This is a genomic window from Aerococcus sp. HMSC10H05 (assembly GCF_001806975.1).
GTDB classification, from domain to species: domain Bacteria; phylum Bacillota; class Bacilli; order Lactobacillales; family Aerococcaceae; genus Aerococcus; species Aerococcus viridans_B.
This window is the reverse complement of sequence record NZ_KV787009.1, coordinates 1-40,973: the sequence shown is the minus strand read 5'-3', so window position 1 is coordinate 40,973 and position 40,973 is coordinate 1. Positions and strand designations below refer to the sequence as shown.

Below are 40,973 nucleotides of genomic sequence, written 5' to 3'. Positions count from 1 at the left end.
CCATTTAAGACTAATCTTATTATACGAGGAGTATTCAAGACAAATCATTCGCAGTAAATGCGAATTGTGTCATAATAGATAAGTGATTAATATAAGCAGTAACAGCTAAGGTATAGCAATAAGGAGTGGCACGTTTGAGAGATTTAATTAAAGTAAGGGGCGCTCGTTCCCATAATCTAAAAAATATAGATATTGATATTCCTCGCGATCAAATGGTCGTAGTAACTGGTTTGTCAGGATCTGGAAAAAGTACTTTAGCCTTCGATACCTTATATGCAGAAGGGCAAAGGCGGTATGTAGAAAGCTTATCTGCTTTTGCACGTCAATTCTTGGGTAATACAGAGAAACCAGATGTAGACGCTATTGAAGGGTTAAGTCCAGCTATCTCAATCGACCAAAAGACTACCTCAAGAAATCCACGTTCAACAGTAGGAACGATTACTGAGGTGAACGATTATCTTCGTTTATTATATGCTCGGGTTGGCCAACCAATCTGTCCAAATGATGGTACCGAAATCACGAGTGAATCCCTAGATCAAATGTTAGACCGGATTTTAAGTCTACCAGAACGAACAAAGGTGCAGATTTTATCACCAGTTGTTTACGGTAAAAAAGGACAACATAAAAAAATTATTGAAGGGATTCGTAAACAAGGGTACGTGCGTGTTCGTATAGATGGTGAAATCTATGATATTGATGATGTACCCGAATTAGCTAAGAACAAAAAACATCAAATTGATATTGTGATCGACCGTTTAGTGATTAAAGAAGGTATTAAAGGGCGTTTAGCTGATTCTTTAGAAGCGGCGCTTAGATTGGCTGATGGCTATGCAATCTGTGATTTGATTGATGGGGACGAGATCCTCTTCTCAGAGCATTATTCATGCCCACACTGTGGATTTACTGTAGGCGAATTAGAACCTCGTCTATTCTCTTTTAATGCGCCTTATGGTGCTTGTGAGGAATGTACTGGCCTAGGGTCAAAAATAGAAGCCGATCCTAATTTAATTGTGCCAGATAAAAATAAAAGTTTGAAAGAAGGCGCGGTTGTTCCTTGGGATTCAAAAAGTTCTGCATTTTATCCAACAATGTTAGAACAAGCGGCAACAGCCTTTGGTGTGCCAATGGATGTGCCGTTTAAGGATTTAAGCCAAGAACAACAAGACCTTATTTTATATGGTTCGGGAGAAGAAGAGTTTCATTTCCATTACCAAAATGAATTTGGTTCTGTCCAAGATAAAATGCGAGTATTTGAAGGGGTTATCCCTAACGTACGTCGCCGTCATCAGTCTAGTCAATCTAAGGCGATGCGAGAAGCTATGGGGCAGTATATGACCGAATTAGAGTGTCCAGTATGTCATGGTAAACGATTAAATCGTCAAGCATTATCAGTTAAAATTGCTGGTCAAGATATCGCTGAAGTTACGCATAAGGCAATCATTGATACAATTGAATTTTTTAATCATTTAGATTTATCTGAACAAAATACAGCGATTGCACAACCAATTATGCGTGAAATTTCTTCACGATTGAATTTCTTAGAAGAGGTCGGATTGGATTACCTAACGCTAGACCGTTCTGCAGGAACCTTATCTGGTGGTGAAGCACAACGTATCCGTTTAGCAACACAAATCGGGTCAAATCTTTCAGGGGTCATGTACGTTTTAGATGAGCCATCAATTGGTTTACATCAACGTGACAATGATCGGTTAATAAAATCTTTAAAACGTATGCGTGATTTAGGGAATACATTAATTGTGGTTGAGCATGACGAAGAAACGATGCGAGAAGCAGATTACTTAATCGATATGGGACCAGGTGCTGGTGAGTATGGTGGTGAAGTCGTTGCTGCTGGTACACCGGATGAAGTGGCGAATAATAAAGATTCCATCACCGGTCAATATTTAAAAGGTGATCGAAAAATTGACCTACCAGAAAAAAGACGTAAGAAAGATAGAGGGGCTATTCATATTAAGGGGGCCGCTGAAAACAACTTAAAAAATGTGGATGTTGATATTCCTATTGGTCGTCTAAATGTCATATCAGGTGTTTCTGGATCAGGCAAATCTTCTTTGATTAATGAAGTAATGAAAAAATATCTGGTACGTGAACTAAATAGAACGAAAACGCCGCATGGGAAAGTAGATGAAATATCTGGCTATGAATCATTAGATAAGGTGATTGATATTGACCAAAGTCCAATCGGTCGTACGCCACGTTCTAACCCAGCAACATACACGTCTGTGTTTGATGATATTCGTGAACTTTTTGCACAAACCAATGAGGCTAAACTACGTGGTTATGGAAAAGGACGTTTCTCATTTAATGTTAAAGGTGGCCGTTGTGAAGCATGTAAAGGGGATGGCATCTTAAAGGTAGAAATGCATTTTCTACCTGATGTATATGTGCCGTGTGAAGTGTGTCATGGCACTCGTTATAATTCAGAAACCTTACAAGTAAAATATAAAGGAAAAAATATTGCAGAAGTTTTAGACATGCGTATTGAAGAAGCTTTAGAATTCTTTGCCGCAGTGCCAAAAATTCGTCGTAAATTACAAGCAATTGTAGATGTAGGTCTTGGTTATGTTACATTAGGCCAACCTGCACCAACATTATCTGGTGGGGAAGCACAACGGATGAAGTTAGCAAGTGAACTTCAACGTGTTGCGACGGGCAATACCTTATATGTTTTAGATGAGCCGACAACAGGTCTACATACAGAGGATATTAAACGCTTAATCGCTGTCTTACAGCGATTGGTTGATGCGGGTAACACTATAGTCGTGATAGAACACAATTTAGATGTGATTAAGACAGCAGATTATATTGTTGATATTGGCCCTGAAGGTGGGGCACAAGGTGGTCAGATTGTGGCTTTTGGTACACCTGAAGAGGTTGCAAAAGTGAAAGGTTCTTATACAGGTAAATACTTAAAACCATTGTTGAAAAAATAGCATAAATACTAAAGACTAAACACTATGTTGACGATTAATTCATATTCATCTACCTTCATAGTGTTTTTTCTATAATAGAGAAGGAAGTGGGACGATAATTGAAAATTGTACATACAGCAGATTGGCATATTGGGAAGATAGTGAACAATCACTCACTAATCGAGGACCAAGCTGCAATATTAGATGATTGGTTAAAACAAACCGCTGCCTTAAAACCAGATTTAGTGGTGATGGCTGGTGATTTATATGATCGAACCTTGCCTAGTAGTGAAACAGTACAGTTGGTTAATGCATTGCTGACTAAAATGTCAAAACAACTAGCATGTCCCATCTGTATGATTGCTGGAAATCATGATGCTGGTGAACGAGTGGGATATGCAGCAGATTTATTATCTGGACAAGACTTATATATGACAGGAGTTGCTAGTTCAGAAATTCAAAAAGTGGCACTGGATGAAGCAGATGTATATATGCTACCTTTTAGCGATCATTTGACAATTAAACGTCTTTACCCTGAAGAAACGATCCGTAGTATTGAGGATGCTACGAAGGTTCAAGTAGCACGTATTAAAGAGAACTGGGATACTAGTCGATTGAACATTATCCTCTACCATGGCTATGTCACAGCAGGTGCAGTTGAAAATGCGGGGGATGATTTGGAAAAGTCTGATTCAGAGCGTCCATTATCAATTGGTACGAGTGAATATGTACCCAATAGTGTTTTTGATGGCTTTGATTATGTTGCACTAGGACACCTACATGGTGCGCAGCAAGTAGGGAGTACTAGAATACGTTACTCAGGCTCACCTTTGAAGTTTTCTAAATCAGAAGTCAACCACCATAAAGGCTTTTTAGAGATTGATTTGAATAAAGAGCAAGACACAATTGAAGTTAAAAAACATGCCTTAATACCAAGCAAGGATATGCAAGTAATTCGTGGACAATTTAAGGACTTGTTACAAGGACAGTCTGATCATTATATTTTCTTTGAATTAACAGATGGTTATGCCCAACATGAAGCCATGAATCGGTTGAAGAAGCGATATCCAAATGCCATGAGTTTGGAATATGTAGCCTTAGAGAATAAGCAGCAGCAAAATTTGAAAGAAAAGCGTCAAGAAGTACAAGCAACGCCTGTTTGGGATCAGTTTGCCCAGTTCTATCAAAATAATACGGGTCAAGAATTATCTGCATTTCAGGCTAAAACCGTTCGGGATATATTCCAGTCTAATTTAGAGGAGGATCATGCATAGTGAGACCTATTCAACTTGAAATACAGGCTTTTGGACCTTATAAAGAAAAAACGACCTTGGACTTTACAAAATTAGGTGACCAAAATTTATTCTTAATTTCAGGCGCCACTGGTGCAGGAAAAACAACCATCTTTGATGCGATTGTTTATGCCTTATATGGTAAAACCTCTGGATCTTCCCGTGATATTAATGAGTTGAAGTCACAATTAGCAGAAGATGAGCGCGTAGCTTATGTCCAGTTAACCTTTATGATTCATGGGCAAACTTATACAGTAAAAAGAATACCTAAACAAAAACGACCGACTAAGCGGGGGTTAATACGTGAACAAAATGCGGAAGTCACCTTGGAGGGTGAGGACTTTACCCTTAGTAAAACCCAAGAAGTAGATAGTAAATTAGTCGACATTCTTGGCTTATCTGCAGACCAATTTAGACAGATCGTGATGTTACCGCAAGGTGAGTTTAAGAAACTGTTGGAAGCTAGCTCGGGCGAGAAAGAAGCTATTTTACGAACCATATTTCATACAGACTACTTAGACCAGTTCCAACAAGCGATTGCTGAACGATTTAAGCAGGCCAATCAAGAAGTTGGCACCTTAAAAAAACAAGTAGACCAACACAGTCAGTCATTCGTAAACTTTGCGGATACAGAGCTAGTAGAAGTAAGCCAAGAGGGGACAGGTGAAAATTCGGTAGCTGAAATGAGTGCAACTGAAAAAGACCAAGTCCAAAACTGGGTAGACCGAGAAGCTTATGAAGCATTATCTGAATGGGCGAATATGAAATTGAGTCAATTAGACCAGGAAAATACGGGTTTAAGCCAACAAATTACTGCAGCTGATATGACTATCCAAAGGCTACAATCTTATATGCAACTACTAGCTAAAAAGGAGGATTTAGCTAAGCAAGAAGCTTCTATTAAAGAACGTGAAACAAAAATTATAGGTGAACGCCAAGCCTTAAAGCAATATCAAGAAACACAAGCAGCCTATCAATTGATTCAGCAAATTCAAAAGTTGAAGGAGAAACAAGTCAAATTACAGGCATTAGTAAGTGAAAAAGCGCAATCTCTTCAACAAGTAAATGGACAATTAGAATCTGTAAAGCATGAACAAGCTGACTGGCAAGAACAAATCCAGCAAGTGGATAGCTTACGGGAAGATTTGCAAAGTTTAGCCATTCAAGAAAACAAATGGGATAGCTATCTAACACAAGAGAAGAACCTGAACAAAAAGGTTACTTATGGTCAAGATTTAGCTAATCAACTGGCAACCTTAATTCGTCAGATTCAAGAACAAGACCAGGCTGTTAAAGTTGGTGAAAATACGCTTAAAAATCTAGAAAAAGAATTGAGTCAAATAGGGGATATCAGCCAAAAGCAAAGTTTAGTGGATAATAAGATTTATCAATATAACTTAGTTAGCAAGCGTTACCAAGAAATGGTAGATATAAACCAGCAAATTTCAGTACTTTCAGTTCAGGTTGAAACAGATAAGCAAGCATATCAAGACCAGTTGGATGAGCGAAACAAGTTAGAACGCGCTTATAGTCAAAACCTTGCGGGCGAATTAGCGAGCCAATTAGTTGAGGGAGAGGCTTGTCTAGTTTGTGGAAGTATTCATCATCCTGCGCCTGCGATAAGACAACATGATGAAATAACAAAAGATATGGTAGATGCCGCAATGGATGCCGTACAAGTAGCTTTTCAAACCTATTCGTCGAAGGCGGAACGATTGGCTGCAATTCAGGATAATTTTAATCAAACGCTAGATAGCCAAGAGATTGAAGGGTTAACTGCAGAACTTACAAATAACGATGATAAGCTTAAAATGTGGCAAGACCAGCTAGATAAAGAGGATGGAGATATTCAAAGTCTTCAAACTGACTTGGATAAGTTAAAAGAAAGTAAGCAAGACTTGGACCGGCAAATACTTGAGTCGACTGACCAGTTGAATGCGGCCAAGGATGCTTTAACACAAATGCAAATAGATATGTCGACGCTTAAAGGACAGAGTGAAGCAAATCAAACAGCAGTTGAACAGCTACGAGTAGAAATTGCACAATTAAGAGACCAACTAGTGGGCGAATCTAAAGCAGTTGTCACAGCCGAATACCAAGCAAAAAGTGCGCAATTAGCTGAAATTACTGCAAAAGACCAGGAATTGAAGGCACGTTTAGATAAGTATCAACAGGAAGCAACACAATTGGCTACCCAAATTACTGGCTATAAAGACCAGATCCAGCAAGGCGAAACCGAGTTGCATGCTGATCAAGCATCGCTAGCGCTAGCTTTAGCAGGTCGTGATGAGCGTCCAGAGGATATCCAAAAAATTCATGAAGGCCAAGAAAATTGGGCAGCAATTGAAAACAGGATTCAGCAATTTGATAAGGAAGTCTATGCCTTTAAGGAAAATAAAGTAGCGAATCAGGAACAAATTGAAGCAGCTGGTTTGGATAAAGAGGCAGATGCTTACCAAGCTGATATGGACCAAGAACTTGACCAGTTAGCGAAAATTAAAGCAACTAAAGATCAAATAATTTCTATCAAAGCCCAATTAGACCATGCCTTTTACTTATTTAAAGATAGCTTTACTGCTTATCAAGAAAAAGGGCGTCACTTTGGTGAATTATCACTATTGAATAAGGTTGCGAATGGAAAAGAGAAAGCTTATGGTTATATTTCTTTTGAACGCTATATTTTAGGTTTATATTTTGATGAAATCTTGCATTATGCTAACGAACGTTTGATGGCCATGACGCAAATGCGGTACGAATTTAGACGAATAATTGAAGGACAATCTGGTGCAGGTGCCAAAGGACTTGATCTAGCAGTATTTGATTATCAAGCAGGTGGGGAACGGTCAGTACAGTCTTTATCTGGTGGTGAAGGCTTTAAGGCATCGTTAGCTTTAGCGCTTGGTCTTTCTGATGTAATTCAAAACGATGCGGGTGGAATTGAAATTGGTACCCTTTTTATTGATGAAGGTTTTGGTACCTTAGACCAGGAATCCTTACAACAAGCGATTGAAACCTTAACTGACTTGCAACAAGCTAGTGGCCGTATTGTAGGTATTATTTCGCATGTAGCGGAATTAAAACAACAAATTCCTGTACATTTACAAGTTTCTACTAGCAACGATGGTTCTAAGGCCTTTTTTACAGGGGTTCAGTAGGACTTAAAGTAAACATTCGTGAAATTAGGTCCATAGACCTATGACATTTACCGCCTAAGTTGACAAAATATAGATAACAAAGGAAAGCTAAACAACTAGGAGGTTGTCATAATGTCTAATCATAAAGAACGTATTTTAAACTTAGTTAAAGAAGGCATTTTAAACAATGAAGAAGCGATTATCTTATTAGAAAATAGAGCAAAACAAGAAAAAACAAATACGAACACGCAAACACAAGTTGAAGATGAAAAAGATATCTTAGATGATTTTTATGCAGACTGGGAAAATAACCAGACAGTAGACCAAGATGATATTACTGGACGTACCCAAAAGGTTGCCATTCAAAAAGATTTAGAAGCATCTTTAGCTGGCAAGTTAGCTGAGCGACAAAATCTCGTCAATGCAAAAGAAAAATCGGAAGTAACGCATATTGAAATTGACCGTTTAACTGAAGAAATTAATCAGTTGACAGAACAAATCCACCAATTAAAAGAAGACATTCATCAAATCGATGTGGAAAATCCAAGACCAGAAAAAAATGATGAATACCTGCGTTCTACTACTGAAGAAAGTGAATCATTTGAAGAAGAAACAACTTTAAGTGACTATGATTACAAAAATATTGTCCATGATTTCTTCACAAAAACACGCTCAGTATTCGATCAAGTACAAGATAAAGTAAATAAAACTGTGAAATTTGAAAAAGGTAGAGGGGCAGTGCCAATACCCAAATTAATTACACATGATTTTGAGGCAACTTATGAATATTCAGAACCATTATCGATGGTTGATATACAAATTGCTACTGGTCAAATTGAATTAGTATCATGGGATGAGCCGACCACCAAATTGACTGTAGTTGGTAAATTATATGGTGACTTCGATGAAGAAAACGCTCAATCTGCCTTTGAAAAAAGAGCAAACCTTGAGTTTGTTGAAGGGGCTTTGAGCTTGAATATGATTTCTCGTTTTATCAAAACAGATATCTTAATACAAGTGCCAAAAGACCGTTTAGACTTTATTAAAGCTAGAACCATTGCTGGGCCAGTAACTATAGCGCATATGGATACAAATGATATCTATATTCAAACTGTTGATGGTGCGATTAATATTGATGACTTTACAGCTTCTATGATTGAAGTTGATACCAAAAATGGGCAACTCCTTTTAACTGATGTGGAAGCTTTAGATTTAGTTGTCAAATCTTTAAATGGTAGCCAACGTTTGAAGGGCCATGTGGAAAATGTGCTGATGGAAACTTTAAATGGTGATATTGTCATCACTATGGAAGCTAAACCGTTAGTTCGTGCTCAAGTAGAGACTAAAAATGGTGATATCAAATTGAATATCCCTAAAGAAACGGCTGTAGATGGTTTAGCCCATACTAATCAAGGTGAAATCATGTTCCGTTCAGATTTTATAAAGAGTCAGTCACAAGTAAACGACCAATTTAATAAACAAAAAGCATTTTACTATGATGTTGCTGAAGAAAAGGCTTATCGAGTGAATTTGAAAACAATGCGTGGTACCGTTCGAGTGAAGGATGACGCAGATTTAAGTAGAGCATAAGGGAGAGATTGGATATGTCTGGGAAATTAATGAAGTCAAAAAAAGATCGTTACGTATTTGGGGTATGTGGTGGTATAGGAGAATACTTTGGTATATCTGGTAATTTAGTTCGTATCATTGCAGTTTTATTGAGTTTGACACAGTTTCCAGTTTGGTTAATCTACATCATTTTAATTTTTGTATTGCCAAACAGGGAAGATTAAAGGAGAAGGAGTGGATAATATGGCTAAGAAATTAACAAAATCACGTACTGATGTGAAGCTGGACGGTGTATGTGCCGGGATTGCTGAGTATTTTGAAATTGACCCAACAATTATCCGTGTACTGTTTGTATTCATCACACTTTCTGGGGGCGCAGGATTATTAATTTATCTACTATTAGCGCTTATTATACCAAGAGATGAAGGACATACACGCGTTGATAGAAACGACCGAGATGCCTATCGTGAAACAACATCATTTGATGCGAATGATCAGGATGGCTATAATGAATATGAGAATGCAACAGATTCAAAAGATAATCCTGATGAGGAAGAAAGTTGGCGTGATTTTTAATAATGAGACGTTTTTTATTAGCAACCCTTATTGATGCATTGGGTTTGATGGCTATTTCATGGATACTTGCCCCAAATGTATATGTGGCAGACTTTTGGTCAGCAATCTTAGTAGCTATCGTATTAAGTATTGTGAATTCAGTTATTCGTCCAATCGTGAATTTATTGGCCTTGCCATTAAATATCTTAACTTTTGGCTTGTTTAGATTGGTAGTCAATGGCTTTATGTTTGTGATTGTAGGCTTGTTCTTCCCAACTTCCTTTGTATTCACAAGCTTCTTCTACGCTATTGTTGCGGCTTTCCTATTTTCAATGTACCACTGGTTCTTTGAGAAATTTATTGAAGCCGGGAAATAATAAAAGATGAGCAGTGTACTTAGACTCGTAACGGTGGAAGATATAGGTATATTGATGATACATCACACACTCCATGTCTGAAGCAGCACGAGTCTGACATTTTGCATTTGACTTTAAGGGTGCAAGAGCCTCGTAGCCGCATCAATTTTAAATCCGAATCCTCTAGTTTGTCTGTAAAGCAGATGGGCTAGGGGATTTTTATTTTTCACAAATTATTGGTTTATCTAACTGTCCATATGGGGCTAGTGTGGTAGAATAGGTGCAAAGTGACTTGTTAAGAAAGGAAACCATATATGACAAAGGTAACCGTGAAAGATTTAGTCGACAAATTTGATTTTAAGGTTATTTGTGGCGAAGATTTTTTAGATCGCGAAATTATTACGAGTGATATTTCAAGACCTGGTTTGGAAATTACTGGCTATTTTAACTACTATCCATCTGAGCGCGTGCAATTGTTTGGACGTGCAGAGCATACATATTTGTCTAGAATGACTTCGGATGAGCGTTTATTAATTATGCGCCGCCTCTCAAGAGAAGATACCCCATTCTTTATTTTCTCTAGAGGATTACAGCCGGAATATGAAGTGATTCAAGCTGCTGAAGAAAACCATATTCCAGTACTAAGTTCAACAACAACAACAACTCGTCTATCTAGTAACTTAGCGGAAATGTTGCATGCGCACTTAGCAGAGCGAATCTCAAAACATGGGGTATTTGTGGATATATATGGACTGGGTATTATGATTACGGGGCATTCTGGTGTAGGTAAATCAGAAACCGCTTTAGAGCTTGTAAAAAGTGGTCACCGTTTAGTAGCTGATGACCGGGTAGATTTTTATCAACGTGATGATACGACAATTATGGGTGAAGCACCTGAAATTTTACGCAATGTGATGGAAGTTCGTGGTCTTGGAATTATTGATGTCATGACGCTTTATGGGGCAGGTGCAGTCCGTAAAGAACAACAATTAAACTTAATTATTGACTTGAAAGAATTGAAGAAGGGCGCCAATTTTGACCGCTTAGGTACTGCAGAAGAGCGTGAACAAATTTTAGAGGTGGCGATACCTAAAATTACCCTTCCCGTACAAACTGGACGGAATATTTCAAGCATCATCGAGGTGGCAGCAATTAACTTTAGAGCCAAGTCAATGGGATTTGATGCTGCAAAGATGTTTAATGACCGTTTGACAAATCTCATTGATCACAACAAAGTTTAGGAGAGAAAGAACAAAATGATGAATATAGCTGCAATAGACCCAGTCGCTTTTGATATATTCGGCTGGCCAATCCGCTGGTATGGGATTTTTATCGGGGCTGCTATTTTACTAGCCCTTACATTGGCTTCAAGAGATTTTCGCCGTAAGGGTTGGGATGAAGAATTTATTTTAGATGCAGCTGTATGGTCCATCTTGATTGGATTTATCGGTGCACGGGCATATTATGTTTTATTCGAATTAGATTACTACTTACAAAATCCGGGAGAAATTTTACAAATTTGGAATGGTGGGATTGCCATTTATGGTGGCGTGATTGCTGGAGGCCTTACGCTTTACTGCTATTCCAAAATGAAAAAAATGGCCCCACTATTTGTAACGGATACGGTAGCGCCTTATCTACTATTAGCGCAAGCTATTGGTCGTTGGGGCAATTTTGTTAACCAAGAAGCGCATGGTGGAGAAGTGAGTTTAGCCTTCCTAAAAGATACCTTGCACTTACCCCAATTTATCATTGATGGCATGCATATTGATGGTGCTTATTATCACCCAACCTTCCTATATGAATCTATTTGGAATGTGGTTGGCGTTGCAATCTTATTGTTGATTCGTTCACGCAATAGAACCCTTAGAATTGGCGATACAACCTTATTATATTTGATTTGGTACTCATTCGGCCGATTCTTTATTGAGGGCTTGCGGACAGATAGCTTGTGGCTAGGGTCATTCCGTATCAGCCAAGTATTAGCAGCAGTGCTGTTTATAGGGGCTTTGTTTATGTTCGTCGCTCGACGGATAAATGATAAGTATTATCCATATTATTCGGAGCATAACGGACCTGCTTATAAAGCAATGCAGTAGTAAGGTTTACCAATAGATTGGAGAAGTGATAACTTGATATCCAAAAAGATTGCCGTACTTGGCGCAGGTTCATGGGGAACAGCGCTCGCTATGGTGTTGGCTGAAAATGGGCATGATGTGATACTGTGGACACATAACCCAGACCAGGCACGTGAAATGCAGACCACTAGGCGAAATGACCGTTATTTGCCTGATGTGACATTGCCAAACAATATCATTCCAACAAATGATATGACCGAAGCCTTAGACAAGGCGGATTTAATCAACTTCGTAGTACCTACTAAGGCGATACGACAAGTTGCAAGCCAGGTAGTGGCTACTTTACAAAAGATAGGTATCCAAGAATTGCCAGTCATTATGCATGCTACTAAGGGATTGGAGCAGGAGACCCATTTACGAATCTCTGAAATTTTAATAGAAGTCTTTCAACCAATTGGTCAAGCGAAAGTAGTGGTTCTATCTGGACCTAGCCATGCAGAAGAAGTTGTAAAACACGATATTACAGCTATTACCGCTGCTTCAGCAGATGATGAGGCTTGCCATTTAGTTCAAGAGGTATTTATGAATGACTATTTCAGGGTCTACACCAATCCAGATATTATCGGAGTTGAATTAGCAGGTTCCTTAAAGAATATCATTGCTTTAGGGGCTGGTGCTTTAGTGGGGGCTGGTTACGGTGATAATGCTAAAGCGGCCTTAATAACCCGTGGTTTGGCTGAAATTACACGTTTAGGTGTGGCGATGGGTGCTGATCCATTAACTTTTATGGGCTTATCTGCAGTAGGTGATTTAATTGTTACTGCAACCAGTATCCATTCAAGAAACTGGCGGGCTGGCAAACAAGTTGGTCAAGGTCAGGCTATTAAAGATGTTGAAGACCAGATGGGCATGGTCGTTGAAGGATTTGCTACAGCTATTTCAGCCTATGAACTTGCAAAAGAAGCTGGCGTTGAGATGCCGATTACGCAAGCAATTTATCAAGTTATTCAAGGTGAAAATAGTATTCAAGATGTGATTAAGGCCTTAATGGCGCGCGAGCGTAAGGGTGAAATTCAATTTGAAGATAATTTGAAGGATATTTTTTAAAGTATATTTGATTTATAATGTTGTCAGAAACTAAAGTAAATAAATGGAGGATTCATTCATGGCGAAAGTAAGAAAAGCAGTTATTCCGGCAGCAGGGTTAGGGACACGGTTCTTACCTGCAACAAAGGCAATGGCCAAAGAGATGTTACCAATTGTGAATAAACCAACGATTCAATTTATCGTAGAGGAAGCATTAGCCTCTGGAATTGAAGACATTCTAATTGTTACAGGAAAAAGTAAACGACCTATTGAAGACCACTTTGATTCAAACGTCGAGTTAGAATCAAATTTAGCAGACAAAGGTCGTGATGATTTATTAGAAATCATTGGAGAAACTGTCGGATTAAACTTATTCTTTAAACGTCAATCTTATCCAAAAGGTTTAGGGGATGCTGTTTTACAAGCTAAAGCCTTTGTGGGTGATGAGCCGTTTGTGGTAATGCTTGGAGACGATTTAATGGTAGATGAAGTACCGTTAACCAAGCAATTGATTGATGCGTATGATGTGACGAAGGCATCGAATATTGCGGTAATGCCGGTGCCGCATGAAGATACAGATAAATATGGGGTCATTGATCCAGAAGCGCAATTCTCTGAAAAAATCTACAATGTAAAACAATTCGTTGAGAAACCAAAAGCAGAAGATGCGCCATCAAACTTGGCGATTATTGGACGCTATTTATTAACACCGGAAATCTTTGACTTGTTAGAAACACAAGGCGAGGGTGCTGGAAATGAAATCCAGTTAACAGATGCAATTGATCGTTTAAACAAAACACAACGGGTATTCGCTTATGAATTTACTGGCCGTCGTTATGATGTTGGAAATAAGTTAGGCTATATGCAAACAAGTATTGAATATGGTCTTGAACAAGAGGAAATCAAAGATGGCTTGAAAGATTACTTGCTTTCAATTGAAGATGAACTTTAATAAATGTCTTGATGTAAAAGATTGTCATTAGCTTGAGCTAGTTGCAATCTTTTTCCCTTTAAACATGTTAGAATGGTAAGCGACGTTAATAAAAGCAATTTAATCACACAATGAAAAATAAAAGAAAGGATGTGTACAATTTGGCAGAAGAAATTCAAAAATTTGATGTCGTTGTAGTTGGTGCAGGGCCAGCCGGTATGACAGCTGCCTTATACGCATCACGGGCCAATTTGTCCGTAGCATTAATAGAACGAGGCGTTCCTGGGGGTGAATTAGTTAACACAGCGGATGTAGAAAACTATCCTGGGTTTAAGCATATTCAAGGGCCAGATTTGGCTAACGAAATGTATGAAGGCGCTATGCAATTTGGTGTCGTCCATGAATTTGGTACAGTGACAAAAGTTACCCCAAATGAAGGCGCGCATTTACTAGAAACAGATATGGGGAAAACTTATCAAGCTAAGGCTGTGGTTATTGCTACAGGTTCTGTTCACCGTAAATTAGGTGTACCTGGAGAAGATAAGTACGCAGGCCGTGGTGTTTCATATTGTGCTGTTTGTGATGGTGCTTTCTTCCGCGATAAAGACCTTCGTGTGATTGGTGGGGGCGACTCAGCAGTTGAAGAGGGTACTTATCTGACACAATTTGGTAGAAATGTGAATATCGTTCACCGCCGTGATGAATTACGGGCGCAAAAAATCTTACAAGACCGTGCGATGGCGAATGATAAAATAGATTTCACATGGGATTCAGTTGTTAAAGAAATCAAAGGTGACGATATGAAAGTCACTGGGCTAGCAGTTGAAAATGTGAAAACAGGTGAAATCACTGATGTGGAGGCTGACGGTATCTTTATCTATGTTGGCTTGATACCAAATACTGAAGCATTTGCTGAATTAAATATCACAGATGAAGAGGGTTGGGTTATTACCAACGATGATATGCAAACGACAATTCCTGGTATCTTTGCGATTGGTGACGTTCGCCAAAAGAAACTGCGCCAAATTTCAACAGCTGTTGGTGATGGTGCAATAGCTGGTCAAGAAGCCTTCAATTACATTGAAACACTAAATGGCTAACTTCAAAGTTTCATAACATCGCTCACACATATTTGTGAGGATACGAAAAGTGAAGGTGAGACAAAAGTCGTTTAGAATTGACGTACTGGACTAAAAGGCAAACAATAATGAAAGGTTATTGGAGACATTTAGGAAGTATCGGACAATGCTGACTTTTGGAATCCAATGATAAACGTTCTTATATAGCAAAGAGAGGCTGAGACATTTTTGTCCCAGCCTCTTTTCATTGAAGAGATTAAAAAGGCGCTTTAAGCTGGCCTTTCATATGAAATTGTAAGGTGAACATGGCTTTGATATATCTTTTTACATAAAATTTGATACAATATGAATAAGATGTTATCGCTTTAAAAATGATGGAGGCTACACTATGAACTGGAAAGAAACTTATAAACAATGGCGTGATTTTGAAGACTTAGATAGTACTTTGAAGGAGGATTTAGCGTCTATAGAAGCTGATGATAAATTGCTTGAAGATGCTTTTTATCAACCTTTGAGTTTTGGTACGGCCGGTATGCGCGGTATTTTAGGTGCCGGTATTAACCGGATGAATATTTATACCATTCGTCAAGCAACTGAAGGATTAGCTAAATTGTTTGAAGATTATGGTCAAGATGCTAAAGATCGAGGAGTGGCAATTGCTTATGATTCACGTCATATGTCACCAGAGTTTGCAATGGAGTCAGCGAAGACTTTAGGTGCTCACGGTATTAAGTCATATGTATTCGAGTCTCTTCGTCCAACCCCTGAACTATCCTTTGCAGTCCGTGAATTAAATGCCTTTGCAGGGATTATGATTACAGCTAGCCATAACCCTGCCGACTATAATGGCTACAAGGTATACGGTGAAGATGGTGGTCAAATGCCACCAGTAGACGCTGATGCAGTCACAGCGAATGTGCGTGCAGTAGAGAATCCCTTAACAGTTGAGGTGGGGGATGAGGCAGCTTTGATAGCTGATGGTACAATTACGATTATTGGCGAAGAAATTGATCAAAAATACTTAGACAACATGAGATCAGTTGTTGTTGATCAGGCTGTAATTGATGAAATGGCTGATCAAGTATCTATCGTTTATACACCATTACATGGTACAGGACAAATGTTGGTGGAACGTACGCTAGCGGATGCAGGTTTCACTAATGTTACTTATGTAACTGAACAAAAAGAACCAGATGCTGATTTCTCAACAGTTCAGTCACCAAACCCAGAAGAAGCAGGCGCCTTTGAAGTTGCTGAGCGCTATGGTGAGGCCAATGACGCAGATATCCTGATTGCAACCGACCCTGATGCTGACCGGATGGGGGCTGCAGTGAAATTACCGAATGGTGATTACCAAGTGATTACCGGCAATCAAATTGCGGCATTAATGACCCATTATATTTTAACAGCTAAGAAAAATACCGGTACTTTACCAGATAATGGTGTGATTTTAAAATCTATCGTATCCAGTGAAATGCCAACAACAATCGCTAAGGCATTTGATGTTGAAACAGTGAATGTATTGACTGGTTTCAAATTTATCGCAGAAAAAATTAAAAACTATGAAGCTGACGGAAGTAAGCATTTTTTATTCGGCTTTGAAGAAAGTTATGGCTACTTAGTGAAAGCTTTTGTGCGTGATAAAGATGCAGTACAAGCAACTTTATTATTAGCTGAAGTTGCTGCTTTCTATAAAAAACGAGGGAAGACTGCTTACGATGGGTTACAAGACCTATTTACTGAATATGGCACATTCCAAGAAAAAACCATCTCAGTGACTTTACCTGGGCAAGAAGGTGCAGCAAAAATTGAAGCTATTCTAACAAACTTACGTGGAGAAGGCTTAAGTGAAATTGCTGGCCAAAAAGTGGTTGAAACAGAAGACTACTTACAAGATACACGTCAGTTTGCTGATGGCCGTTCTGAGTCATTAGGCATGGAAAAATCAAACGTATTAAAATATTATTTAGCAGATGAAACATGGATTGCGGTTAGACCATCAGGTACAGAGCCAAAAATTAAATTCTATATTGGTGTTGTAGCTGATTCACCAGAAGCGACGCAAGCAAAAATTCAGGCTTATGAGGCAGCCCTAAACGAACTAACTGCTTAAGTGGGTGCTTTCTGGTATCGATCGATTAATCTTTCATCTCCATTTCAAGGAGGAAAAAATAAAATGAATGATCAGTTAAAATTAGTCATTATTACAGGTATGAGTGGTGCGGGTAAAACAGTCGCACTACAAAGCTTCGAAGACATGGGTTACTACTGTGTAGATAATATGCCACCATCACTATTGCCTAAATTCTGGGATCTAATCAAAGAGACAGGTAAGATTAGTAAAATCTGCTTAGTGGTTGATCTACGTTCACGATCATTTTTTGATGAATTGTTAACGGAAATCAATGGAATGGATAACACCAACACGATTGAAATCTCTGTATTATTCTTAGAAGCAGATGATCAAACTTTGGTTGCACGATATAAAGAAACGCGTCGTGTCCATCCACTTGAAAAAGAAGGCGTATCCGTTTTAGAAGCGATTCAAAAAGAAAAAGCTTTACTACATGATATTCGTATCGAATCTACAGTGATTGATACAACGAACTTAACGCCACGAAAATTCCGTGAATTATTACTCACAGAATTTCAAACAGAAGAGGAAGGCCATTTCACAGTCAATGTGATGTCTTTTGGTTTTAAGTACGGTTTACCAATCGATTCAGATATCGTTATGGATGTACGCTTCTTACCAAACCCGCATTATATTGATGAATTACGTCCCATGACAGGACTTGATGCACCTGTTTATGACTATGTGATGTCGCAACCAGAAACAGAAACTTTCTATCGTAAATTTATTGATTTATTAGATTTTGAATTACCTTTATACGAAAAAGAAGGAAAATCCAGTCTGACGATTACAATTGGTTGTACAGGTGGACAACATCGATCAATAGCATTGACTGAGCGTATTGCCCACCATATTCAAGACCTAGGTTACAAGGTCAACATCATCCATCGTGATCGCACAAAAAGAAAAGAGTCGGTGAATAGATCGTGATAAACAAACATTCACGTCCGGATAGACGGCCAAAGGTTGCAGTTATCGGAGGCGGAACGGGTCTACCCATTCTATTGGAAGGACTAAAGAATGCTGGTTGTAATGTCACAGCTATCGTCACAGTTTCTGATGATGGTGGATCCAGTGGTTCATTACGTAACGCAGTTAGTACGATTCCTCCTGGTGATATTCGCAACTGTCTAGTCGCATTATCGGATATGAAGAAAATATATAAAGATGTGTTCCAATATCGATTTAGTGAAGAGGATAAAGAATTTTCAGGCCATGCCATTGGTAATTTGATTATTGCTGCTATTGCCGAAATGAGAGGCGATACTTTTGCAGCTTTGCGCCTACTTTCTTATATGATGAATATAGATGGTAAGGTATTGCCAGCTTGTGAAGAAGCCTTAGTGCTACAAGGACATTTTGCAGATGGCACGATGATAGAGGGGGAGACGGCGATTGTTGCGCATCCAGATCAGATCCAAAAAGTGACTGTTCGCCTAGCAAGTGAACAAGATACATTAGCTGCTGGTCAAAATAAGGCGAACGCTGGACTCCGTGCTGGACGAGAGGTTGTCTCTGAAATTATGCAAGCTGATATGGTCATTTTAGGACCAGGATCCTTGTATACGTCAATTTTACCGAACGTAGCAATTGAAGAGATTAGAAGCGCAATTGTTGACACGCCCGCTAAAGTTGTCTATATTTGTAATATCATGACACAACTCGGTGAGACTGAGCATTTCTCTGACGCAGACCATGTATGTGTAGTAAATGAACATTTGGGTTCAAAAGCCATTGATACGGTATTGTTGAATAAAACACCGGTACCTTATGAATACCTTGAAGGGGCGAGTGAAAAAGACTACTTAGTCCAAATCACTCAAGACCGTCTGGGATTGGCTGAACAAGAATGTCAGGTAGTTCGCTGTGACTTTTTAAATCTTGAGAAAAGTGGTGTATATCACAATCAGGATAAGTTAGTCGACGCCATTATGGATGTCATGAACGATCGCATAAAATAAAGTGAATAAGAAAGAGGTGAGCTGGTGGCTTCATTTGCAGGAGATGTAAAGAAAGAACTCACTCAGCTAACTGTGGACTATGAGCACGCACGTTCAGAGCTAGCAGCTATTTTACGTATGAACGGCACAATTTCTCTGACGGGTGGCAATTTGATTCTAAATGTACAGACAGAAAATGCCGCAATTGCACGACGAATCTACTCACTGTTAAAGGAATTTTATCATACCCTCGGTGAGTTGGTTGTGCGTAAGAAAATGAAATTAAAGAAAAATAATATCTATATTGTAAGGGTGAAAGACCATGTTGAAGAAATTCTAAAAGATTTAGATATTCTAGATAGCCTGGTGATTAATCCAAATATTTCAGCGGAAATGATGGAGAATGAACAGCGGAGTCGTTCATACTTGCGTGGTGCATTCTTAGCAGGTGGATCAGTAAATAATCCTGAAAAATCGTCATATCATTTAGAAATATATTCAGTATATCAAGAGCATTGCGAAGACTTAGTAATGATGATGAACCAATTCAATTTAAACGCTCGATCAATTGAACGTCGATCTGGTTATATTGCTTATTTAAAAGGTTCAGAACAGATTGCAGATTTCTTAGCCTTAATTGGGGCAACAGCCTCAATGTTAAAGTTTGAAGATATTCGGATTGTGCGTGATATGCGAAATTCAGTTAACCGAATTGTTAACTGTGAGAATGCTAACTTAAATAAGACTGTGACAGCAGCTTCCAAACAGGTTGAAAATATTGAATTGATTCAAGCAACAGTGGGTATTGGAGAATTACCAGAAAAATTGCAAGAGATTGCTTTATTAAGGTTGGAAAACCCCGAAGCATCTATTAAAGAATTAGGGGAATTGGTTGAAGGTGAACCTATTTCTAAATCAGGTGTCAATCATAGACTCCGTAAGATTAATCAATATGCTGAGCAACTAAGAAGCACGGCGATCACAAAATAAAGAAATAAAAGGTCTTGCTACTGTAGTCGATTAAACTCCAGTAGCAAGACTTTTTATATAGCTGAATCAATTTGCAGGTGATCAGCTGATGATAAGAAAGATTAGGACGAGTCAGTTTATCAAAGCGATGAAGAGGAATATCGGTGCAAAAAATATGCCCTAAGAATTGGTCATTTTCAACACGCTTATGGATATCTTAGACTATTTTTTGACCAACGTTTCTAGCTTATTTGCCTAATACAGGCATGCTTATGCTAGAAAGCGGGGTTTAGGGGAAGAATAGGTTTTTAGTCTAAAATTAGGGTCTCGATATTGGCCATTAATTGCTCGTCAGGGTTCTGTGGTTGGTCAACACCAATCTTTTTGCGGAGGAATGTGACTTCAGAAACTTGAACTTCTATAGTTGAGATATGTTGACCTTGTTTATTTTCAAATTGACGCATACGTAATTGGCCAACAACTGCTAATTCATCTCCTTTTTTCATATAGGTAGCAATCAATTTTGCTGTGCCATTCCATGCTGTGATAGGAATAAAGTCGACATGGTCGCTACCATCTTTACCTTTGCGGTTAATCGCAACGGCATTATTGACAACTTGGCGATTGTTAGAAATTTCAGTCAAATTCACATCTCTTGCTAAACGTCCGATTAATTGCACTTGATTCATTTTTCATCCTCCTAAGGTATCTGATTCAACTAGAGGTTAGCCCTCTAATCTATTACATACGTATTCATTCGCCAAATCCACCTAAAAACTTTATAAAATTTTGATATTTTGTAAAATTAGGTCAAAAGATCGGTAAAGTTCATCGGTGAATTCGTATTTTAGGGTACAATATAGGGGAATAGCGCAATTTGTCTTAATCTACTAAAAATACATCGCGAAGCCTAAATTAAAGTAAACATAAGCATATTTTATAAGGAGGAAGAAAACATGAACATCTTGATGATTGAAGATAACGAAAGTGTTGCAGAAATGATGAGTATGTTTTTTGAACAACAACAAGGATGGGAAGCAACCTTTATCCAAGATGGTGAAGAGGGGTGGCAACACTATTTAGCAAATGAAGAAACAATTGACATGGTCATTTTAGATTTAAATTTACCAAGTAAAGATGGTATTCAAATTTGTCGTGATATTCGTCAACAAAATCAGCAAGTACCGATTATTATGTTGACTGCTCGTGATGCAGAGAGTGAGCAGGTGCTTGGCCTAGGTCTAGGTGCAGATGATTATGTGACCAAACCATTTGATCCAATCACCTTCATGGCCCGGATGCGTGCTTTATATCGCCGTAGCCAACTAACGGAATCAACAACTGAAACGAGTGAAGGGCAGGATGCCAGTGATGAATTTGATATTCAAACAGAATATATCCGCATCAATAGCCAAAACCGAGAAGCCTTTTATAAGGATCAATTAATTCAACATTTAACGCCTAAAGAATTTGAAATTCTGCAATTATTAGCTGGTCGACCAAAACAAGTCTTTACTCGTGAGCATTTGTTAACCACTTTATGGGAAGATCCTTTTTATGGTGATGAGCGTACTGTAGATGCCCATATTAAAAAGCTTCGTCAAAAAATGGAAGCGTACGGTCCACAATTGATTCAAACGGTCTGGGGAGTAGGCTATAAATTTGATGAAACTGGTGTTTGATCATGAAATTGAACTTTTTTTACCAACAGATACTGAGCTTTCTGGTAGTGATTGGTATGACAATCGCTGCTATGGGGGTAACATTGTTTTCTTTTTCAAAGGACCAGGTGCTCCTTCGTCAAGAACAACAATTGAATGATATCGCGCATTTTATTTCCGGTCAGACCATTTCAAGTGAATTTTTAGCGACGATGGAACCTTTACTCGAGTCTTCCAATATGAAGTTATTTTACTTCAATGCGGATAATGAACTGGTATACCCACATAACAAAGCAGCCGTTGTACCAAATGACCAACTATCAAAAGAAGAAATGACAGCTTTGGAAAATGGTCATAATCTTGGTTTGCGAACCTTTGAAATGGGGATTACAGACAAGAATGGGGATGCGCTAGCCATCTTCATGCCACTAACGAATTCAGAGGATCAATCTTATGCGGGTTATTTAGCGATTGGGGTGCCATCTAGTCAATCAGATGCGGTGATTGACAATTTGATTCAAAATGTGGTCAAAGGGATAATGATCGCGCTCATTATTGCCGTTATCTTTTCAGTCATTATTGCCGGTTATCAAAATAAACGGATTCGCCGTATCCAAGAGGCTACGCAACAAATTGCACAAGGAGATTATTCAGTGCGTTTGGCTGTAAGTAATATTGATGAATTTGATGACTTGGCTACTGACTTCAACCAAATGGCAGTTGCGCTTGGTGAATCGGAAGTGGAAATTGACCGCCAAGAAAAAATTCGTCGCCAATTGATGATGGATGTTGCACATGAAATTCGAACACCTTTAACGACGATGATTGGTTTGCTAGAAGGACTTCGGCAGAAAGTAATACCGGAAGATAAGATTGATCGTAGTGTGGACTTGATGTATAAGGAAGCTAACCGGTTAAATCGTTTGGTGAACGAAAACTTGGATATTGAAAAAATTAGGGCTAATGAAATTGTATTGAATAAATCAACCTTTAATGCTGCAGAAGTGTTAAGGGATATTTCACTACAATTATCTGAAACAGCTAAAGCAAAACATACTAAATTTGAGATTGATATGGCAGATGAAGTGCCCATCTACGCTGATTATGACCGGTTCCACCAAATTATCTTTAATATCACTCAAAATGCGGTACAATTTACTAATTATGGCGAAATATTTATGTCTTGCACCTTTCAAGATGGCGAAACTTATATTAAAATAAAGGATTCAGGCATGGGGATGACGGAAGAACAGGTTGAAAATATCTGGGAGCGATTTTATAAGGCAGATATTTCTCGAAAGAATAATGAGTTCGGAGAATCTGGCTTAGGTTTATCCATTGTCAAGCAACTGGTTGAACTGCATCAAGCGACTATACATGTGGAAAGTGAAGCTGGTGTTGGGACAATCTTTACGTTGGTATTTTTCAACCGTGAAAAATTAGCAGAAAGAAATCAGGTCGAATAGTTTTAAAGCATCGACTGGTAATAAAAGGATTGAAGAAAGATGTATTTTTTAGGGCCGTTACTCACATGGTTAGAAGAGGTTTCTGCAGGTAGAATCTTAAATTTTCATTTAGTAGCGCTATCACTATTTAGCTTGGATAAAACGCTTTTGTATATGATTGCTTTATTGGTTATCCAGGCAGGAATCATTTTCTATAAACGGATGAAGAACGCAGATTATTCGATTGACTGGCTTAGAGAAGTCATTAAATTCACCTTTGCAACCTACATGATATTGTTGGTACATTTAACAGTATTACGTTATGATTGGCAATGGTGGCAGGCGACTTTTAATTTTGAACGGTCCCTGAGTGAATTAAATTGGGTACCACTTGTGGATACTATTAAGTTAAGAAATGGGTCTACATTTTCATATTGGTATAACTTCTTTGGAAATGTTGTTTGGTTTTTTCCCTTTGGTATGATGTTCCCTTATATTTTTCGGATGAAAGGGGCTTTCTTCATCACTTTATTTTGGGGATTATTATTTAGCGTATCAATTGAAACCATGCAATTTTATTTAGAAACAGGGGTTAGTCATATAGATGATGTCATTTTTAATGGCGCAGGGGTCATCATTGGCTATCTCATATATGATATTTTGAAATTAAGCAACAGATACATTAAAGGGAGAAAAATAAATGGTTAAAAAGAACGCACAATTACCAAAAAAGACATTACGTAAGTGGGCAACAACCCAAGTGGAAAAAGGACAAATCCTTTTAACTGAAAAAGATTTCGTAAACCCACCATCATTTACTGAAGGTGAATTGGTTGAAATCATTGGTATCGACCATGCATTCTTAGGATATGGCTACTTAGCCAAACAACATAAAGGTATCGGTTGGATTTTAACAAGAGATCAAAATGCGGATACAGGATTATTAGCTGATCTTGATTTTGTACAAGAAAAATTACAAGCAGCTAAAAATCAGCGTCAAACTTTGTTAATCGATGATATGACAACTGCCTTCCGTATTTTTAATGGTGAAGGGGATGGTATCGGTGGTTTCACAATTGATTGGTATGCAGGTTATGCCTTGATTCAATGGTATTCTGAAGGTATTTACCGTTATAAAGCCATTATTTTGGAAGCATTAAACAATGTATATCCTGAATTAAAAGGTATTGTTGGGAAAAACCGCTTCAACTTAGATGGTACGGGCACGAATAAGCAATCAGAAGTTTTAGCTGGTGATATTCCAGAAACATTAACTGTGCAAGAAAATGGGGTAAACTACATCGTACGACTTGATGATGGTTGGATGACAGGAATTTTCTTAGATCAACGAAATGTTCGTAATTATATTCAAACAGAAATTGCACCAGGTAAATCATTGTTAAACCTATTCTCATATACAGGTGCTTTTTCTGTGGCTGCAGCACTAGGTGGCGCAGCTGAAACCATGAGTGTTGATGTGGCAAAACGAAGCCTGCAACTGACAGCAGAACAGTTCCAGGCCAATGGGTTAGAGATTGGTGACCAACATAAAGTACGGGTTATGGATGTATTTAACTATTTAGATTATGCCAAAACACATGATTTACGCTTTGACATCGTGGTACTGGACCCACCGTCATTCTCACGTACGAAGAAACATACTTTTCAAGCCAATAAAGATTACCGGAAATTAGTTGCTTCAGCGTTAGCTATCCTAAATAAGGGTGGTTACTTAGTGAGTTCAACAAATGCCGCAAACATGACAAAAGAAGACTTTATTAAACAAATCGCTGAAGGTTCTGATGATGCTAACGTAGATATCATGCCAGTAGCTGACTTTGGTTTACCAGTAGATTTCCCGGCACCAAAAGGAAATCCAGAAAGTGATTACTTAAAAGTAGAGATCTTCCAAAAATTATAAATTTAGTAATATAAGTAGATAGTAGAGGGTTTATGGTAGTCATATCATATGCCCTCTTTCTATAACGAATAGTGAATAGATCATGCTTTTATTTTCTTGACTGAGTAAGCTATGATTAAACGTGACAAAGAGAAAAGATGCATAAATTTGGGTAAATTAAAAGGAAAGTATGGTGTTGTGTAATGGCCTATATTCATTTAAAGGATGTTGTAAAACAATATGGGACAGGGAATACGGCGATTTTAGCCAATGACCATGTGAATTTAGAAATTGAAGAAGGCGAATTTGTGGTGATTTTGGGACCATCTGGAGCCGGAAAATCAACCTTATTAAACATTTTAGGTGGTATGGATGCAGTAACTTCAGGTGAGGTGTTAGTAGCAGGAAAAAATATTGCTGCATACAATGAAGAAGGCTTAACAGACTATCGGCGTGATGAGGTGGGATTTATTTTCCAAAATTATAACTTAATTCCTAATTTAACGGCCATTGAAAATGTGGAAGTATCAGAAGAAATTTCAGATAATTCACTTGCAGCTAAGGAGGCCTTACAAGGGGTAGGGTTATACCATCGTAAAGACAATTTCCCATCACAATTATCAGGCGGAGAGCAACAACGCGTATCTATCGCTCGGGCAATTGCCAAAAACCCCAAGTTACTCCTTTGTGATGAACCAACTGGTGCCTTAGATTATGAAACCGGGAAAAAGGTTTTAGGCTTTCTACAAGACTTAACCAATGAACAGGGGACAACAGTTGTTGTCATTACCCATAACCAAGCGATTGCACCGATGGCTGACCGTGTCATCAAAATCAATGACGGAGCTGTTTCATCGCAAACATTAAATGCGCAACCAGTGCCAATTCAAGATATTGAATGGTAGGAGGTAGTGGATGAAAAATAAAAAAATATGGTTGGATGGTTTTCGTGAGATTAAACATACGCTTGGACGATTTTTAGCGCTTCTATTGATTATTGCACTAGGCACAGGGTTCTTTGTGGGCATTCGAGTTGCTGCGCCTGATATGATTGCAATTGCTGATAAGTACTTTAACCAAACCAACTTAGAAGATATGTCTATTCAATCCACAATGGGTTTGAATGAAGATGACCTAGCTTTATTAGAGGATGTTCAAGATATTGAATATATACCATATGCCTATGTTGATCGGCAAATAGCAGTCAGTGACGACTTGGTACGTTTCTATCCAAATTTCAATGATATGACGGATATCAACCAATTTGATGTACAAGAGGGACGACTACCGAAAGCAAACGATGAGATAGCGATTGACCTACAATTGGTAAAAGGTAATCCGGATGCCTATCAGATTGGCCAAGAAGTAACAATGACTGATTTAGGTGTGGATAGTGATCAAGAAACAGACGAGTTACCACAATTATCAGGAGACCAGTTCACAATTGTTGGTTACGTCAATACGCCGCTTCAAATCTCCAATATTAGTCGTGGCGCTTCTGCGATCGGAGATGGGCAATTAAACGGTTTTGCAGTTGTAGCGCCTAATGCCATTACAGGTGATACTTACACCAATATCGCTATTGATGCGACTGCAGTTGATGACTTAGAAGCGTATTCAGATGAATATGACCAAGTCATTGCAGATAAACAAGCTGAAATAGAGGATATTTTTGTTGACCGGCCAAGGGAAATTTATCAAGAAAAAGTAACAGAAGCTGAATCAGAAATTGCCTCTGGACAAGAAGAAATTGCTTCCGCTAGGTCAGCATTAACTTCTGGTGAAAATGAATTAAAGCAAGCACAATCAGAAATTGATGCAGGTCAAGATGACTTGGACCAACAACAAAGTCTAGTTGAAGCGCAATTACCAGAAGGCGTATCCTTAGAACAAGCGGGTATGTCTAGTGTGGCCGCTCAGTTAGAAGCTGGCCAATCCAGTCTAGATGCTGCCCAAAGTGAACTTAACCAAGCTAGAAGTGACTATGAAAGTGAAAGCCAAGCAGCAGAAACGTCTCTATCTAGCGCTGAATCTCATATCTCTGATGCTGAATCAACAGTAGCCGATTTGAGTGAGCCTACTTATTCAATCAATGACCGTTCTAGCGTGTCAGGATATACAGCTTGGGAGAATAATGCAGACAACATGGCAACAATTGGCCAAGCATTTCCTATTATTTTCTTCCTGATTGCAGCCCTCTAGTATCCTTCACCAATATGCAAAGAATGGTGACCGAGCAACGCGTACAAATCGGTACATATAAAGCTTTAGGTTATAGTTCACGTACAATTCAAACTAAATATCTTATGTATGCAGGTTCAGCGGCTATTTTAGGGATGGTTATTGGGATTGCTATTGGTAACTACTTGTTCCCTAATATTATCGTATCAGCCTTTGCCGAGACGGTCGCCTTACCGGGCATTATTTATACATGGCAATTTGTAGATATTTCGTTTGCAGTAGGTATATCCTTATTCACAACTGTTGTACCGGCTTGGTTAACAACTAGGACTACCCTAAATGAGAAAACGGCGCGACTATTACAACCAGCAACAGGTAAGAATGGTCAGCATATTTTTCTTGAAAGATTTAAAGGCTTCTGGTCCCGTTTAAGCTTCCAAAGCAAAATTACTTGGCGGAATATCTTCCTCTATAAGGGGCGTAATTTAATGACGATTATTGGTGTCGCTGGCTGTGCCATGTTGATTGTGACTGGATTTGGTTTATCTGACTCTATTTCTGGTTTACCAGATGAACAATTCAACCAGGTGAAAATGTATGATGGTAGCATCTCATTAAATATGGATGCTAACCAAGAAGACCGGGACCAAGTGATAAGTGACTTAACCGATAATGATAACGTTGAAGATGTCTTACCTTTAACCCAAAATATCTTGATGACAGATGATGAAACAATTACCCAACAAATCGTGAGTGTCATGGCATTCAAATCTGACAGTCATTACCGTGATTATTTCCAAATGCAAGAGCTAGATACAGAAAATCAACTGTCTCTTTCAGAAGATGGTATCCTAATTACCGCTAAATTAGCCTCCTTACTTGGCGTACAAGCAGGGGACACTGTGACATTAATTGATACCAATAATGATCCTTATACATTTTCTGTAAAAGGGGTCATCACCAACTATCTAGGTCATGAAATATACATGACAGACACTTACTATCAAACAGTATTTAGTGAAGAAAGTGAAAACAATACAGCGCTGGTCCAATTTGAGAATAATCTATCCACAACAGACCAAACGCAAATCATGGATCAAGTAAAAGACGAAACCGGTGTGATTGGCACTAGCTTGAATGCAAGTCAAATTAGTGATTTTAAAGATACCTTGTCAGCACTTGACTTAGTGACAGTCGTCTTAGTCATTTCTGCAGGAGGATTAGCATTTATTGTCCTATATTCATTAACGAATATTAATGTATCTGAGCGAATGCATGAGCTGGCGACGATTAAAGTACTGGGCTTTAGGTCGGTTGAAGTGAGTATGTATGTCTACCGAGAAACCTTAATCTTAACCGTGATTGGGATTATTATTGGGGACATTTTAGGATATAATCTCCTAAGCTACATTTTAAATACGGTAGCCATTGACCAAGTATTCTTCCCGATAGTCATCTTACGGCAATCTTACCTATATGCAAGTTTAATTACTTTAGCTTTTTCAATTGTGGTGATGATCTTTATGCACTACAAACTGAAGAAAGTAGAAATGGTTTCAGCCTTAAAAGAAGAGGATTAATCTATACAACTTTGGCGGTGTGGCATTTTGGTCACACCGTTATTTTTTCTTTGATATGTAGATTAACTTGAGGGTAGGTGTAGCAATCGCTTGATGAATTATATGAAGAGATAGGGGTATTAATGAAATCGTCCGTTCAAGTAATACGTTTTCAATAAGAAAATGATAGGAAAAGCTTTCTTGGCAATATTTGACAGGTCTTAATAAAGATTATAAAATGGGTGGGACTGATAGCTGTATTTAGATATTTGGGAGATAATAATGTTGATGAATAGGGTAGCAATTGTTGTTGAACCAGTGACAAAAGACCAGTCTGGCGAAATTCGCGTTTTAGTGGATCAAATGGTCTATAAGGCAAAAAGTGCAATTCCTGATGGCGAATTCGTTCAAAATGAATTGGTTAAGATTTGCCGCATTGAAGACGACATCGCATACTGTCAGCGTGGTATGCTAGATAATCAGTATGATCAAGATATTAATGTTTCTTTAGGTAGTTAAACTTTTTAATATGATTTTATATGAAGCAGTTTTCCGTTATAGGAGACCTGCTTCTTTTTTTAGGCGAAATATCAAACCTTGTTAATGAATGTCAGTGAAATACTAGTTGAAGAGGTATCGAATGAAGTTGTAGCAGGAGGTGATGACCCATATAAAAAATGAAAGATGGCTCTCTCTATTAAACGAGAAACTGCCATCTTTTTTGCTATGTATGATTTAAAAATGTAATAGTCATTTAATGTTATGCTAAACCTAAGATATTGATTAATAAAGGGATAGTGGCAACTGAAGCTAAGGTTGATAAGAAGACATAATTAGTTGAGAATGTAATGTCTCCTTTGTATAGTAAGGCATATGAAGTGGCAACTGCTGGACCGGGTGTTGAAATCGTCACAATCAAGGTAGAAAGAATCAATTCATTACTGATAAAATGACGGAATATCAGAAAAATAATTATTGGTAAAGCAATCATTTTAATGGCCATTAACAAGTATACACGACCATCCGTAAAAGCATGTTGGATATTGGAATGGGCAATTGCCATCCCAATAACCATCATGGCTAAAGGTGTTGTTGCAGCGCCGACCATAGCCATCGTTTCTTCAAGGATAGATGGCAACTGCCAACCCATTAGGAAGAAGATTAAAGCAGCTAATCCTGCTAAAAATCCTGGTGAAAGGAAAAGTTTTTTCGCTAATTGACCTGGATTTAAATCAGTATCATTACCGCGGCTCATCGCCCAAACCCCAAAGCTATAGATAAAAAGATTCGTAGGGATATTCACTAAAGATGCATAGAACATAGCGCCAGGCCCGTATAATGCGAGAATTAAAGGAAGCCCCATGAAACCGTTATTTTGAAAAACAGTAAGAAACTGGACAGTGCCAATCATGCTTTTGGGTGCCTTTAATAGTTTGGGAACAAAGAAAGACGAAACAATAAAAATAAACCAAGTGGTAAAAGCGATAATGAGAAAGTTGATAGCATCGCCTTTTGTACCTAAATCACCGGATGAGTTGATAGTAGATAAGATTAAAGCGGGTGCTGTAACTACAGTAATCATTTGCGCCATGTCACTTTGAATGTGGTCACTGAATATTTGTTGTCGTTCAGCAACAAATCCAATAAACATAATCATCACCAAAATCATCATTTGAATGATAGATGTCATAACTTCACTCCTCCATTTGTATTCACCTAAGTATAGCAAAGCTTTTATACATGTTTTCTAAATAGCATCGAAAATATATAAATGAGTAAAAAGAAGCAAAAAAAGGATTGATAAAAGCGGTTACAGTCAATTTAGGGGGTATTTTTGATAGATTTAAAATTAAATGATAAAATGATTAAAATAAAGCTTTATTATTAGAATTTAATTTGGTATATTATAATCAACTCAGAAAAACGAAAGGAGCGAGGTACCATGAATAAAGAACAATCAATGGCTGTTTGGGCCTCAAGCCCCATTCGTATTTCTTATACAACGTTATTACCTTTATTAGCTTAGTTAGGGTTCTACAATAAGATGTAGGGTCCTTTTTCTCATGAAATATGGGCCTAGCTAATTAGCCAGTGGCTCGTGTTTCACGAAGTACTGGCTTTTTTATTTGGTTCAATTTAGGCTAATCAAAATGGTTATTAACGAAAATATAGAGATATTTTTTGAGGGTGGGCATGTCTTTTTTCTGATGAATGGTTAAAGGATATCTAAAAAATCAATCGTTAAAAAAATTAGTGGATATACTAGGAGGTATTTTAATGAATATTAAAGGTATGAAACGTTTCTCGGTGATGTTGCTTTCCACAATAGTCATTGCGGGTTGTGGAAATTTAACACAAACATCTAGCTCAAATTCTATTACCAGTTCAGATACGATTAAAATCGGTGGGAACTTTGAACTTACGGGTTCAGCAGCGGGTTACGGTAATGATATTAATAACGGAGCTAAGCTGGCTGTTGAAGAGATCAATGAAGCAGGTGGTATCGACGGGAAACAAATTGAATATGTTGAAGCAGATAATAAATCGGATGCCAACGAATCTGCATCTGCTGCTGCACGTTTGATTGATGAAGAAGGTGTATCAGCTATTGTTGGGCCTTCGTTAACAGCTAACTATCAAGCACAAATTAATGCGGCAACACAAGCGCAAGTGCCTTTCATCGGACCAGCGGTAACCAGTGATGGTGCAACTTTAGATGCAAACGGTGAAGCATATGCATATGGATTCTCAGTAGCCTTTCTAAACTCTTTCCAAGGAGGGGCGATTGCACGTTTTTCAAATGATCAAGGTTATGAAACTGCAGCCGTTATGCAAGATAACTCTTCAGACTATGGACAAATTTTGTCAGACGAGTTTAAAGCAGCTTTTGAGGGGGATGTAGTAGCAACTGAATCTTACGTAGCAGGGGATACGGACTTCTCTTCTATCTTGACGAATATTAAATCTTCAAATCCAGATGTAATCTTCATCGCAGGTTACTATACTGAAGCAGGAACAATTATTAAACAAGCCCGTGAAATGGGTATCGAAGCGGCAATTGTTGGACCAGATGGTTTAGCATCAGAAGAGTTGAGCTCATTGGCTGGCGAAGAGAATATGAATGATATTTACTTTGTTTCTCACTTTGCTTCTGATGAAGATGCCTCACTAGCTTCAAAAGAATTCTCAGCAGCCTTCCAATCTGCTTATGGTAAAGCACCTGATGAGTTTGCTGCTTTAGGTTATGATGCAGTTTACCTATATGCAAATGCAGTAGAAGAAGCTGAGTCTGAAGATAACCAAGCGATTGCTGAAGCTTTAGCCAATACTACCGATTTCCAAGGGGTAACAGGTGCGATTACAATGAAAGATGATCATACGCCAAATAAAACAGCTTACATCCAAGAAATTCAACATAACGAAGTAGTTGGCTCAACAGCGGTAGCGCCAGAATAATTTTTAGTACTTTTGCTTTGTTAAAAAGATTATACGAATTTTCTAGCATTTTTTTAATAAAGACCTTGTAACTGTTATAAAACTCTGATATATTAATAGCAACTCATTAAGAACAAATTAGAAAGGCGGTGAAGCAAGATGAAAACAACTGTAAAACAATCCTATAATGTGAATAGTCTTGTTTCACTAACTTATGCCAACATTATTATTATTATTAACTAGGGAGGATTCTACAAATATGTAGGGTCCTATTTCTCGTTGAAGAGGGCCTTGGTTAGAACGACGGTCCTTTAGGGGCTGTCGTTTTTTTTTATAGAAAATAATAATTGAGCACTAGCGTTTAAATGTGAGTCAAAAACGAAATAAAAAATATCGTTCTGGGGAGGACATATAGATGAAATTTAAAAAAATAGCTTTAACTTTACTTTCGGCTGTCACTTTAGCAGCATGTGGTGCAGCAACATCTACTAACAATTCAGGAGCATCAACGACTGGAGATAACGAAACTTTCAATGTTGGTGGTAACTTCGGTTTATCAGGTGCATTTTCTGCTTATGGTACGGCGATTAATGATGGTGCAGCATTAGCCTTTAAAGAGATTAATGAAAATGGTGGTGTATTAGGTAAAGAAGTTAACTACATTTCTGTAGACAACAAGTCAGATGCGACAGAATCTACTACACAAACTGCTCGCTTGATTGATGAAGAGAATATCTCTGTTTTAGTTGGTTCAGATACAACAGGATCGACTGAAGCCCAAATTCAAACAGCGACAGCTTCTAGTGTGCCAGTTGTTGCACCAGCAGCTACAGGTGATTCATTAACAATGGACAGTTCTGGTAATGTATTAGAATATGTATTCCGTGTGCCTTTCCAAGATGCTTTCCAAGGTGCTGTATTAGCAGAATTTGCTAACCAAGAAGGTTATGAAACAGCAGCAATTATCCAAGATAACTCATCTGACTATGGTCAAAATTTAGCAGCAGAGTTCGATGATATTTTTGATGGCGAAATTGTGGGTACAGAATCATATGTATCAGGGGATACAGACTTTAATTCCATTTTAAATAATGTAGCTTCCAAAAAACCTGATGTAATCTTTATTGCTGGTTACTATACTGAAGGTGGTTCTATTGTAAAACAAGCTCGTGAAAAGGGGATTGAATCAGCAATTCTAGCACCAGACGGTTTCGGAGCAGAAGAATTTGTTGAATTAGCGGGTGCTGGTAACGTAAATAACTTCTACTACACAGCACACTATACAACTGGTGAAGGTGCAACAGACAAAACAACAGAATTCGTCCAAGCATTTAAAGAAGAATATGGTTCAACACCTAATATGTTTGATGCTTTAGGATACGATGCAGCATACTTAGTAGCAGACGCAGCAGAACGTGCTGGTGAAGATGATCGTCAAGCAATTACAGATGCCTTAGCAGAAACAACTGATTTTGAAGGTGTAACAGGTACATTCTCAATTGATGAAGACCACAACCCAGTAAAAACTGCTTATATCATTGAAATGGAAAATGGGGAAGAAGTAGCCACTTCAGCAGTAACCCCAGATAGCTTGGCGAACTAAGGTGTTTTTGTCACATTGACGCTTTTTAAAATTAAAATAAAATTAAAATTAAATTGCTTTTTATAGAGAACCATCTTATACTAATGTTAGTCTTATCTTTATTGTTCCAAATATAAAATTTGGAGGAATGAATGATGAAAATGAAAAAGATGCTTTTAACAATGGGTTCTTTAATGATGCTAGCGGCCTGTGGTTCAGTGACGCAAACATCTAATCAAGCAAGTTCAACTAGCGAAAGTACTGAAGATACTATCAAGATTGGTGGGAACTGGGACTTATCTGGTGCTGGTGCAGCCTATGGTGGCCCAGCGAATGAAGGGGTTAAGTTAGCTTTTAAATTAGCGAATGAAGCTGGTGGCATAAACGGTCAATCAATCGAATATGTAGAAGGTGATAACCGTACTGATCCCAATGAGTCTGCCAATACGGCAACCCGCCTAATTGATGAAGAGAATGTAAAAATGATTATCGGGCCAGCAACAACAGGTGCATTTGAAGCACAAATTCCAACTGGAACCAATGCTCAAATCCCAATGATTGCGCCAGCTGCAACGGGTGACACACTTACAGTTGATAGTTCTGGTAATACATTAGATTATGTTTTCCGTGTAGCTTTCCAAGATGCTTTCCAAGGTTCAGCACTTGCGAGTTTTGCTAATGGTGAAGGTTATGAAACTGCTGCAATTATCCAAGATAATTCAACTGATTACGGACAGCACTTATCTGCTACGTTTGAAGAAGAGTTTCAAGGTAATATTGTAGCAAACGAGTCATATATTGCAGGTGATTCTGACTTCAATTCAATCCTCAATAATATTGCTTCTAACGATCCGGACGTTATCTTTATAGCTGGTTACTATTCAGAAGGTGGGCCAATCGTTAAACAAGCGCGTGAAAAGGGAATGGATGCAGTTATTTTGGCACCAGATGGTTTTGGTAGCCAAGAGTTTATTGATTTAGCTGGTGCAGAAAATGTGACCGACTTCTATTACACTTCCCACTATACAACAGGGGAGGGTGCAACAGATGTAACGGCGACATTCATAGAAGCCTATGAAGCTGAATATAGTAAAACACCAGATATGTTTGCTGCTCTAGGTTTTGATGCTGCTAATTTAGCAATCGATGCGATTGAACGTGCAGGATCAAGCGATCCAGCAGCAGTAACAGCTGCAATTGCAGAAACTGACGAATTTTCGGGTGCAACCGGAACATTCTCATTTGATGACCAACATAATCCAATCAAGACCGCTTATATTCTAGAAATGCAAGATGGTGAAGTTGTAGGTACAACTACAATCTCTCCTGAAGACATTGTGAGTGAATAAGTAGTCTGACCATTTAATAAAAACAAATTTGGGAAGTTCTAGATAAAATGCAAACTTTGTACACGTTTGTCTTTTGAAAGCTAGGACTTCCCTTATTTTATGGATGAAAATGAGGATACAAAGCGTTAATAGTGCCAAAAATATGATGAACTCAAAACTTAATTAGAAAATTATTAAAAAATATTGCATAAAATTTGGCATATTCTTATAATGAAACCAGTCTTAAACTTATGGCATTTGCGGTAACTTGGTCTATTTTCTATTTATAGGGAGGCGCATTTAATCTTATAAGATTAAATGTGACATGATCAATTAAATGATGTAGCCATAATGATAAACAAACATCAAATATATTGGATTATATTTGTAGTGAGTGAGCTCACGTGTATTTAGAAAAAGGAAAAGGAAGTGAAATAAATGGAGATGTTTTTGCAACAGCTTGTAAACGGACTCTCTTTGGGTAGTATTTATGCCCTTATGGCTTTAGGTTATACAATGGTATACGGCATTATCGGCTTGATTAACTTCGCGCATGGTGATGTTTATATGGTTGGGGCCTTTTTTGGATTTTGGTTAATTACGGGATTAGGGATGAATATCATTCCTGCACTTATTTTAACCATGATTTTTACAGCAATTTTAGGGGTAATTATTGAGCGAGTGGCATACAAACCTTTACGTAAATCCACACGTATTGCAGCCTTAATTACAGCAATTGGGGTATCTTACCTATTACAAAACTTTATGATTTACTTTGTGGGACCAGAAGTTCGTGCATTCCCCACATCATTACCAAATTTATCATTGGATTTAGGTTTATTCACGATTTCCACCCAACAAGTGGTGATTTTCATTGTAACAATTATTTTGATGATTGCCTTACAATATATTGTTCGTCAAACAAAAATGGGTCAAGGTATGCGCGCAGTATCGGTAGATGCTGATGCAGCACGTTTAATGGGGATTTCCGTAGATAATATCATTTCCTTTACTTTCGCTATTGGCTCAGCATTAGCTGGTGCTGGTGGGGTATTAGTAGGTATTTACTATAACTCTATTTCGCCAACTATGGGACTAACACCAGGTATTAAAGCGTTCGTAGCCGCAGTATTAGGGGGGATTGGTTCAATTCCTGGAGCCATGCTAGGTGGTATTTTTATCGGAGTTGTTGAATCAATGGTTTCAATGATCGGTTTATCAACCTGGCGAGATGCAGCTGTTTACCTAATTTTAATTATTGTTCTAGTCTTTAAACCTAGCGGATTGTTAGGTAAAGGCACACAAGAGAAAGTATAGGAGGATTATGATGAAAAAAGAATCATGGGCAAAGAACTTCTTTACTAAATCTACAATAACATGGATTTGTATGATTTTAGGATTATTCTTCATAATCATGGCAACCTATTTAATGGGATTAGTAACGTCGTTCTATCAAAATATTATGATCACAATTGGCATTAATATGATTTTGGCTGTCGGCTTAAACTTGGTAGTTGGTTATGCGGGTCAATTCTCGCTTGGGCATGCTGGATTTATGGCGATTGGGGCATACGTAGGTGCTATCCTTTCAATGCGTATTCCAGGGCCTATTGGCTTCTATGCAGGTATGGCAGCTGGAGCTGTTTTAGCGGCAGTTGTTGCTTTGATTGTAGGTGTGCCAACGCTACGCTTGAAAGGTGACTATCTAGCTATCGCTACGCTAGGGGCTTCAGAAATTATCCGTATTATCATTCAAAACTTAGAAATTACCAACGGCGCAGCAGGTATTTCAGGTATTCCAATGAACGTTACTTGGATTACTTTATTTATCATTATCGTTTTAACAACATTATTAATTGTAAACTTTATTCATTCTAGTCCAGGACGTGCAACAATTGCTGTTCGGGAAAATGAAATTGCTGCTGAATCTGTTGGGGTAAAAACAACTAAATATAAAATTATTGCTTTCGTAATTGGTGCTATTACTGCATCAATCGCTGGTACTTTATATGCTGGTTACTTCTCAGTAATCAATCCATCACAATTTACTTTCCAACGTTCAATCGATGTTTTAATTATCGTTGTATTCGGGGGTATCGGTTCAGTGACAGGTTCATTTGTTGCGGCAATCGCCTTGGGTCTACTAAACTCAGTACTAGCGCCTTTAGGTCAATTGCGTATGGTTGTATATGGTATTGCGATTATTGCCATAATGGTATTTAAACCATCTGGATTGATGGGGGATTTTGAATTACAATTTAGCAAATTATTGAACCGTAAGAAGAAAACATCAGATAAAAAGGAGGCGTAACCATGTCATTATTAACGATCAAAGATTTAAATAAAAATTTTGGCGGGTTAGCCGCTGTATCAAATGTAAATATCGAATTAGAAAAGAATGAATTAGTTGGTTTAATCGGCCCTAATGGTGCAGGTAAAACGACTTTATTTAACTTATTAACTGGTGTTTATGCGCCGAGTTCAGGGGAAGTAAAATTATCAACTAACGAAGGTGAAGTTGTATTAAATGGTAAAGAGCCAAGTGAAATCAACCGTTATGGTTTAGCTAGAACCTTCCAAAATATCCGCTTATTTGGTAGTTTGACTGTTTTAGATAATGTGTTAGTTGCCTTACACACAAAACACGGGGCTAGTTTCTGGTCAAGTGTATTACGTACGCCAGGTTATTATAAGAATCGTGAAGAACTGAGAGAACGCGCGATTGAATTGCTAAGCATTTTTAATCTACAAGATTTACAATATGAAAAAGCGAAAAACTTACCATATGGGCAACAACGTCGGCTAGAAATCGTCCGTGCTTTGGCTACTGAGCCAAAAATCTTATTTTTAGACGAACCTGCAGCTGGTATGAACCCTAATGAAACAGCAAACTTAACAGAGTTAATTCGTCAAATTCAAAAGGATTTCGATATTACAGTTGTGCTTATTGAGCATGATATGTCCCTTGTTATGAATGTATGTGAGCGTATCTATGTATTAGAATACGGCAAATTAATCGCCCATGGTACACCTAGCGAAATCCAAAGTAATCCGGCTGTTATTAAAGCATACTTAGGAGGCGAGTAAAATATGACAATGTTACAGGTAAAAGATTTGAAAGTCTCATACGGTATGATTGAAGCGATTAAAGGCATTAACTTTGAAGTAAATCAAGGTGAGATTGTGTCCTTGATTGGCTCAAATGGTGCAGGTAAATCCACAACTCTACGGACAATTTCAGGAATTAAACCAGCTAAAAGTGGTCAAATTCTTTACGAAGGACAAGATATCCTAAAATCCAACGCAATGAAGATTGTACAGGCAGGTATATCTCAAGTACCTGAAGGGCGTCACGTATTTAAAGGGATGTCAGTTAAGGAGAACCTTTTAATGGGCGCTTACACGCGTAAAGACCGTGATGGGTTAAAAGAAGATATGGAAAAGTCATTTGAATACTTCCCAATCATTAAAGAGCGTTTAAACCAAGACGCAGCGACTTTATCAGGTGGGGAACAACAAATGGTTGCCATGGCAAGAGCTTTAATGGCTAAGCCAAAATTATTATTGTTAGATGAGCCATCAATGGGATTAGCGCCACTATTCATCCAACAAATCTTTAATATTATTGAAGAAATCAATGCAGCTGGTACAACAGTGCTACTGATTGAACAAAATGCCAAGCAAGCGTTAAGCATTTCTGACCGTGCTTACGTGATGGAAACTGGTAAGATTTTATTATCAGGAACTGGTCAAGAATTATTAACTTCTGAGAAAGTACAAGAAGCTTATCTTGGTGGGGCATTGGGATAGATTATATATTCTTAATATAAGCGTTGAGTAATCGTAATGGTTTACTCAACGCTTTTTATGTATAATGCAAGGAAAATGGCCCAATTATGGTCCAAAATAAGAGTTTTGCAAGGGAGGTGACAATATTTTGGCAAAGAAAAAGAAGCAAAGAAAGCGCAGATTAACTGGTTGGCAAGGTTGGTTCAAAGGATGGCGACGGACATTTAGAAAGGCCTTCAAAAAAATAAAACCTAAAAAAACACGATATATCTCAAAGAAAAGACGGGCACAACGTCGTAAAGAAATATGGTTAGGCACAATTGCAATTCTTGGTTTAATGCTCTTTTTCCTTCTACAAGACCAACAAGGGGTACCTTCATCAAGCGAGACGTCTAGCTCAGAGATAGATATTGTGTATACAGACCAGGAATTTGTGGATTTAATTGGCCAGTATGCCGTCACTGAATATCCAAATTCTCACGTATTGCCAAGTATTGTGACCGCTCAAGCAATATTGGAATCTAATTTTGGTAAAAGTCAATTATCTAGCAATTATTTTAATTTATTTGGGCGTAAATCGTATAATCCAAACGATCCAAGTGTAGATCTACCCACCAAAGAATTTGTGAATGGGCAATATATAACTGTGGATGAACCGTTTCGGGTTTATCAGTCTTGGGAAGAGTCAGTGGCTGATCATGGACGGTTACTTGCAAATGGTACGTCTTGGAATGACACACACTATGATAGCGTCTTGAATGCAAGTTCCTATCAAGAGGCAGCCTATGCCTTACAAGAAGCAGGATATGCTACAGACCCTAATTATGCGGAATCTTTAATCGATGTGATAGAAAGATACGAACTAACTCGATTTGACGACCAAGTCCAATAGCTTTAGTGGAAGAAAATTCATTTGCATTGGTTACTGTTCAAGTGTATTATAAAAGATGAACAATATTTCGGTATATTGTACTTTTTATAGGGGGTAGAACTGTGGCAAAGAGTAAGAGCTATAAGGACATTGCGTATCAGTACCTAAAAGAACAAATCGATAGTAATTTGCTATTACCAGACACGCACTTAAAAGAAGTGGAGATTGCAGAAACGTTAGGCATGAGTCGTACGCCGGTTCGAAAAGCCATGGCACAACTTGCTGAGGAAAATTATGTTCGTATTGAACAATATAAAGGGGCAGTAGTGGCGAAAAATGCACTAAACGCACGAGCGATTGTAGAACGTCTACAATTTATTGAATTGTTAACGATGAATCTCTTCCAGCAAATGCAGAATAAAGATGTCCAAGTAGAAATTGAGCGCGTTGAAGAACTGAAACAAAAAATTTCTGAATCACTTGCAGCATATGACTTGGAAACTTACTTTGATACTGAATTCAAAATGTTTACCTACTTGGTATCCTTTTATCCGAACTCATACTTCAGACAGGTTACCTTGAATACAATTCAACCCCTGCATGAATTGTACATAAAAGAAGCGAAGGAAGATCACTCAACCTTCAAACGTGAAGCAAATGATTTGAAAGAAATCTATCCAACGATGTTGGAAGCTTTAGCACATAAGGATTATGCGATGGCGCGTAAGCAAGCTCGGATTTGGATAAACCAATTAATTCTTTATCAAATCAACAAATAATGAAGACAGACGAATCTTAAAGGGTTCGTCTTTTCTTATGACATCAGCCACTACATTAGTCTTCCGGTTTATGAGCGAGTTGGTGCTTTAGCACTTATTCGCTTAAATGCGTTAGCAGTTGTTGAGCTAAGCGGTCTCGCTCGCACCTTGTTAGTCGAGCTCTCCAGAACAGTCAGGGCTCCGCTTCAGATATAGGGTACGTGATGTGCCATCACTTCTCCTATATCTTCCATCGTCTCCTGCCTTAACGCTCTGTATCACATCCTGTTTAATCGGGTTCGCTCGACCAGCTCAAGTCCACTTCAGACTAACTTGTAGCTGATTGCATCAGCCACTACATTAGTCTTCCAGTGTTGTTGAGCTAAGCGGTCTCGCTCGCACCTTGTT

General features: G+C 38.2%; 35 protein-coding genes. 33 read left to right on the top strand and 2 right to left on the bottom strand.

The genetic code is table 11. The features are described from left to right. Window positions 1-134: 134 nt before the first annotated feature. The 16 genes from uvrA to whiA all read left to right on the top strand — a co-directional run bounded on the left by uvrA (window position 135) and on the right by whiA (window position 20,077). Window positions 135-2,954, top strand: a complete 2,820-nt coding sequence (gene uvrA / locus HMPREF3116_RS08240; RefSeq protein ID WP_070469124.1) for an excinuclease ABC subunit UvrA — start codon at window positions 135-137, stop codon at window positions 2,952-2,954. Window positions 2,955-3,052: 98 nt separating this feature from the next. Then, window positions 3,053-4,207: an exonuclease SbcCD subunit D gene (locus HMPREF3116_RS08235; RefSeq protein WP_070469121.1), complete on the top strand. Its 1,155-nt coding sequence runs from the start codon at window positions 3,053-3,055 to the stop codon at window positions 4,205-4,207. Continuing rightward, window positions 4,207-7,380, top strand: coding sequence for an AAA family ATPase (locus HMPREF3116_RS08230; protein ID WP_070469120.1), 3,174 nt, complete (start codon window positions 4,207-4,209; stop codon window positions 7,378-7,380). The genes HMPREF3116_RS08235 and HMPREF3116_RS08230 overlap by 1 nt, the downstream gene beginning before the upstream one ends. A 111-nt stretch (window positions 7,381-7,491) precedes the next feature. Next, window positions 7,492-8,949, top strand: coding sequence for a DUF4097 family beta strand repeat-containing protein (locus HMPREF3116_RS08225; protein WP_070469118.1), 1,458 nt, complete (start codon window positions 7,492-7,494; stop codon window positions 8,947-8,949). Between the two features lie 14 nt (window positions 8,950-8,963). Continuing rightward, entirely contained in the window at window positions 8,964-9,152 is a 189-nt protein-coding gene (locus tag HMPREF3116_RS08220; protein ID WP_070469116.1) for a PspC domain-containing protein, read from the top strand. Window positions 9,153-9,171: 19 nt separating this feature from the next. Then, window positions 9,172-9,504 carry a PspC domain-containing protein gene (locus tag HMPREF3116_RS08215; RefSeq protein ID WP_070469115.1) on the top strand — a complete coding sequence of 111 codons (333 nt, stop codon included), beginning with the start codon at window positions 9,172-9,174 and terminating at the stop codon, window positions 9,502-9,504. Between the two features lie 2 nt (window positions 9,505-9,506). Further along, on the top strand, window positions 9,507-9,860 hold the full coding sequence (locus tag HMPREF3116_RS08210; RefSeq protein WP_070469113.1) for a phage holin family protein: 354 nt from the start codon (window positions 9,507-9,509) through the stop codon (window positions 9,858-9,860). 293 nt (window positions 9,861-10,153) lie between these two features. Further along, window positions 10,154-11,080: an HPr(Ser) kinase/phosphatase gene (gene hprK, locus HMPREF3116_RS08205; RefSeq protein WP_070469111.1), complete on the top strand. Its 927-nt coding sequence runs from the start codon at window positions 10,154-10,156 to the stop codon at window positions 11,078-11,080. A gap of 15 nt (window positions 11,081-11,095) precedes the next feature. Further along, window positions 11,096-11,938 carry a prolipoprotein diacylglyceryl transferase gene (gene lgt, locus HMPREF3116_RS08200; RefSeq protein ID WP_070469109.1) on the top strand — a complete coding sequence of 281 codons (843 nt, stop codon included), beginning with the start codon at window positions 11,096-11,098 and terminating at the stop codon, window positions 11,936-11,938. 36 nt (window positions 11,939-11,974) lie between these two features. After that, window positions 11,975-13,024: an NAD(P)H-dependent glycerol-3-phosphate dehydrogenase gene (locus HMPREF3116_RS08195; RefSeq protein WP_070469126.1), complete on the top strand. Its 1,050-nt coding sequence runs from the start codon at window positions 11,975-11,977 to the stop codon at window positions 13,022-13,024. A 58-nt stretch (window positions 13,025-13,082) separates the two neighbouring features. Further along, window positions 13,083-13,955, top strand: coding sequence for a UTP--glucose-1-phosphate uridylyltransferase GalU (gene galU / locus HMPREF3116_RS08190; protein WP_070469107.1), 873 nt, complete (start codon window positions 13,083-13,085; stop codon window positions 13,953-13,955). A 110-nt stretch (window positions 13,956-14,065) separates the two neighbouring features. Next, window positions 14,066-15,034 carry a thioredoxin-disulfide reductase gene (gene trxB / locus HMPREF3116_RS08185; protein WP_070469105.1) on the top strand — a complete coding sequence of 323 codons (969 nt, stop codon included), beginning with the start codon at window positions 14,066-14,068 and terminating at the stop codon, window positions 15,032-15,034. 367 nt (window positions 15,035-15,401) lie between these two features. Further along, on the top strand, window positions 15,402-17,126 hold the full coding sequence (locus tag HMPREF3116_RS08180; RefSeq protein WP_070469103.1) for a phospho-sugar mutase: 1,725 nt from the start codon (window positions 15,402-15,404) through the stop codon (window positions 17,124-17,126). 63 nt (window positions 17,127-17,189) lie between these two features. Next, entirely contained in the window at window positions 17,190-18,077 is an 888-nt protein-coding gene (gene rapZ, locus HMPREF3116_RS08175) for an RNase adapter RapZ (protein WP_070469101.1), read from the top strand. Beyond that, window positions 18,074-19,108 (top strand): gluconeogenesis factor YvcK family protein, encoded by a 1,035-nt coding sequence (gene yvcK / locus HMPREF3116_RS08170; RefSeq protein WP_070469100.1) that lies wholly within the window; start codon window positions 18,074-18,076, stop codon window positions 19,106-19,108. The genes rapZ and yvcK overlap by 4 nt, the downstream gene beginning before the upstream one ends. A 24-nt stretch (window positions 19,109-19,132) precedes the next feature. After that, window positions 19,133-20,077, top strand: a complete 945-nt coding sequence (whiA, locus tag HMPREF3116_RS08165; protein ID WP_070469099.1) for a DNA-binding protein WhiA — start codon at window positions 19,133-19,135, stop codon at window positions 20,075-20,077. Window positions 20,078-20,364: 287 nt separating this feature from the next. Here the strand turns inward: whiA and HMPREF3116_RS08160 are convergent, their stop codons facing one another. Then, complete coding sequence (locus HMPREF3116_RS08160; protein WP_070469098.1) at window positions 20,365-20,745, bottom strand: single-stranded DNA-binding protein; 381 nt, start codon at window positions 20,743-20,745, stop codon at window positions 20,365-20,367. Window positions 20,746-21,012: 267 nt separating this feature from the next. Here HMPREF3116_RS08160 and HMPREF3116_RS08155 point away from each other — a divergent pair, with 267 nt between their 5' ends. The 8 genes from HMPREF3116_RS08155 to HMPREF3116_RS08125 all read left to right on the top strand — a co-directional run bounded on the left by HMPREF3116_RS08155 (window position 21,013) and on the right by HMPREF3116_RS08125 (window position 29,321). Beyond that, a complete protein-coding gene (locus HMPREF3116_RS08155; RefSeq protein ID WP_070469096.1) occupies window positions 21,013-21,738 on the top strand; it encodes a response regulator transcription factor in 726 nt (241 codons plus the stop codon). Window positions 21,739-21,740: 2 nt separating this feature from the next. Then, the gene (locus HMPREF3116_RS08150; RefSeq protein ID WP_070469094.1) at window positions 21,741-23,183 is read left to right on the top strand and encodes a sensor histidine kinase; all 1,443 of its coding nucleotides are present in this window, start codon (window positions 21,741-21,743) and stop codon (window positions 23,181-23,183) included. A 39-nt stretch (window positions 23,184-23,222) separates the two neighbouring features. Continuing rightward, the gene (locus HMPREF3116_RS08145; RefSeq protein WP_070469092.1) at window positions 23,223-23,870 is read left to right on the top strand and encodes a VanZ family protein; all 648 of its coding nucleotides are present in this window, start codon (window positions 23,223-23,225) and stop codon (window positions 23,868-23,870) included. Then, the gene (locus HMPREF3116_RS08140) at window positions 23,863-25,083 is read left to right on the top strand and encodes a class I SAM-dependent rRNA methyltransferase (RefSeq protein ID WP_070469090.1); all 1,221 of its coding nucleotides are present in this window, start codon (window positions 23,863-23,865) and stop codon (window positions 25,081-25,083) included. The genes HMPREF3116_RS08145 and HMPREF3116_RS08140 overlap by 8 nt, the downstream gene beginning before the upstream one ends. Before the next feature lie 182 nt (window positions 25,084-25,265). After that, window positions 25,266-25,967, top strand: a complete 702-nt coding sequence (locus HMPREF3116_RS08135) for an ABC transporter ATP-binding protein (RefSeq protein WP_070469088.1) — start codon at window positions 25,266-25,268, stop codon at window positions 25,965-25,967. A 10-nt stretch (window positions 25,968-25,977) separates the two neighbouring features. Further along, window positions 25,978-27,264 carry an HlyD family secretion protein gene (locus tag HMPREF3116_RS09250; protein WP_246819081.1) on the top strand — a complete coding sequence of 429 codons (1,287 nt, stop codon included), beginning with the start codon at window positions 25,978-25,980 and terminating at the stop codon, window positions 27,262-27,264. A 14-nt stretch (window positions 27,265-27,278) separates the two neighbouring features. Next, entirely contained in the window at window positions 27,279-28,823 is a 1,545-nt protein-coding gene (locus HMPREF3116_RS09245) for an ABC transporter permease (RefSeq protein ID WP_246819080.1), read from the top strand. Window positions 28,824-29,084: 261 nt separating this feature from the next. Next, window positions 29,085-29,321, top strand: a complete 237-nt coding sequence (locus HMPREF3116_RS08125; RefSeq protein ID WP_070469086.1) for a hypothetical protein — start codon at window positions 29,085-29,087, stop codon at window positions 29,319-29,321. 241 nt (window positions 29,322-29,562) lie between these two features. Here HMPREF3116_RS08125 and HMPREF3116_RS08120 read toward each other — a convergent pair whose 3' ends face one another. After that, a complete protein-coding gene (locus HMPREF3116_RS08120; protein WP_070469083.1) occupies window positions 29,563-30,492 on the bottom strand; it encodes an AEC family transporter in 930 nt (309 codons plus the stop codon). A 587-nt stretch (window positions 30,493-31,079) separates the two neighbouring features. Between HMPREF3116_RS08120 and HMPREF3116_RS08115 the strand changes: the two genes are divergently transcribed. The 9 genes from HMPREF3116_RS08115 (at window position 31,080) to HMPREF3116_RS08075 (ending at window position 40,586) form a co-directional block, all read left to right on the top strand. Continuing rightward, window positions 31,080-32,258 (top strand): ABC transporter substrate-binding protein, encoded by a 1,179-nt coding sequence (locus HMPREF3116_RS08115; RefSeq protein WP_070469081.1) that lies wholly within the window; start codon window positions 31,080-31,082, stop codon window positions 32,256-32,258. 394 nt (window positions 32,259-32,652) lie between these two features. Further along, window positions 32,653-33,840: an ABC transporter substrate-binding protein gene (locus HMPREF3116_RS08110; RefSeq protein ID WP_070469079.1), complete on the top strand. Its 1,188-nt coding sequence runs from the start codon at window positions 32,653-32,655 to the stop codon at window positions 33,838-33,840. 134 nt (window positions 33,841-33,974) lie between these two features. Next, on the top strand, window positions 33,975-35,168 hold the full coding sequence (locus HMPREF3116_RS08105; RefSeq protein WP_083272820.1) for an ABC transporter substrate-binding protein: 1,194 nt from the start codon (window positions 33,975-33,977) through the stop codon (window positions 35,166-35,168). 417 nt (window positions 35,169-35,585) lie between these two features. Further along, a complete protein-coding gene (locus HMPREF3116_RS08100; protein WP_070469075.1) occupies window positions 35,586-36,464 on the top strand; it encodes a branched-chain amino acid ABC transporter permease in 879 nt (292 codons plus the stop codon). Between the two features lie 7 nt (window positions 36,465-36,471). Further along, the gene (locus HMPREF3116_RS08095) at window positions 36,472-37,458 is read left to right on the top strand and encodes a branched-chain amino acid ABC transporter permease (protein WP_070469074.1); all 987 of its coding nucleotides are present in this window, start codon (window positions 36,472-36,474) and stop codon (window positions 37,456-37,458) included. Between the two features lie 2 nt (window positions 37,459-37,460). Continuing rightward, window positions 37,461-38,234: an ABC transporter ATP-binding protein gene (locus HMPREF3116_RS08090; protein WP_070469072.1), complete on the top strand. Its 774-nt coding sequence runs from the start codon at window positions 37,461-37,463 to the stop codon at window positions 38,232-38,234. 9 nt (window positions 38,235-38,243) lie between these two features. After that, window positions 38,244-38,957 (top strand): ABC transporter ATP-binding protein, encoded by a 714-nt coding sequence (locus HMPREF3116_RS08085; RefSeq protein WP_210382499.1) that lies wholly within the window; start codon window positions 38,244-38,246, stop codon window positions 38,955-38,957. A gap of 127 nt (window positions 38,958-39,084) precedes the next feature. Next, complete coding sequence (locus HMPREF3116_RS08080; protein ID WP_083272819.1) at window positions 39,085-39,828, top strand: glycoside hydrolase family 73 protein; 744 nt, start codon at window positions 39,085-39,087, stop codon at window positions 39,826-39,828. Between the two features lie 101 nt (window positions 39,829-39,929). Further along, window positions 39,930-40,586: a GntR family transcriptional regulator gene (locus HMPREF3116_RS08075; protein WP_070469067.1), complete on the top strand. Its 657-nt coding sequence runs from the start codon at window positions 39,930-39,932 to the stop codon at window positions 40,584-40,586. Window positions 40,587-40,973 lie beyond the last annotated feature (387 nt).

Excerpts from the sequence above, each read along its gene's own strand:
- HMPREF3116_RS08100 (WP_070469075.1), top strand. The coding sequence starts at position 35,586 with ATGGAGATGTTTTTGCAACAGCTTGTAAACGGACTCTCTTTGGGTAGT.
- HMPREF3116_RS08145 (WP_070469092.1), top strand. The coding sequence starts at position 23,223 with ATGTATTTTTTAGGGCCGTTACTCACATGGTTAGAAGAGGTTTCTGCA.
- trxB (WP_070469105.1), top strand. The coding sequence starts at position 14,066 with ATGAAAAATAAAAGAAAGGATGTGTACAATTTGGCAGAAGAAATTCAA.
- HMPREF3116_RS08125 (WP_070469086.1), top strand. The coding sequence starts at position 29,085 with ATGTTGATGAATAGGGTAGCAATTGTTGTTGAACCAGTGACAAAAGAC.
- rapZ (WP_070469101.1), top strand. The coding sequence starts at position 17,190 with ATGAATGATCAGTTAAAATTAGTCATTATTACAGGTATGAGTGGTGCG.
- HMPREF3116_RS08180 (WP_070469103.1), top strand. The coding sequence starts at position 15,402 with ATGAACTGGAAAGAAACTTATAAACAATGGCGTGATTTTGAAGACTTA.
- HMPREF3116_RS09250 (WP_246819081.1), top strand. The coding sequence starts at position 25,978 with ATGAAAAATAAAAAAATATGGTTGGATGGTTTTCGTGAGATTAAACAT.
- HMPREF3116_RS08155 (WP_070469096.1), top strand. The coding sequence starts at position 21,013 with ATGAACATCTTGATGATTGAAGATAACGAAAGTGTTGCAGAAATGATG.
- HMPREF3116_RS08150 (WP_070469094.1), top strand. The coding sequence starts at position 21,741 with ATGAAATTGAACTTTTTTTACCAACAGATACTGAGCTTTCTGGTAGTG.
- HMPREF3116_RS08225 (WP_070469118.1), top strand. The coding sequence starts at position 7,492 with ATGTCTAATCATAAAGAACGTATTTTAAACTTAGTTAAAGAAGGCATT.
- HMPREF3116_RS08085 (WP_210382499.1), top strand. The coding sequence starts at position 38,244 with ATGTTACAGGTAAAAGATTTGAAAGTCTCATACGGTATGATTGAAGCG.
- HMPREF3116_RS08090 (WP_070469072.1), top strand. The coding sequence starts at position 37,461 with ATGTCATTATTAACGATCAAAGATTTAAATAAAAATTTTGGCGGGTTA.
- HMPREF3116_RS08215 (WP_070469115.1), top strand. The coding sequence starts at position 9,172 with ATGGCTAAGAAATTAACAAAATCACGTACTGATGTGAAGCTGGACGGT.
- HMPREF3116_RS08210 (WP_070469113.1), top strand. The coding sequence starts at position 9,507 with ATGAGACGTTTTTTATTAGCAACCCTTATTGATGCATTGGGTTTGATG.
- HMPREF3116_RS08220 (WP_070469116.1), top strand. The coding sequence starts at position 8,964 with ATGTCTGGGAAATTAATGAAGTCAAAAAAAGATCGTTACGTATTTGGG.
- HMPREF3116_RS09245 (WP_246819080.1), top strand. The coding sequence starts at position 27,279 with ATGCAAAGAATGGTGACCGAGCAACGCGTACAAATCGGTACATATAAA.
- HMPREF3116_RS08160 (WP_070469098.1), bottom strand. The coding sequence starts at position 20,745 with ATGAATCAAGTGCAATTAATCGGACGTTTAGCAAGAGATGTGAATTTG.
- HMPREF3116_RS08120 (WP_070469083.1), bottom strand. The coding sequence starts at position 30,492 with ATGACATCTATCATTCAAATGATGATTTTGGTGATGATTATGTTTATT.
- lgt (WP_070469109.1), top strand. The coding sequence starts at position 11,096 with ATGATGAATATAGCTGCAATAGACCCAGTCGCTTTTGATATATTCGGC.
- galU (WP_070469107.1), top strand. The coding sequence starts at position 13,083 with ATGGCGAAAGTAAGAAAAGCAGTTATTCCGGCAGCAGGGTTAGGGACA.
- hprK (WP_070469111.1), top strand. The coding sequence starts at position 10,154 with ATGACAAAGGTAACCGTGAAAGATTTAGTCGACAAATTTGATTTTAAG.
- HMPREF3116_RS08115 (WP_070469081.1), top strand. The coding sequence starts at position 31,080 with ATGAATATTAAAGGTATGAAACGTTTCTCGGTGATGTTGCTTTCCACA.
- HMPREF3116_RS08105 (WP_083272820.1), top strand. The coding sequence starts at position 33,975 with ATGAAAATGAAAAAGATGCTTTTAACAATGGGTTCTTTAATGATGCTA.
- HMPREF3116_RS08095 (WP_070469074.1), top strand. The coding sequence starts at position 36,472 with ATGATGAAAAAAGAATCATGGGCAAAGAACTTCTTTACTAAATCTACA.
- HMPREF3116_RS08135 (WP_070469088.1), top strand. The coding sequence starts at position 25,266 with ATGGCCTATATTCATTTAAAGGATGTTGTAAAACAATATGGGACAGGG.
- HMPREF3116_RS08110 (WP_070469079.1), top strand. The coding sequence starts at position 32,653 with ATGAAATTTAAAAAAATAGCTTTAACTTTACTTTCGGCTGTCACTTTA.
- HMPREF3116_RS08140 (WP_070469090.1), top strand. The coding sequence starts at position 23,863 with ATGGTTAAAAAGAACGCACAATTACCAAAAAAGACATTACGTAAGTGG.